This window comes from Myxococcus sp. AM009, assembly GCF_013372605.1.
Taxonomy (GTDB): Bacteria; Myxococcota; Myxococcia; order Myxococcales; family Myxococcaceae; genus Myxococcus; species Myxococcus vastator.
Genome location: NZ_JABXEP010000048.1, coordinates 1 through 51,337, shown reverse-complemented (window position 1 = coordinate 51,337; position 51,337 = coordinate 1). Strand labels below are relative to the sequence as shown.

Here is a 51,337-nt window from a genome sequence, read left to right as displayed (position 1 = left end):
CCCCCTCCCCCACCACGCCCAACAACCGCACCTGGTGCCGCTCCATCTTCCGAAGGGCCGCCAGAAGGGTATCCGTGGGAAAAACGGTGGCGATAAGGGAGGACCACACTTCCTTCCAAGCCTGCTTCCGCCGCATTGCCACGCCCTCCGAGTCGTTGCCTACATCTCCCTGCAACAGTCCTGCCGGGCAGGGGCCTGCTCACCAATGAACACGGCATGGCCCCGTGGTCCGGCTTAGACTGGTGACGTGACTCGTCGACAGGTGGCACGGCTGGGCCGGATGGCGGACCTCTTTTCGCGGACGATGGCGCGCGGGAAGGAGGGGTTGCTGACGCTCAGCTTCCGCCCGGATGAGCTGTACCGGGTGCCCACGGACGACGGGGCCTCCATTGCCCTGGGCCGCTACCACGCCCGAGGCGAGAAGCGCTTCGCCCAGCCCGTCATCCTCTGCCACGGGCTGGGGGCCAACCGCTTCCACATGGACTTCGACGAGCAGTACAGCCTGGCCCGCTACCTGGCCCGCGCTGGCTTTGAAACATGGGTGCTGGAGCTGCGGGGCCGGGGGCTGGCGGGCGACTGCCCGGACTTCAACTTCGACGACCAGGCCGAGCACGACGTGCGCACGGCGGTGCGAACCGTCTTGTCCACAGGTGCGAAGGAAGTGCTCTGGGTTGGTCATTCCAAGGGCGGGCTGATGCTCTACGCCCACCTGGCGAAGACGCCGCAGGCGCCCGTGCGGGCGGCCGTGGCCCTGGGCAGCCCCTTCACCTTCGCGGTGCAGCCGGGCCTGCGCACCTTCATCCAGAAGGTGGAGCCGGTGCTGAAGCTGCGGGTCATCCCCACCAGCCGCGTCACCAGCATCGCCCTGTTCGGCGCGCCGCCGGGGCCCATGAGCCGCTACATGATGCTGGCGGAGAACATGGAGCCGGAGGTGGTGCGGCGCGCGCTGGCCAACGTGCCCGCCGACATCGCCGGCGGCGTGGGGCGCCAGTTCGCGCGGTGGATCACCACCAACCGCTTCACGTCCTACAACGGCGAGCTCGACTACCGCGAGTCCCTGTCCCGGGTGACCATCCCCTTCCTGCTCCTGGCGGGCAGCAAGGACCTGCTGGCCCCGCCCATGGCGGTGGCGCGGGCCAAGGAGTACCTGGGCGGCCCGGTGAAGATGCTCGTGGCGGGCAAGGCCCACGGCTTCGGGGCGGACTACGGGCACGCGGACCTCGTGCTGGGCCGCCGGGCCCCGGACGAAATCTTCCCGCTGATAGAGGCGTTCCTCTCCGCACACGCGACGCGGCCGTAGGCCCGGTGAGGTTGTCCGGTCCTGCCCGGCGTGCTACCGGAACGGGCCTCGCGCCATGACTGACGGCTTGCCACCCTGGAGCCCTCCCCCTCACGAGGCCCCGCGCATGCGCTTTTCTCCCACCCGCGCCTTCCTGGTCCCACTCGCCATCGCGCTGGCGGCGGGGCTGGGCCTGCCCGCCTGCACCAAGCCCGTGAAGGAGACGCCGGAGGCCCTGGTGGTCGCCAGCGTCAACGGCGAGGTGCTCAGCCGGGCGGACTTCGAACAGGAGCTGTGGCGCGAGCTGGCGCTGTCGGACGTGTCCCAGCGCACCTCCGAGGACGTGGAGCCCTTCAAGCACGCGCTGCTCGACACGTACATCCACCGGATGCTGCTCCTCCAGGAGGCGCGAAAGCACAACGTCACCGTCACCCCGGAAGAGGTGGACCGGGGGGTGCTGCGGCTGTCGGGGGATTATCCGGCGGGCAACTTCAACGAGGTCCTCGCCCAGGGGCAGCTGTCCATGGCGGAGCTGCGCTCGCGGGAAGCGAGCCGGCTGACCATCGAAAAGCTGTTCGCCAGCCACGTCTATTCGCGCGTGGCGGTGACGGAAGAGGAGCTGCGGGCCTGGTACGCCGCGCACGCGCAGGACTTCCACGAGCCCGAGCAGGTCCACGCCGCGCAAATCGTGGTGAAGGGCCTGGACGAGGCACGGCGGCTGCAATCCCAGCTCAAGTCCGGCAAGAAGTTCGCGGACCTGGCGCGCAGGTATTCGCTCAGCGCGGACGCCAAGCTGGGGGGCGACCTGGGGTTCTTCCCCCGGGGGCAGATGCCGCCCGCCTTCGACGAGGTGGTATTCAAGCTGGGGGTGGGGCAGGTTTCGGACGTGGTGTCCACCGAGTACGGCTTCCACCTGTTCCGCGTGCTGGAGCGCAAGCCGGCGCGCAAGCGGGAGTTCGCGGAGGTGCGTGCGCTGGTGGAGGGCAAGCTGCTGGAGCAGAAGCGGTCGCAGGCGCAGGAGACGTTCGAGAAGGAGCTGCGGCAGAAGGCGCAGGTCCAGGTGAACGAGGCCACGTTGCAGGCCATCCGCGGGCGAGCGGCGCCCCAGCAGGCGACGGCGGAGTGACGACGGAATCGAAGACCGGGGCGGCGGTTGGACGCGCCCGGGGTGGTACGGAAGGATGGCAGGAATGAAGAAGCTGGTGGCGGCAATCGCGGCGGTGGCGCTCCTGGGGAGCGGCGGGGCGGCGCACGCGGAGCTGGTGGACAAGGTGGCCGCGGTGGTGAACCGCGACATCATCGCGCTGTCCGAGGTGCAGCAGCGCGCGGCGCCGGAGATGGCCCGCGTCAACGACCCGGACCCGCGCAAGCGCGGCGAGCAGCGGCTGGCGCTGATGAAGACGGCCCTGGACACCCTCATCGGCGAGAAGCTGATGGAGTCCGAAATCGCGCAACTGGGCATCACCGCCACCGAGGCGGAGGTGGATGAGCTGGTGGCGGACGTGCGCCAGCAGAACAACATCACCGACCCCGCGCAGTTCGAGCAGCTCCTGCTGGGGGAAGGCCTCACCATGGCCACCTACCGGGACATGATGCGCAAGCGCATCCTGAGAGACCGCCTGCTGCGCATGAAGGTGGGCCCCCAGGTGAAGATCACCGAGGAGGACCTCAAGGCCGCCTACACGCAGTACACGCGCCTGGAGAGCGGGGACTCGGAGGTCCACGCGCGCCACATCCTGGTGCAGGTGGACGCCAAGGCCACGGCGGAGCAGGTGGAAGCCGCCAGGCAGCGGGCGGAGGCCATCGCCACGGAGGCGCGCCGGCCGGGCATGGACTTCGCTTCGCTGGCCCGCGCCCGCAGCGAAGGCCCCAGCGCCGCGGACGGGGGAGATTTGGGCTGGTTCAAGCGCGGCGTCATGGTCGCGGCCTTCGAGAAGGCCGCGTTCGGCCTCCCCGAGGGCGGCGTCAGCGCGCCGGTGCGCACCAACTTCGGCTGGCACGTGCTGAAGGTGGAGGAGCGCCGCTCGGTGGCCGCCGCGTCCTACGAGGAGATGCGCTCCAAGCTGGAGGGCAAGCTGCTCCAGGAGAAGACGGAGAAGTTCCTCGACCAGTACGTGCAGGAGCTGCGGCAGAAGGCCAGCATCGACGTGAAGATGTAGCCGCCATGGGACTTCCGCTCGTCGGCATCTCCCTGGGGGACGTGTCGGGCATCGGGCCGGAGGTGACGGCCGCGGCCCTGACGAAGCCCGCCGTGCGCAAGGTGCTCGTCCCCGTCATCTTCGGGGACGGGCCCACGCTGGCGCGCTTCCCCGCCTTGCGCCGCTACGCCCGCGTGGAGCCCGGGGCCCTGGGCCGCGTGGAGGGCCCCACCGTGGTGGAGGTGACGCGGCTCCCGGAGAAGGACCGCGCGCCCGGAAGGCCCTCGCGCGAGGGCGGCCGTGCGCAGTACGCCTTCGTGACGGCGGCCATCGACGCGATGCGGGCGGGACACGTGGACGCGCTGTGCACCGCGCCCGTGTCGAAGGAGCAGATTTCCCGCGCGGGCATCCCCTTCATGGGCCACACCGAGGTGCTGGCGGCGGCCTTCGGCGTGGAGGTGATGATGCTGATGGACGGGCCTCGCGTGCGCGTGGCGCTGGCCACCAACCACGTCCCCCTGGCGGACCTGCCGCGCCTGCTCACCGTGGACGGACTGACGGCGCAGCTCAAGCTGCTGTCGCGCAGCCTGGAGCCGGTGGTGGGCCACAAGCCGCGCATCGCCGTGCTGGGGCTCAACCCGCACGCGGGCGAAGGGGGGCTCCTGGGACGCGAAGAGGTGGAGGTGATTGGCCCCGCCATCCGCAAGGCCCGCGCGGCCCGGGTGGACGCGCATGGGCCCCTCCCCGCGGACGGCCTCTTCGCGAAGCCCGACGCGGTGGGCGCGCGCTACGACGCGGTGCTGGCCATGTACCACGACCAGGGGCTCATCCCGGCCAAGGCGCTGGACTTCGAGCGCACCGTGAATGTGACGCTGGGCCTGCCCGTGCCGCGCACGTCTCCAGACCACGGCACGGCGTACGCCATCGCTGGCAAGGGAGAGGCGAGCTGCGTGCCCATGGTGGAAGCGCTGCTCAAGGCCGCTCAACTCACGGGGCCCCGTCTTTCGCACCGGACAACGCGGCGACGTGCTCGGCCAGGTCCGCTCCGTCTTTCGCGGGGTCGATGAGCTGGACGTGCGCCCCGGAGCCACTGTCCGGGAGCACCATCACAGACACGAGGCCTTCGGGGCACTCCCCCAGACACCCTGACTCCATCACCCGCGTCCGCTCCGCGAGCCCCCGACACGCCAGGGCCGCCTGCAGCCGGCCCGGCAGGTCCACGCCACCGGCGCTGACCTCCAGCCGCATGAGGCAGCAGTGGCAGACGTGCAACTCCGTGGGCTCCGGGGGTTCGAGCGCTGACATTCCAGGAGGGAGCATAGGAGCCAGCGAGCCGACCCCGCCTCAGAAAATGAAGGGGAAGCGGATGGGCTCCCGCATCCGCACCTGATGCACCGGGAAGGTCCAGCGGCGCACCACGTCCTCGATGCAGCGCGCCAGCGGCGTGGCGCGCAGCGCGGCGGTGTCCATGGACACGTTGAGCGTCTCGCCGCTGGGGAGCACCGACCACTGCACCATGAAGCGGCCACCGGCCTCCATCGGCGTGCCCCGCGCGTGTGAGCGCAGGCATGCGGTGATGGCGGGCTGGTTCGTCAGCACCACCTGCTTCACGTCCTCCGGCGTGAGGTGCGCCTTCACGTCCACCGCGGGCGGCACGTAGACGGTGCGCGCGGACGCCTCCGCCTTCGCGCCCTCCGCGTCCGCGTCTTCGGTGAAGCCCAGCTCGCGCGCGAAGTCCTCGTCGAGGTCCGCGTACGGCCCCTTCTCCGACGTGTCCTCCTCCTCCACGGCCTCCACGGCGACGTCGCCCGGGGAAGTCGCGATGCTGTCATGAGACGCCGCGCCCTCCGCCTCCGGGTCTCCGAAGTCGAGCTCGACGGGCGCGGGAGGCAGGGCCGATGCCGCGTCCGTCTTCGCGGGGGCCTTGCGCTGGATGGGCGCGGGGCGCACCACCGCGAGCGACTCCGCCACGGGCGTGCCCGGGGTTCGCGTCGGCTCCGAGGCAGGCGCGGAGGCGCGCAGTCCCTTCGCCGCGTCCTGAAGAAGCGCCGAGCCCATGCCCGGCTGCGTGCTGGAGAGCGCCACGGACGACGCGGCACCAGAGATGCGCGAAGAGGGCGCGAGCGCCGGCTCCGACGATGAACCGCTCACGGCGGCCTCCGAGGACGTGCTTGCTCCGCTGGCGTGCCCCGACGGGACGGCGGTGCGCATCGCGGCGCCAGCGCCCGCCGAGGGCAGGCCCGCCTGGGCGTCGCCGCTCGCGCCGAGGACAGCGCCGTGCGCCGTGCGCCGGAGGGCATCATCGACGCTCACCTGCGTCCCCGTGGAATCGCCGCGCACGGAGAGGCCCGCGACCAGCAGCAGGCCCGCCGTCAGCGCGCCCACGGCCGCCGCGCCCATCAACGCCCCGGGACGAAGGCCCAGGACACGGCCTGTCCTGGTCGCGCGCGCACGACGCCGCCGCGCGGCTTCCAGGTGCGCATGCGTCGGCGCATCACCCCACATGGGCGCATCCGGCGCACGCGCCAGCACATGCTCCGCACGCGGCGGCAACAAAGCGCCCAGGGACGTCACCAGCTTCGCGCCAGGCGAAGTGCGCATCCACTCGGGAATCTCCACCGGGGGCTCGGGCAACACGTCCAACGCGTGCGAGGTGGACGGCGGCAGGCGCGCCAGCCACTCCGTCTCCTCCTCCGCGAGCGCGAGCAGCGCGCGCATGCTCGCGGAGACCTCCGCCACGGGTGCGGTGGCTTCCACGGCCGCGTCGTCTTCACACGCCTCGAGAAGCTCACGGTCGAGATACGCGTCGAGGTCTCCCTCCAGCACCTCGCTCACGCGCACCGTGCCGCGCGGCTCCAACGCACCTGGAGTGCCTTTGCCCTGGGTACGGAACTGCCCTTCAGCTCCGGAAAGAAGCTCGTCCACACGCCCTCCCTCGCCCGCGCTGCACTCACCGGCCCTGACTTCGACAGGGCGTGCAACGTAGGAACCCGTCCTCGTCGCGCCACCCCCACTGTTCGTCCTAGAACGCTGTGCCCCCTGGAGGCACCGCGCCTGTCCACTGCTTCACCGGATCAACCCACGGCGGATGGCGCGCACGCGGACCCGCAACTTCGCGCTCCGGAAATTCATTCCGCACGCGTGCATGCGCGTTGTACTCACGCCCCCCATGTATCGAGCGCTCCTCGCATCCACCCTGCTGGCCGTCTGTGCGTGCGGCCATGTTTCCACCCGGAGTCAGTCACCCATGAGCACACCTTCCGCCGACGACACACGCACGCTCACGGAGCTCGCAGGCCGCGTCATGCGCGCCATCCAGACGAAGGACCTGGAGACCATCAAATCGCTCACGGCCGAGGACTTCATCTACCGGGGCGCGGACGGCACGGAGGCGAACCGGGACGCGTTCGTCGCGAGCATCGCGGAGATTCCTGGCGAGCTGACCTCCGTCGAGGCCGACGGCATGCGCACGTATGTCTATGGCGACACGGCGGTGATGGCGGGCCTCCAGCGCTCCGGCCTGAAGATGACGGATGGCGCCGAGGTCACCGACGCCGTGTACTTCACCGACGTGTGGCAGCGCCGCGACGGGCAGTGGAAGATGGTGTTCGCGTTCAGCAGCCCGGCCGCGCCCACCGAGGCTCCGCAGGCGCCCGAAGCCGCACCGCCGCAGCAGTAGCCGCTGCCCTGACGTCCCACCGGGACGTTCCACACCCCACACCTCCGATGCGCGGCGTCAGGCGCCGCGCACTCCACGCCGCGGCGCCGCCTGCGCAGCGCGCGCGGCTTGATACCCTCCGAGCAGCAGGAGGCCGTCATGATGCAGCGCTTTCACGGTGAGCGCCGGTGGAGGCTGCCGGCCCAGGGGGAAGACTGGCTCGTCGTACCGTCCGTCGACCTGGAGCGCCTGAAACACCCACACGCGCCCGTCCCCGACGTCTTCGTCAGCGCCGCCTTGAAGCGCTGGCTGGCCACCCCCGCCGCGCACACGCTATATGCGATGTACGAAGCGCTCGGAGGCAGCCGCCCGCTGGGGCTGTCCGGCCTGGAGCGCGGCCGGTACGAGCAGCGGCTCCAGCAGCGGCTCACCGAAGCCTTCACGCATCACGAGCTGGTGGCCCTCCCCATGGCGCGCCCGGTGCTCCTGCCCACGCCCTGGCCAGAGCCGCCGCCGCGGACGTTTGAGGAAGCCCCCGTCGAGGAACAGACGTGGCTGGCCATCGAGCTGAAGGACGAGGAGGGCAGCCCCATCCCCCACGCGCGCTACTTGGTGACGCTCCCGGATGGGAGCACGCGCGAAGGCACCCTCAACAAGAATGGCTACGCGCGCGTGGACGGCGTGAACCCCGGCCAGTGCCAGGTCACCTTCCCGGAGCTGGACGGGCAGAGCTGGTCATGACGGCCTCGATGTCGGAGGCCTCCTTGGGGATGGCGGCGGTGAGCACCTCGTTGCCACCCGGCGTGACGAGCACGTCGTCCTCGATGCGAATGCCGCGCACGTCCGCGTAGCGCGCCAGCACGTCGCGCCGCAGCCTGTCCCCCGCGCGCGCCATGAGCCGCGCGTCCGACAGGATGGCGGGCACCTGGTACAGGCCGGGCTCAATCGTCACCGCCATGCCGGGCTCCAGGTCCCGGTCCAACCGCAGCGAGCGGTGGCCGAACTCCGGCGAGCGCGCGCGGCCCGGCGCATACCCCGCCCGGTCCCCCAAATCCTCCATGTCATGCACGTCCAGGCCCAGCAGGTGGCCCACGCCGTGCGGGAAGAAGAGCGCGGTGACGCCGTCCACCACCAGCTCCTCCGCATCTCCCCGGAGGATGCCCAGCGCCACCAGGCCCCGCGCCAGCTCTCGGTGCGCGGCCAGGTGCACGTCGCGGTAGCGCGTCCCCGGACGGACGGCGTCGATGCTGGCCTGCTGCATGCGCAGCACGACGTCGTACAGCTCGCGCTGCGTGGTGCTGAAGCGCCCCGTCACCGGCCACGTGCGCGTCACGTCACAGGCGAAGCCGGCGGGGCTCTCTCCGCCCACGTCCGCCAGCAGCAGGTCTCCCTCGCGCAGCGTGTGGTCATAGCGCAGGTTGTGCAGCACCTCGCCGTGCACGGTGACGATAGGCTGATACGCCGGCCGCACGTCGCGCGAGACGAACTCCGCCTCCATCGCGGCGCGCACCGCGGCCTCCAGGATGCCAGGCCGCGTGGCGCGCATGCCCGCCACGTGGGCCGGCGCCGTGACTTCCGCGGCCTGACGCAGCTGCGCCCGCGCGGCGTCGTCATGGCGGAGCCGCAGCGCAATCATCGCGTCCGCCAGCGGCACGTCCACCGCCGCCAGGTGGCCGGGGCGCACCTCACGGCCCAGCAGCGCGGCCACGTCCAGGCACGTCTCCCAATCTGGAGTGGGCAGCGTCGCCACGTCGCGGCCCTTCAGCGCCGCGGGCAGCTCGGCGCGCGAGCGCACGGTGCAGCCCGTGCGCTCCGCGATTTCAGCGAAGCCGGGCACCGCGCCGTCCCACAGCGCGTCGTCGGGACCGGGCTCGGGCAGGTACAGCGTCCAGCCCTGGCCGTCATGGAAGCCCACGCCGTCTGGCGTCGCGAGCCCGAAGAGGTAGAGGAAGTGGCTCGACGCGCGAAAGGGGAACTGGTCGGCGGCGTAGTTGCGCGGGCGGGGGCGGCTCGACGCCAGCAGCGCGGGCGCGCTCCCCAGGACCTTCGCCAGCTGCTCCCGCCGTCGGGTGAGAGCGGAGCGCTCGGAAACGGAAGGGAGCAGCATTCTGGAACCTCGCGTTCAGGCCCCCAGCGGGCGCTGGGGCAACAGCTTGAAGAGGAAGGCCAGCAGGTCATCGAAGTGGCCGCCCTTGCGGAAGACGGCGTCCACCGGCATGTCGATTTTCCCGTCATGACCGGTGACGAAGACGACCTTGGTCTTCGGCATGTGGTGGCGCACCAGCGGAATCAGCCCCGTCCCAAAGCCGTCACCCAGGCTCTGGTCCAACAGCACGGCGTCATACGCACGAGGCCGGTTCAATAATCCCGCGGCCTCCGAATAGGAGCCGGCGGTGACGACCGCGAAGCCCGCATCCTCCAGCAGCGCGGACAGCGTCATCCGGTTGGAAGGGTCGTCCTCCACGAGCAGCAGGCAACGCCCGAACGTCCAGTTCGTCTCCATCACTTGCTCCCCCGAGTCACGTCACTCCGGTCATGCGCCCCGGCCTCCGCGCCCGTGAATTGGATCTCCACGTAGGTGCCCCCGGAGGGACCCGCGCCCAGGTCCAGCTGCCAGCCATGTCGCACCGCCGTCCGGTGGACGATGCTCAGCCCCAGGCCCGCGTGGTGGGACCGCGTGGTGAAGAAGGGCTCCAGCGCGCGGGAGTACGCCTCCGGCGCCAGGCCCTCTCCCGTGTCCTCCACGCGCAGGCACACGCCGCTCTCGGTGTCGCGCGTGCGCACCGTGAGCGTGCCACCGCGCGGCATGGCCTCCAGCGCGTTGTCCACGAGGCAGCGCACCAGCAGCGCCAGGTCCTCCGCCTCCAGCGGGACGCCCCTCTGCTCCTTCAGGTCGCGCACCACCTCCACGGACGGCGGCACCTGGGCCTCGGCGAGCGCGTGCTCCACGCCGACGCGGGCGCTGCACCGGGGGCGCGTGCCGCCAGTGGGCGGCGGCGCGCGCTTGGAGAGCACGTCCTCGGCGGACGTCAGCTCCTTTTCGATGAGCTGGAAGAAGGTCTCCACGCGCGGGTCCGCGCTCCAGAGGTCCGTCTTCTTCACCTGCCGCATCAAGTAGAACGAGGCGTTGCGGATGCTGGCCAGCTTGTTGCGCAGGTCGTGCCGCAGGGTGGAGGCCACCACGTCCGCCACCGCCGCTCGCTCACGCGCCTGGAGGTCTCTGCCTGCCATGGGTCAAATCCTCGCGCCTTGCGGCCCTTGCTGAGGCCGGCCTCGCACCCGTGCAATCGCCTGGACCAGCTCGCGCAACGGTACCGGCTTGGTCATGCACACCACCGCGCCCTGCGCCGCCACCCTGCGCAGCATCTCCGGCACCACGTGGCCGGACACGGCGATGATGGCGACGGACAGGTTCGCCGCGCGCACCTTGGACACCAGCTCCGGCCCGCTCATCTCCGGCATCACCAGGTCCAGCACGCAGACGTCGTACTCCCCCGAACGCAGCGAGGACAGCGCCTCCTCTCCGCTGTACACGGCGCGCGCGCGCAGCCCCACCGTGCTCAGGGCGCGCACCATGCCGCGCGCCACCTGTTCGGTGTCGTCCACCACCAGGACCTGGGGCGCCGCCGCCGCGCGCAGCACTGTGTCCAGCGCGTGCGCCACGTCGAAGGGCTTGGGCAGCACGGTGAAGGCGCCCTCGGCGAGCGCGTCATCCACCAGCTCCTCCGCCGTGAAGGCCGTCATCAGCACCACCGGCATGTCGGGGCGCTCCTGCTTGATGCGGCGCAAGAGCTCCACGCCGTGCAGGCCGGGCATGCGGATGTCCGTGAGCACCACGTCCACGGACTGCTTCTCCAGGAGGCGCAAGGCCTCCTCACCATTGGCCGCCTCGAGGACCGTGTGGCCCTCCAGCTCCAGGTTCGCGGCCAAGGTGATGCGAAGCGACTCCTCGTCGTCGACCAGCAGGATGCGCGCGGGGGCCACTGCGACGTCCTCCATCATGCGGCCTGGGCCGCCGCTGCCGCGGGGAGCTCAATCAGGAACTCACTACCCCGCTCCGCTTCGCTGCGCACAGAGATTGTGCCGCCATGACGTTGCACCATGTTGGCGACAATGGCCAGCCCCAAGCCGGTGCCACGCGTCTTCGTGGTGAAGAGCGGCTCGAAAATCTTGGGCAGCACCTCCGGAGGAATCCCCGCGCCGTCATCCACGACCCGGACACGCCAGGGGCTCGCGTCTCCACCTTCCGCCACGACTGAAACCTCTCCCGTGCGCCCCACGGGCATGGCCTCCACCGCGTTCTGCACCAGGTTCACCAGGACCTGGCGGAACTGCTCCTTGTCCAGGTGTGGCACCGGCAACGACTCCGGCACGTCATTGACGATTCGCACCCCTTCCCGCTGCGGCACCACGCCAATGGCCTCGTCCACCAACGGACGCAGCGGACACGGCTGGAGCGCGGGCGGACGCTCGCGGGCGAAGTCGAGCAGGTCGGAGATGATTTTCGCGCAGGCGTTCAGCTCGCGCTCCATCAGCCCCAGGAACTGGGGCACCCGTGGGTCATTCGCGGCCCCCGCCGGGTCCTTCGTGAGCTTCCGGGAGAGATAGGCGTGGGAGTTGCGCACGGCGGCCAGCGGGTTTCGCAGCTCGTGCCCCACGCTGGCGGCCAGCTGTCCCACCGCGGCCAGCTTCTCCACGCGGATGAGGTGCTCCTGGAAGCCGCTGAGCTCGCGCAGGGCGCGGTCCAGCTCGCGCGCCTTCGCGTACTCACGCTCGCGGGCCAGCTCCAGCTCCGCCCGGCGCACCGCCACCTCGCGCAGCTCGCGCAACATGCCCCGGCACGAATACACCAGCACCACGTCGATGAAGGCCACCCAGAAGGCGTGCTCCACGAAGCGCCACAGCTCCGGCGGAAAACCGCCGTAGAGCGAGTGCGACCACAGGGTGCCGCGCAGCACGTGGTCCACGACGGTGGTGATGCTCGCGGTGAGCAGCACCCACGGGTCGCGGTACAGCGCCAGGAAGGCCAGCGAGCCGAAGATGTGGAAGTGCGTCTCCACCCGGCCGTCCGTCAGATAGATGAGCAGCGAGGACCAGAGCGCCTGGCACACGGCCACCACGTGACGGGTGGGCGTGGAGCCCGGGCGCCAGCGCGCCATCAGCATCGGGAAGGCGCTGAGCAGCGTGCCCACCAGCACGGCCGCCTGGAGCTGCGCGCCGCTGCCCCGCGGACCGAACAGGGCGATGACGATGCCCACCACCCACTGGCCCAGCATCAGCCCCGCGAAGAGCCGATCCGTGCGGACCTGCACCGCGGACAGGTGTTCGCGAAACAGCCGCGCGGCGCGCTCCTTGAGCGCCAGGGGCGGGCTGGACGTCTCATCCCGCGCCGGGTTCATGGCGCGCTCCCGCGGGGGTCTTCCAGCTCACAGCCGTAGACGGCGTGTCCGGACAGCGCCTCCGGCGGCGCGTCCCCCAGCAGGGCCTCCACCGCGGCGCGCCCGGCGTTGTCGCCCGCGTGGCCCCGGGCCGGGGTGATGCCGCCGCTGAAGCGCAGCGTCCCGCCCGCGTCGTAGAAGAGCACCTGACCGGAGGTGACGGCGCCGAAGCGCTCCGCCTGGACGCCGCCCTCGTCGCGCAGCGAGGTGACGCCCGGAATCGCCGCCGCGGAGCGCCACAGCTCGCCCTGCTCCCAATCCTCGCCGGTGCCCTCGGGCTTGAGGAAGAGCACGAAGGCGTCGAGCCGCCCCTGGGCCTTCGCCATCACCCACGAGAGCTCGCCCAGGCTCGCGCGAGTGCAGGGGCAGAGCGGGTGCGCCAGCATCACCAGCGTGGGGCGGCCCTCCACGCGTGGCACGGTGGAATCCCCGGGCCAGCGCGCGGGCGCCGCCAGGGACTCGCCGGGCGTGAGGGAGTAGCGAGCCATGGCCAGCGAGCCCGCCACGACGACGCCGAGCCAGACGACGCCGGACACCACCCACCACCCACGCTTGCCCACGGGGCCCCTCATCGCTCAGCCCCCGGACTCGCCCGCGACCCACGCAGGCGCCCCGCGCACGGAGCCGTGGCGAACTTGGCAAGCGAGGCTGTCGAGTGGACGGCGGCGGTGGTGACGAGGTGGGGAGCCTCGGCGTCGACCCGCAGCACCTGGAGGCGCTGGGCTTTCATGGCGTGACAAGCCCCACGATAGCGCTCAGCACCCCAGGCCTGTCATGGGTTTGAATGGCAAATGTTCGGAAGGTGCGTCGCGCGACCGCCCAGCTGGATGTCTGTAATGGGAATGAAGCGCCGCGCGAGGCACACCGTCACCGGTGGTGCGTGTGGAGCGCGTCCGCGTAGTGTTGGAGCTGGCGCCTGGCGGCGTCGAACGCGTCCGTCACCGCTTGATAGGCATCCTCGTGCCCGGTGCGCGCCTGGGGGTCCCGGGTGGCGACGATGTTCCTTCCCGGCACACTCACATCCACACGCACGTGGAAATGCCGGCCGTGCTGCTTGTGCCGGTGCGGCTCCTCCACCACCACGTGGCACCCCACGATGCCGTCGTAGAACTGCTCCAGCTTGCCGGCGTGGTCGCGGATGTACTCGCTCAGGGCCTCGCTCGTCTCCATGCCCCGATAGGTGATTTGCAGCGCTCGGTTCATCGTCCGCCTCGCGTGGTGGTGCCCCCAAGAAGGGGGCATCGGGTTGCCTTCCCGTCCGATGCATTTGGGCGGCCAGCGCGCCAGGTCCGCGAAATTCCATCAGCGCCACGAAAGCCACACGCTGCGTTTGCGGCGAAATGGGACACCGCCGCAGTCCCTGCGTGGCGATTTGCCCCAGCGCCCCTGGGAGGCGGGCGTGGGCCGGCCCGGCGCCACGCTCAACCCCGGGCCGCCACCTGGAGCACCGCCGCGCCTTGTACCTGGCCCCGCCGCAGGGCGGTGAGGGCCTCGTTGGCGGCGGACAGTGGGAAGGTCTGCACCAGTGTGCGCACCGGCACCGTGGGCGCGAGCGCGAGGAAGTCCAGCGCATCCGCCCGGGTGAGGTTCGCCACCGAACGCACCACGCGCTCCTCCCACAGCAGCGCGTAGGGGAACGAGGGGATGTCGCTCATGTGGATGCCACCGCACACCACCACACCGGCCTTGTCCACCGCCCGGAGCGCGGCGGGCACCAGGGCGCCCACGGGCGCGAAGAGGATGGCCGCGTCCAGCCGCTCTGGAGGCACGGTGTCCGAATCCCCCGCCCACTCCGCGCCCAGCTCCCGCGCGAACCGCTGGCCCTCCACGTCCCCCGGCCGGGTGAAGGCGAAGACGCGCCGGCCTTGATGGCGCATGACCTGGATGAGCAGGTGCGCCGCCGCGCCGAAGCCGTAGAGGCCCAGCAGGCGCCGCTCCCTCCCCGCCATGCGGAGGCTGCGAAAGCCGATGAGGCCCGCGCACATCAACGGCGCGGCGTGGACGTCGGTGTACTCGGACGGCAGGGGGAAGCAGAAGCGCTGGTGGGCCACCGTGAACTCCGCGTAGCCCCCATCCAGCTGGTACCCGGTGAAGCGGGCCTGCTCGCAGAGGTTCTCCTGTCCGGCGAGACAGAAGCGGCAGCGGCCACAGCTCCAGCCGAGCCAGGGGACGCCCACTCGCGTGCCCACGGGAATGGCCGTCGCCCGCTCGCCCGCCGCCTCCACCGTGGCCACGATTTCATGGCCGGGGATTAGCGGCAGCCTGGGCTTCGGTAGCTCACCGTCCACGACGTGCAGGTCGGTGCGGCAGACCGCGCAGGCGCGCACGCGGAGCAGCAGCTCCTCCGGGCCGGGACGGGGAATGGGCAGCCGCGTCTCACGCAGGGGCTGCCCTACCTCGCGCAGCACCATCGCGCGCATGCTCCCTTCCATGCTTCACCTCCTGGCGCGTGCGCTCCAAAGCAGAGCGCCCGGGATGAAGATGGAGGGGCTCCTCAAATCTGGACACCCGCGAGCAGGCCCGGCCACATGCGCACGGTGGTGCGGCCCTCGTCCGCGACGTGGCGCCACTGCGGCCCGATGCCCAGCTCATTCCAGCGGTCGCTGTCATCCCAGGTGACGAGCGTGTTGGCGCTGACGCCACCGAACACCGCGAAGTGCCGCGCCACCTGCCAGCCCGCCATCAGCCGCAGCTGCCCCAGGACATGGTCCGTGTCGTCGAAGAGCCGCTTCGTGTGGACGGTGCTGCCCACCACGTCGATGTCGACGAAGAAGCGGCCCGCGGGGATGTGGCCGCCCAGGCCCGCGCCCATGACATAGCGACGACGGTCCTCGTCGATGGAGGGGCTGTAGCCCACCGTGAACAGCGAGTAGATGTGACGGCCGCCCAGCTTCACGCCGACGTTGGTGAGCGCCACGTCGCTGGCCCAGGCCTGCACATGGGCCTGGCCGCCGCCGACGAAGCTGAGGATGCCCACCGCCTCACCGTCCAGCTCGCGGGCCACGTTGAGGATGCCCACCTGCGCGCCCGTCACGTTGCTGGCGATGTTGATGATGCCCACCTGCGCGCCGTCCACCTCGCCGCCCACGTTGATGATGGAGAGCTGGGCGCCGGAGAGGCTCCGCGCGTAGCTGACACCCGAGGACATCTGGAGCCCCGTCATCTGCCCCGCCACGTTGAGGCCCGCGGAGGCCTGGAGGCCGTGGACCCGCCCCGCCGCGATGTTGGCGCCCACGCCCAGCTGCGCCCCCAACAGGCCCTTCCCCGCGATGTTGACGCCCACGCCCAGCTGCGCGCCATTCACCGCGCCCGACGTGATGTTGCCGCCCACCGCGAGCTGCGCACCTTCCGCATCCCCGCGCACCACGTTGACGCCCACCGTGGACTGGAGGCCCAGCAGGTCCGCGCCGGCCACGTTGGCGCCCACGGAGAGCTGCGCGCCCGTCACCGGCCCCCGGGCCAGGTTGGCGCCCACCGCGAGCTGCGCGCCGCTCAGTCCACCTTCCCCGACCCAGTTGCCAGCAATCGACATCGCCAGGCCGTCCACCCGCTTCGCGTGCGTCGCCACCAGGCCGATGGACACGTTGTTGACCACGTTGCCGGTGTGGAAGCCCGACGTGCTCAGGCCGGGCACCAGGGTGAGGCTGAACGGGATGTGCACCTCGTTCGCGTCCGTCTCCGTCGTCTCCTCGGCCGAGGCCGAAGCCGAGAACGCCACCACCGCCGCCATCATCCCCGCGCACACCGAGACCTTGCGATTCATCGCCTGGACCTTCCCTGGACTGTTTTGAATGCGGCCCGGCCCGCGTCGCGCGAGCACCCGGGCCAGGAGGAATCATCGGGAGGCGTCACCGCCCCGCTCGCGCAAGGGAACACCGGCACCGCGCGGAACTGTCACCCGTCCGCTTCAGCGCAGCCGCTAACATCGCGCGCCATGTCCTCCCGTGCCCCGTCCCGCCGCGACGTGCTCACCGCGACCCTGGGTGGCCTGCTCCTGCCCGGCTGGGCCGCGGACATCGACTGCACCAGCTGGGCCCAGGTGTTCCTCAAGTTCATCCTGGGACACCCGGCGGTGCACTGCCCGCTGCCCGCCACCCGCAAGCCCTCGCACGCCGCCGACAACGTGCGCGCGGGCTTCGGCCGGATGCCCGACGAGAAGCTCCGCGCCCGCCTCGTGAAGGCGCTGGAGGGCTGAGCGGCGGCTACAGCTCCGGGTCCGGCGTGTACTGGAGCTCACCCGTGGGCTCCAGCACCAGGCCCGTGCCGGGCTCGTCCGCGTCGTCGTCGCGGCCCACCTCCAGCACGGACTCCTTCGCGTCCCACTGGCCCAGGTAGTACTCGCCACCCGCGGCCATGCAGGCGCGGCCCTCCGACACCACCGTCTCCACCACTTCCTTGAGGTCGCTGGTGGCGCGCAGCAGCGTCCACGACTTGCCGTCCTCCTTGAAGCCCTCCACCAGGTCCTTGAGCTCGGCGTCGCGAGGCGCGCCGTCGGGCAGCGTCTGACGCTCCCACGTGCGCGGCTCGCGCCGCGGCTGACGGGCCTTCCACGCGCGCGCCAGCGCCAGCAGCTTCTCCTCCGCCGCCTCCTGGAGCGCGTGCATCTCCTCGGGCAGGTCAATCTCCTCCAGCGCCAGCACCGCCGTCTCCAGCTGCAGCGCCTTGAGGCTCCACTCGTTCCACTCCGTCTTCAGCATCCGAACCCTCGCTTTCCTGCTCGGCCACCTACCACACGCCCGCCTGCCCTGGCGGCGGCCAACCTACCGCCATGTGCCCGCCGACCTCCGCGCTGCCTACCTTGTGCTCCCAAGGGAGGCAGCGATGGCCAGGAAGAAGAAGGACACCCAAGACGTCACCGAGCACTTCGATGACCTCATCAAGGGCATCAAGGTCGCGATGATGACCACCGTGGAAGCGGACGGCAGCCTGCGCAGCCGCCCCATGTGGACCCACGCGCGGGACTTCGACGGAGCGCTCTGGTTCTTCACCCGCGAGCATTCACCCAAGGTGGACGAGGTGACGCACGACCACCACGTCAACCTCGCGTACTCGGACCCGACCCGGGACCGCTACGTCTCCGTGAGCGGCCGTTGCCGACTGGTGCTCGACAAGGAGAAGGCCCGCGAGCTGTGGAACCCCACCCTCAAGGCCTGGTTCCCCAACGGCTTGGACGACCCCGAGCTCGCCCTGCTCTGCGTCCGCGTGGAGAAGGCCGAGTACTGGGACACGCCCAACAGTCGCATGGTCCAGCTCGCCGGCATGGTGAAGGCCGCCTTCACCGGCCAGCCCTACGCACCGGGCGACCACCAGAAGCTCGACCTGGACGACAACGCCCCGCTGCCCCACTGAGCCGGACCGGGCCCACCGGAATGGGCCTATATAAAAGGAGGGACGGCGCCTCGCGACGGCTCCGCCCCCTCCCGTCCCACTCACACCTTCTTCAGCCTCTACACAGGGTGGGTCACCATGAACCCATGGCGGACCTGTCCGAGGAGTGTGCCGTGGATGTCGTCCTTCTGACGACCTGGTGTTTCTCTGACAGCGTCGATCTCCTCGCCTTGTACCTCCGGCTGGGCTGATCCATGAGTGCGACGCCTTCGGGTGGTAAGAGCCGCCACGCTCATGACGTTGAAGTGACGAACGCTTTAGAGTATCAACCATCCGCTTTCGAGATTTTCCGCATGCACGACCGGTATCGTACCGACCCGCATACGGCCGACTCGAATACGTCTAACGAAGGAACATCACGATGGAAAACAAGAGGTCGGTCGCGAAGCCGGACGGCAAACTCGCGGTCTTGATTCCGGGTCTGGGCGCTGTGTCCACCACGCTGATGGCGGGTGTCGAGCTGGCGCGGCAGGGCAAGGGTCACCCCATTGGGTCGCTCACGCAGATGGGCACCGCCCGCCTGGGGAAGCGCACCGACGGGCGCACCGTGAAGCTCAACGAGCTGGTTCCCCTGGCGGAGCTGAAGGACATCGCCTTCGGCGCCTGGGACATCATCCGTGAGGACGCGTACGAAGTGGCCGTGCGCTCGGGCGTGCTCAGCGACAAGCACCTGGAGGAGGTGAAGCCGTTCCTCCAGGGCATCAAGCCGAAGCAGGGCGTGCACGACGCGGAGTTCGTCCGCCGCATCGAAGCCAACCACATCAAGGCCACCAAGACGCACCGCGAGAGCATCGAAGCGCTGCGCCAGGACATCCGCGACTTCAAGAAGGAGCTCAACGCGACGCGCGCCGTGATGGTGGTGTGCAGCAGCGTGGAGACCTTCCGTCCGCTGCCCGAGTCCTTCAAGACGCTGGCCGCCTTCGAGAAGGCGCTGGACGAGAACAGCCCGGACATCAACCCCACCGCGCTCTACACCTACGCGGCCATCAAGGAGGGCGTGCCCTTCGCGAACGCCACGCCCAACGCCAGCGTGGACACGCCGGCGCTCCAGGAGCTGGCCAAACAGGAGGCGGTGGCCGTCGCCGGCCGTGACCTCAAGAGCGGCCAGACGATGATGAAGACGGTCATCGCGCCCGCGCTCAAGGCCCGCATGCTGGGTCTGGACGGCTGGTTCTCCACCAACATCCTGGGCAACCGTGACGGCGAGGTGCTGGACGACCCCGCGGCCTTCAAGGCCAAGGAAGTCACCAAGTCGAGCGTGCTGGACACCATCCTGCAGCCCGACCTGTACCCGGAGCTGTACAAGAAGTACGCGCACAAGGTGTCCATCCACTACTACCCGCCCCGCGGCGACGCGAAGGAGGGTTGGGACAACATCGACATCACCGGATGGCTCGGCTATCCGATGCAGATCAAGGTCAACTTCCTCTGCCGCGACTCCATCCTGGCGGCCCCGCTGGTGCTGGACATCGCGCTGTTCCTGGACCTGGCCAAGCGGCTGGAGTGGCGCGGCATCCAGGAGTGGATGTCCTTCTACTTCAAGAGCCCCATGGCGCAGCCGGGCCTGCCGGTGGAGCACGACCTCTTCATCCAGCTCACCAAGCTGAAGAACACGCTGCGCGTCGTCGCGGGCGAGGACCCCATCACCCACCTCGGGCTCGACTACTACGGAGATGACCTCCCGCTCTCCAAATAGGGTCACCGCGCTCACGTGGCTCTGCACCATCCTGGGGTTGAGCCACTTGACGCTGGTGTACGCCACCGGCCGGCTGCGGTGGGACCACGTCGCGGCGGACGCGCTGATTCTGGGGGTGGCCTGGGCGGGCCCCCGCCTTCAGCGCTTCCTTCGCGGTGGGCTCGCGCTGTGGCTGACCGGGATGCTGCTGGACAGCCAGGGCCTCTGGCTGTTCCTGCGGGGCCCCATCCACACGGGCGACCTGTGGGAGCTGGAGCGCCAGTGGTTCCCGGCGCCCGGCGGCACCCACTGGCCCGAATGGTGGGCCACGCGCTTCACCCCGGCCTTGGACCTGCTGTGCGGCTTCGCCTACGCGGCGTACCTGTACGAGGTCTTCATCCTGGCCCTCTTCTTCTTCGTGAAGAAGGACTCGCTCTTCGAACGGCTGTGCTGGGGCTTCCTGGCGGCGAACGCGATTGGCGTCGTCATCTACGTGCTCTACCCCGCGGCGCCGCCCTGGTACGTGCTCCAGTACGGCCCGGGACCGGCAGACCTGGCCGCGCCCCCCAACCCCGCGGGCACGGCCCGCTTCGACGCGCTGCTGGGGATTCATTATTTCGCGGGCTTCTACTCGCGCAGCACCAACGTGTTCGGGGCCATGCCTTCCTTGCACGCGGCGTACCCGTTCCTGGTGATGATGTTCGTGTGGTCGCGCGGCTGGGCCTGGCGCATCGCCACCGGGCTGTTCGCGTTGCTCGTCGCCTTCTCCGCCGTATACCTGACGCACCACTACATCCTGGACGTGCTCGCGGGCCTGGGTGTGGCGGCGGTTGCATTTCTGGCGGTCGAAAGCGTCTACGCCCGCGTGACGGCCTCCGCACCCTGGGCCGTGTCGTTGACTACAAGAGGAGACACCCGTGCTTGAGAACCTGATGGCGTGGTTGACCGGAAACCTGTCTCCGTCCGCCCGCATCTGGACGGCGCTGGCTCCGGCCATCGTCGCGTGCACCTACTTCCTGGGCGGGCTGCTCGTCTTCTGTATCCGCTGCGCCTTCAAGGGCATCCCCCGCGACGAGGAGACGCTCAAGCGCGGCAGCACCGGGCTGGTGGGCTTCTTCCTGCGGCACTACTTCTTCTGGATCATCCAGCCGCTGTGGGCGGTGATTCTGCGCTCGGGCCTGCCGGCCAACGCGCTGTCCATGCTGTCGGGCCTCTTGGGCGTGTCGTCCGGCGTGGCGGTGGCGGCGGGCCGCTTCGCGCTGGGCGGCTGGCTCTTCCTGTTCGCGGGCATCCTGGACGTCATGGACGGGCGCATCGCCCGCACGCGCAAGGAGGCCAACCCCGCGGGCGCGGCGCTGGACTCGGTGCTGGACCGGTACGTGGACTCGGCGATGCTCATGGGCCTGGCCTGGTACTACCGGGACACCTGGGTGTTGCTGCCCGCGCTGATGGCGCTGCTCGGCTCCTCGCTGGTGCCCTACGTGCGCGCCAAGGGTGAGGGCCTGGGCGTCAGCGTGCGCGACGGCGCCATGCAGCGGCTGGAGCGGGTGCTCTTCATGGGCGCGGGCACGGCGCTGTCGCCCATCCTGGAGGCCGTCTTCTGGCCCGAGGAGAAGCACCCCATGCACTGGCTGGCGGTGGTGGGGCTGGTGTTCGTCGCCGTCATGAGCAACGTCACGGCGCTCTCCCGCTTCCGCAACCTGGTGAAGGCGCTGGCGCCCCAGCGTCAGGAGGCGCGCTCTGGCAAGGCCATCATCGGCCTCAACGCCCTGGCGGGCGCGCTGGCCACGGCGGTGGACTTCGCGCTGGTGCTGGCGTTGGTGGAGTGGGTGGGCATGCTGCCCGCCTGGGCCACGGTGCTGGGCTGCGGTCTGGGCGCGGTGGTGAACTACTCCATCAACCGGGTGCTCACCTTCAAGAGCACCGGCGCGGTGGGGCGGCAGCTGGCGCGCTACTCCGTGGTGAGCGGCACCAGCGCGCTGCTCAACGCGGGCGGCGTGGCGCTGCTGACGCTGCACCCGCAGCTGGCCTATGCGCTGGGGTGGTGGCTGGTGCGCGGCGTGGTGTACTTCGCGTGGAACCTGCCGCTGCAGCGTGACTACGTCTTCAACAATGAGGCGGCGGCTGCCGAGGACCCGCTCATGGAGCAGCGTCCCCATGCGGCCTGAAGGGCGCTTCCAGGTGCTGAAGGGCCTGGCGGTGGCCACCGCGCTCGTGCTGCCCTCGGTGGCGGCGGCGGGCGCAGTGCTGGAGCCGAAGGTGTCCCCCAGTGACAACTACGGGGAGAACTTCACCTTCATCGGCGACCTGGACGGCGGCACCTTCATCTTCGTGCAGTTGACGGTGACGAACATCGGTCCCGGCTCGCGCATCGGCCTGTGCCGGACCACGGTGCTCACGCCAGGACAGAAGGCCTGGTCCGCCCAGACGAAGGTCAAGGCGCGCGACTGGAGCCATGACGCCAAGACGTCGACGCTGAAGATGGGGCCGTGCTCGGCCCGCTCGGCGGAGGGGACCACGCGCGTGGAGGTCCCGCTGGAGGGCGGGCGGGTGCTGCTGGAGTACGCCGCGCCCATGACGCCCCAGGGCCAGGAAGGCACGGAGGTGGAGGTGGGCAAGAACCGCTACCACCACGAGGTGACGCTGGCCTTCAGCGCGCTGAAGGCGACGGTGCGGCGGCCCAAGGGCGAGGACGTCGTCTACACGGGTGGCGGGTACGCGGACCACACGCGCTCCACCATCGCGCCGGCGAAGCTGGCGAAGCGGTGGGTGCGCTTCCGGGCGCTGCGCGGCGGCGAGAAGCTGGTGCTGCTGGCGCGTGAGGGCCAGGACGGTGAATACGGCCCCGTGTACGCGTGGGAGGAAGGCGCCAAGGCCCGCTCGCTGGAGCACTTCACGCTGGCGCGGGAAGGCGTGAAGGAGCGCAGCTCGTGGAAGGTGGAGCTGTTCGCGGATGGCGCCTCCGCCATGGTGCTGCGCTCCACGTCGCTGCTGCAGCGCAGCGCGCCGGTGGAGGACCTGGGCGCGGTGCTGGGCGGGCTGGTGCGCACGGTGGTGGGCTCGCCGGTGACGTACCTGCACCGGGCGGTGCTGGAGCGCGAGGGCAAGGCGCCGGTGACGGGGCTGATGGAAGTGACGCTCGAGGGCGACCTGTGAGCCTCGCGCTGCTGCGGGAGGTGCACCACGTGCCGGGTGTGCGCGGCTGGGTGCGCAAGCAGGTGCTGCGCTCGGTGGCGCGCTGCGTGGAGTGGACCACGAAGCTGCCGGGGCGCGGGCTGAACGTGTCGCGGGTGAATGACTGGCTGTACGTGGGTGGCGCGGTGCCTCGCTCGCGGTACGCGGAGCTGAAGGCGCGCGGCATCACCGCGGTGATTGACGTGCGGGGTGAGCGCTGTGACGACGCGGAGGCGTTGAAGGCGCTGGGCATCGAGCTGCTGAACCTGCCGGTGACGGACCGCTATCCGCCGTCGGTGGAGCAGGTGATGCGGGGCGTGGAGTGGGCCCTGCCCCGGCTGGAGCAGGGCGGCACGCTGTACACCCACTGTGAGCACGGCGTGGGCCGGGGCCCGCTGGTGGGGCTGGCGGTGATGGTGGCGCGTGGCTGGGAGGCCCCGGCCGCGTACCGCGAGCTGCGGCAGGCGCGGTGGCAGTCCACGCTGAATGACCGGCAGCTGAACGGGCTCGCGGACTTCGTCGCCGCGTGGCAGGCGCGGGCGGCCGAGCGGGCGGCATAGGCCGCGCCCGGCTCAGTCCCGCGTCAAGATGACGCCGTCATCACTGATGGCATAGCTCGCGCCGGGGTCCATGACTTCCGGCTGCAAGCCACAGCGTTCCTGCTCCCTGGGCGTGAAGTGGACGAAGGTCATCTTCTCGCCCCGCTGGAGCCAGGCGTCATATGTCTCGATGCGATGGAGACACTGCGTCATGGCATCCGCGTTCCTGGGGGGCCTCGTTCCGGGGGGCAGGAAGTCCTCCATCGCGAGTTGGAGCGCCTTCAACTGAGTGCCATCCACGGTGGATGAGGCTTCCTTCGTCCACTCCGGGAACTGGATGCCGGCGGAGACCTCGGGCGGCGCGACTGGCGTCCTGGACCGCAGGTGCAGGCATCCACTCATAAGGCTCATGAGGATGAAGAAGCCGACTGGTTTCATCTGCGTCGTCCTCAAGTTCGACCGCGGTCGCTGCCAGCCCAAGTTCCGGCCTACTCACCACGGATATCATCCGTCACGGAAGGCTCTTCCTCAGAGCCTCCATCAATAGGGAGATTGCCACACATTGAGCGCGCAGCGCCTCGAAGGCAGCCCGCAGTGGGGCCTACGGCCCACTGAAGAGCGCGAGGCCCCGCGACACCCAGGCGCGCACCCTGTCCTCCACGGCATAGGTGAAGCCGTCACGCGAGCCTCGGGCGTACACCTCCTGGGAGCCCTCCGGCGCGTCCGGAACCTCGTTCCCGAGCCACAGCGTCTGCACGGCGCCGCCCTCCTCGCGCACCTCCACGGAGGCCACGGGCGGAGACAGGCCCGCCTGCGCGTCCTGCACCGCTCCATCGACGAGGCGAGAGGCCTCGAGCCGCTGGAGCCAGACGAGCCGCGCCTCCACCTGTGACGCGTCGAACCGGAAGGACTCCGGCGGCGACTGGGGCTCACGCAGCACCCAGCCCCGCGCGTCCTTCGCCACCACCACCGTCGTGTCACCGGTCTGGATGCGCACCTGGTTCACCTGCTCCAACGCGAACCGCAGCAGGAGCAGGTCACGGAAGTCCACCAGCCGCTTGCGCACCTGCGCCGCCGACACCGCGGACACCTCGTACACCCGCGCATCTCCCTCCAACTGGACGAAGACGGTGTCCTGGGCCTCCGCCGCGCGGCCCAGCCGCAGCACCACCGTCTTCCCATCCTTCAGGCGCGCCTCCACCGTGTCATGCGCCTGGGCGAGCGCGGCCTTCGCCGCCGCGGCGGCCTCCCCCGCGAGCACGTCCTGCGCCTCGACCTCCAACAAGTCCCGCACGACCTGGTCGGCCGCGCGCGCGCTGAACCGGAAGCCCTCCGGCACCTGCGTCCCCTCCGCGAGCCGCCAGCCGCCCGCCGCGCCACTCGACGTCACCGTCACCGGCGCGTCGTCCCCGACACGAAACACCAGCTGCGTGAAGTCCTCGGGCGCCCCCCGCACCAACCGCGCGTCACGCCAGTCCATGACGCGCCGGCGCCACAACCAGCCCAGCCGCGTGGGGTGCTCGAAGACGTCCGCGTTGGCCGCCTTGCGCACGTAGGTCCCACCGTTCGACGCCCCATCCTTCCCGAGCACCAGCTCCAGCGGAGGGCGGCCCTCCTGGAGGATGCGGACCTTCAGCCCGCGCGCGTCATCCAGCCAGAAGTCGTTCAGCCGGTCTGCGTTGCCGCCGACGAACTTCGCGCCCGCCGCCCGGGCCAGGGACTCCAGCGCGCCCTTCACCATCGCCTCGTCCGCCAGGTAGCGGCGCTCCGGCGAGCCCGGGTCCGCGACCGTCCACCCACCGCCGTCCCGCCGCAGCGTGGCGCGGCGGCCCCCCGAGAGCTCCAGGCCGGAGACACGCGCCGGGTCGAAGCCCGACAGGTCCAGCTGGCGTCCACCCTCACCACCGCTGGCGCCCGGCTGCCCCGGCGGCTGCTCGCCGGCGACGAACATGAACACGAGCAGCAGCACGGCTGCGCCAACGACGATGACCAGCGCCTTCTTCATGGCTCTCCCTCGGCTCCGGGCCCAGGGAGAACCCTTACTTCACCCCCGCACGTCCCGGCATCCCCCTCCGTGACTTTCGGCGGGGACAGCTCATGGGGCCCCTGCCGTCGCCTTGCGCCGCCACGCGGCCGGCGTCACCCCGTGGACGCGGCGGAACTGGCGGATGAAGTGCGTCACGTCCGCGTAGCCCACGCGCTCCGCGATGATGTCCACGCGTTCATCCGTGCCACGCAGGCGGCGGCGTGCCTCCGCCATCCGGCACTCCAGAATCCACTCGCCCACCGTGCGGCCCGTCTCCTGCCGCACCACGCCCGCGACGTGCGCGGAGGAGCGCCCCAGCGCCTTCGCCACCTGCGCGAGCGACAGCGGCTCCAGGCAGTGCGTCTCGATGTACGTGAGCGCCTTGCGGCTCAAGCCCAGGGAGGGCGGCTCGCTTGCGCCCGTCTGGGCCGTCATGCGCTCCAGCTCGATGAGGACCAGCCGCAGCAGGGAGCGCGCGGCCTCCTCGTGCCCGGGCTCGTCGCGCGCCACCTCCTCCGACAGCAGCCGCATCCACCGCGTCAGCCGCCGGCGCTGCGGCACCGAGGGCCGCAGCACGGGGTGACAGCCCTGGCGCACCCGCAGCAACGGCCCCAGGCGACTCGCGCCCCCACCGTCCTCGCCCAGGGCGTCCGGATGGAAGGCCACGCCCCACCCTTCCGCGTTCGAGGCGCCGGCCCCGTGCGCGTCCCCGGGCGGAATCAGGTGGACGTCTCCCGCCCTGACCACCAGGTCCCCCGCGTGCCGCATCTTCGACTCGCCTCGCGTCACCAACATCACGACAGCGTAGGCGTGCACGGAGGTGGCGCGCCCGGCCCGGTGATGGCCATGAAGGCGCCCCGCCCATATCGGCAGCCGCCCCTGTTCGAAGTCCAGGCGCGACGACGACGAATCGGGCCCACAGGACGGCGCTTGTGGCTCGGACGGCATCGCCCCTTCGTAGCGAGCGAAGCGCCCGGGCTCAACCCTGAGCAGGTCCATGCGCGGCGCCCGCCCGTTCCAGGTTCAGCGCATGATTCACCATGCCCGCCGCCATCATCCCCGCGGACGCGGCCGCGATGGCCGCCTGCATCCGGGTGCCGAGGTCCCCCGCCGCGTAGATGCCCGGCACCGACGTCTCGCCCGGTCCCTTCAGCTTCACGAAGCCGTCCTCGTCCAGCTCCAGCCCCAGCCGCAGCACGAGCGGCGACTGCCGCTGGGCGGGACGGTCGAAGAGAAACTCCCGAGGCACCCGGGCGCCGTCCTCCAGCTCCACCGCCTCCAGCTTCTCCCCAGCCGAGATGAGGCCACGAATGCGCCGCGTCTCCAGCCGGACCCCCGCCTTCTCCAGCAGCGCGCGCTTGTCGGCGGGCACCTCGAAGCCGTCCAGCGCGAACACCACCAGGTCGCGGGTCCACCCCGTCAACATCACCGCGAAGTCGAGCGTCATCTCGTTCGCGGCCAGCACACCCCAGGCCCGGTCCTGAATCTCCCAGCCATGGCAGTACGGGCACTGGAAGATGGCCTTGCCCCACAGGTCGCCGTAGCCGGGCAGCTCGCGCATCACGTCCACCATCCCCGTGGCCAGCAGCACCCGGCGCGCCTCCACCACGTCGCCCCCTTCGAGCGCCACGCGGAACACCGCCCCGGCGCGCTCGACGTCCAGCACCCGCGCCTCGCGCAGCGCCACGTCGTAGGGGCGCAGCTGCTCCCAGGCGACACGCCGGAACTCCCGGGGCGGGATGCCATCCCGCGTGAGGTAGGTGTGCACCTCCTCGGCCATCGCGTTCCGGGGCGTCCCCGCGTCGCATACCAGGACCTTCTTGCGGCCACGCCCCAGCGCCAGCGCCGCGCTCAAGCCACCCGGGCCACCACCTACCACCACCACGTCCACCACGTCCTTGCGCTCCATGTCGTCCGTCCTCGTCGCGTCCATCGCGTGTCTGCAGCCCAGGGGCAGCGCGGCACCGGCCAATCCCAGCCCGGCCAGCGCCAGGGCCTCACGGCGCGTCGTCCATGCCGCCCGCTTCGTCATGGAGAAGTGCTAACCGGCGGCTCCCGGACTCGGGAGGGCGCGGCTTCACGCCGAATCGGCGGATTCGCGCGTTCGCGGCGGCACACCCTCGAAGGGCGCCACGGTGGGCGGCCCGAGGCCAGGGTGTGGCTGGCCGGCCGCGGTCCGAGCCGCCAGGCCCTGGTACACGCATTGCTATCCCAGCCAGCATCAGGAGGATGTCATGCGCTACGCCATGGTGCTGGGAGTCACGTTGGCCTCGTTCGGGGCCGCCGCCGAGGAGCGGTGGACCGCGCCGTATCAGCTTGAAGCGGTCTCCGGCCGCACCACCCGCGTCATCCTGGGCGAGCAGGCGCCGGAGGACGTGGCCTCACGGCTCCAGGTCATGACGCTCGTCGGCACGCGGGGCCTGGCGGTGGCGCGCTTCCAGCGGACGGAGTCCGTGTGCACGGGAGAAGAGGACGCGGGCCTGCCGCCGGTCTGCCACACCGTGGGCGTCTACACACAGGCGGAAGGGACGCCGGACGTCGGCGAGCACCTCGTGGCCCTGGCGGGCACCGTCACCGGCACGGTGAGCCTGCCCGCCCCCAGGACGGCACCGGAGCGCCCTGTCCCCGGGCAGTGGACCTCTGACACCTTCGAGCGCCCCGTGGACGAAGGCGCCGACCCCTTCACGCCCGAGGGCATTCCCGCCCCTGGCTACCGGTGGAAGACGTCGCTGGAGGGGCACGTGACGCTGGAGGCCCGCCGCGATGGCCGGAGCGACGACACACGCGTCCCGCTGGACACCTGCACCCAGGAGCGGCAGGGGCCCTTCACCCGGCTGGAGTGCTTCCCGGGGCCGACGCCCTTCGCGCCCGCTGACTCCCCCGCCGCCTCATTGCTCTACGTGGACCGGCGGCCCCTCGTCGTCAGCTTCGCGGACTACGGCGAGGCCAGCACGGACCTCGTCGCCTCGCTGCAAGTCGGCGGCGACACGCAGTACCTGGTCCGCGTGGGGCTCAAGGGGCAGGCCGTCACCGGGCTGCTCTTCCGCGAGGGGAACGCGTGGCGCCTCCTCCTGCGCCCCGCTGACTATCCCGTGCTCGGCTGCTGACACGGCCTGCGCGCGGGCGGCCCACCGTGACGACCTACTGACGCCGCTCCGGCGTCATCGCCTCCGGCCGCCGGTAGTCGGTGGGCTCGAGCACGTTCTGGCTCCTGCACTGGCACGTCTGGCAGCCGCGCTCGCGGTCCATGGTGCAGTTCGTCCCGCCCAGACAGGTGAGCTCGCGTGACTCCGGGCAGCGGGTATCACCCGCCTTCTCCTCGCGCTCGCCCGAGTGACGACACCCCGCCAGGGTCGCGGCCCCGAGGAGTCCCAGCAGCAGCCACCGCCGACCCGCGCTCCGCATCCGGCTCATCACGCCACCTTGATGAAGGGTTGAGGGCCTGCTCGGCCCGGCCCCCTGTCATATCGAGCGCGGGCGCGCGGGGCCAACGGCGTCTGCCTTCACGCCTCCGGCGCGGGCTGCTCGGTCTGCTCTTCCGGAGACGTGCTGTGCTTGCGGCGCCAGCGCTCCACCATCAGCAGCAGCGACGGGAAGCCCAGCAGCACGATGACCAGGTTGATGCCGAAGCCCAGGTTGGCCAGGTCCCCGATGGAGTTGAGGCCCGGGTGCTTCGCCAGGATGAGCGCGACGAAGCCGATGGCGCTCGTCAGCAGGCCGCCCGTAATCGCCCGGCCCGTCTCCGCGTACACGGAGACGAAGTCCGCGCCGCGCTCGCCCAGCCGCTGCACCAGGTGCACGCCCGCGTCCACCGTGGTGCCCACCAGCACCGGCAGCACCATGATGTTGAGGTAGTTGAACTGCAGCCCCAGCAGCGACATCAGCCCCACCAGGCCGACGACGGACAGCAGCGTGGGCAACATGCAGATGAGCGCGGTGCGCAGCTTGCCCAGCGTCAGCCACATGGCCACCAGCACGCTCAGCACCGCCGCCGCCAGGATGCGCGGCCCCTCGCGCGACACCATGTCCAGGATGTCCGCCAGGATGAGCGCCTCGCCCGCCGCCGACACCTGGCTGCCGTCCGGCATCTGCAGGCCACGCACTTCCTTGGCGAACTTCCGCGTGCCCTCGCCGTCCGACAGGCTGACGCCACCGGCGTACACCAGCACCACGCCGCCCGTGCTGCCATCCAGGCTCTCGAACTGGTGCCGCACGCTGGCGGGCAGGGCCTCCTGGGTGAAGGGCTTCGCCTTCGCCATGTTCAGCGCGCGCGTCAGCGTGTTGCGCGTGTCCTCGGGCAGCCGCTCCGGGTCCAGCTTCTCCAGCTTCGTGGAGATGGCCCGCAGGATGGCCTGCTTCTCGTCCTGCCGCTTGGGGACCAGGTCATCCAGCGCGCCCACGAAGTCGATGGTGGAGTCCTTGCCTCGCGCCACCTTGCGCGCCTCCAGCTGGCGCACCACCTCGCGCTCCATCTCCTGCGAGTCGGTGAGCACCACCACCGGCGTCTGCGAGTAGCCCAGGATGTCGTTCACCTTCTGGTCCAGCACCGCCGACGCCTGCTTGTAGTCCTCCAGCGTGCGCGAGTCATAGTTGAACGAGATGCGGTGCGCCTGGGACACCAGCGCCAGCACGCCCACGCCCACCACGAGGCCCACGCCCCGGTAGGAGCGCGGCAGCCAGCGAGCCAGCAGGCTCAGCGGCCCGGCCGACTCCGCTTGCTGCACCCGCGGCGCCCAGCCCAGGCGCGTGGCCAGCCCCAGCATCGCGGGCAGCAGCAGCACGTAGGAGAAGATGCTCACCAGCATGCCCACCGCGGCGATGATGCCGAACTCGCGGAACGCCCTGAACTCCGACATGGCCAGGCTGAGGAAGGTGAGCGCCGCCACCAGCGCCGCGATGAGCGCGGAGAAGCCGGTGTGCCGGAAGGACTCATCCACTGCTTCCTCGGAGTCCATCCCCTCCGAGCGCAGCGTCGTGTAGCGCCCCAGCAGGTGGATGCCGTGCTCCACGCCCAGGCCGCCCAGCACCGCCGCCAGGAAGCCCGTCAGGAGGTTCACCTGCCCGTAGGCCAGCCCCACGAAGCCGTATGTCCAGCCCAGGCCCGCCATCACCGGCGCCATGGTGAGGCCCACCGACAGCGCGCTGCGGAAGTGGAAGGCCAGGTACGCCAGCAGCAACACCATGGCCAGCGTGGACGCGCTCGCCAGGTCCCCGACGATGACGCGCTGCTGATCAATCTTCTTCTTGAAGGTGCCGGTGACGGCCGTCTTGAAGCCGGGCCCGTACTTCGACAGGTCCTGCGTCGCCAGGAAGTCCTCCACCTGGCTCACGACCTTCTTCGAATAGTTCAGGTCCGCGGCGCTGCCCCGGGGCTTCGCCATCAGCACCACCATGCGCTCGGTGGGGTTGATGTAATAGAGGTCGCCCTGGCCGGAGAGGCGCTGGTTGGCGCGGCCGGTGTACTTCTGCTCGATGTCGGCGAAGTCCACCGACGGCGGGTCCTCCTCCAAAAGCGAGACGAAGAGCGGGTTGGCCTGCTGCTTCTCCCAGAGGATGCGCGCGTCGATGCGCTCCTGGATGGTCTCCAGGTCCTCGACGTCCACGTAGTAGAGCGAGTGCTCGTCGAAGAAGGCCCGGGGCCGCTGGTGGGAGACGTAGCGAATCTCCGACAGCGCCCCGAGCTTCGGCGCCAGGTCGTCCGCGAAGCGCTTGAGCACCTCCGGGTCCGCGCCCATCCCCACCACCACCACGTTGCCCTGGCCACCGAAGCGCTTGCGCAGCTTCTCGATGTCCTGGACGCTGGGGAAGTTCTTCGGCAGCAGCCCCACGAAGTCCGCGTTGAGCGTCAGCGTCCTGGCGAAGTACGCGCCGAGCACGGTGAGCACCAGGGCCAGGAGCAGCGCCTGGAAGGGCTTCCGGTGGTTCCGCACCGCCAGGCGGCCCATGGCGCCCTCGAACCGCTCCGACCAACGCTTCTCACTCATGCTTTCGACACCTGCATCTGTTGACTGGCCGAATCGCCGGACACCTTGGGCACGCGCTAACGGGAGAGTCAACGCGTTTATGCCGTGAGGCGGAAAGTAAGGCTACGAATCACCTGCCTCGTGTAACGCGCGCTTCGAGCGGATGCTCGCCTGCTTGTGCCCCCCCCGACACGCCGCCGCCCAGGCGAATGCGGCGGGTTGAATGGGCGCCATGCGCGCTGTTGGCTGTCCCTCCCTGGTGGGCAGACAAGCAGACGTAGACGCCTGCATCGCACCCCCGCCATGGTCACGTTCCCCGGCGACACGGGCTCGCGCGTGCGAGCACACGAGGGAGGGGAAGTCGCTCCGCCCTCCGCGCGACCGGGAGGGCCGGGGCCGCGGGTGGTGGCCGCGGGCCGATGATGGGAGCGCATCCGAACGACACGACGCCTCCGGGCGAGCCGCGGTGGATGGGGCGCGTGGAGCGCGCGCTGGGCGCGATGGCCGCGCACAACCACCGGCGCCCGGTGGTGGCGCTGCTGCTGGCGCTGGTGCTGGCCGCCACAGGTGGCTTCTTCGCGCGCGGCCTGCACCTCAACGCCAACCTGGTGGACCTGCTGCCGTCCTCCTTCGAGAGCGTGCAAGACTTGCGGGAGCTGGAGCGCCGCTTCGGCGCGCTCGGCTGGGTGGTGGTGGTGGGCGAAGGCGCGGACCCCGAGGTGCTCAAGCGCTTCGCGGATGACCTGGCCCCCAAGCTGGAGGCCCTGCCCGGCATCCGCTTCGTCGAGTCGCGGCGCCCTGGCGCCTTCTTCCGCGACAAGGCCCTGTACTTCCTGTCGGAGGAGGACCTGCGGGAGGTGCACCGCCGCCTGGAGGCGCGCCTCCAATGGGAACAGCAGCAGGCCAACCCGCTCTACGTGCCGCTGGTGGAGGAGGAGCCGCCGTCCCTGGACTTCTCCGACCTGGAGGCGAAGTACGCGGGAGGCGCCGGGCAGCGGCTGTCCAGCAGCCAGGGTGACTACTACCTGGATGAGGGCCAGCGCCGCATCGTGCTCCTGGCCAAGCCGGACACCACGTCCGCGGACCTGGGCTTCTCGCGCAGGGTGACGGATGAGGTGCGCGGGCTGCTCGCCGCGCAGGACCTGTCCAAGTACGGGGCCGGCTTCAAGGTGGGCATCACCGGCACCTTCCAGAAGAAGCTGGACCAGCAGCAGCAGATTGCGCGCGACATCGGCGTGGCCTCGGCGGTGGCCACCACGCTGATGCTGCTCTACCTCCTCTTCCACTTCCGCAGCGCGCTGGCGGTGGGGCTGGTGCTGACGCCCGTGGGCGCGGGCCTGGCGTGGACGTACGGCCTGGTGGCGCTCGTCTTCGGCGAGGTCAACCTCCTGACGGGCTTCTTGGGCGCCATCCTCGGAGGCCTGGGCCTGGAGCACGGCATCCACCTGCTGGGGCGCTACCTGCACCTGCGCGGCGAAGGCCAAACGTCCGAGGCCTCCACGCGCGCGTCCTTCACGCACACCGGCGGCGCGGCGCTCGTCTCCGCGTTGGTGGCGGCGCTCACCTTCTTCGTGCTGGGCACCTCGCGCTTCCGCGCGTTCCGTGAGTTCGGCGTCATCGCGGGCGTGGGCATGGTGGTGCTCATCGCCGCTTATGTGTTGGTGCTGCCCGCGCTGCTGGGCCTGGCCTCGCGCTGGGGGTGGACGCCCCGGCGCGCCTCCGTCACCACCGCGCGCGCGCCCATGGGACAACTGCTGCTGCGCCGCCGGCACGTCATCACCGCCGTGTCCGCCGTGCTGCTGCTGGGGCTGCTGAGCCAGACGGGGCGCGTGCGCTTCGACTTCGACTTCGGCTCGCTGGAGGACCAGGACCTGCCGTCCTTCACGCTGGACCGCGAGGTCAACCGGCTCATCGGCTATTCGCAGAGCCCGGTGGTGGTGCTCACCCAATCACCCGAGGAGGAACAGGCGATGGTGGAGCGGCTCCACGCGCGGCAACGCGAGCGGGGCCAGGACTCCACCATCGACTTCGTGGCCTCGCTGTCCTCGCTGGTGCCCACCGAGCAGCCGCGCAAGCAGCGCGTCCTCCAGGACCTCTCGCGGCTGCTGGAGCGCGTCCCGGAGGACCGGCTGGAGGCCCGGCAACGGGCGCAGGTGGCGTCGCTGCGCAGGCAGGCCGCCTCACCGCCCTTCACCCGTGACGACCTGCCGCCGAGCGTCCAGCAACAGTTCCTGGGCCGGCAGGGCACGCCGGGGAGCTTCGTCATGGTCTACCCGTCCGTGGACCAGTCGGACGGGATGGCGGTCCGCGCGCTGGCGCGGGAGGTCCGCGGTGTGGGGACACCGGATGGCTCGCGCGTCTCCGCGGCCGGCGAGTCCATGGTGATGGCGGACATCCTCGACATGGTGACGCACGAGGCGCCGCGCATCCTCGGAGGCACCACGCTGGCGGTGCTGCTGGCCATGTGGCTGACGCTGGGCGGTCTGCGCATCGCCCTGCTGTGCATGGCCCCCACCGTGGTGTCCTTGGTGGCGCTGCTGGGGCTGATGCCGCTGCTGGGGCTGGAGTTCAACTACCTCAACATCCTCGTCATCCCGATTCTCATCGGAACGACGGTGGACGCGGGGGTGCACCTGCTGACGCGATTGTCGTCACCGGGCCATGACTTCGTGTCGGTGTATTCGGAGACGGGGAAGGCCATCTGCGGCGGCTTGCTGACCAGCGCGATGGGCTTCGGCGCGCTCTTCCTCGCTGACCACCCGGGCCTCAACTCCATTGGCGCACTTGCCAATCTGGGCTTCGCCACCAACCTCCTCATCATGCTGGTGGCCTTCCCGGCCCTGCTGCTGGTGCTGTCGGAGCGCAGGCTGAAGCGCCATCCCGCCCGAAAGGAAGCACAGAAACCGGAGCCGCCGCGTCACTCGGGGCGCGGCGAGCCCACGCGCGCAAGCTGAAACACACACCCACGAAGGAGGGAGCACCATGGCGAAGCAGATGAAGCGGGGTTGGATGTGGGCCGGAGCACTGGCGGGCAGCCTGGCGTTGGCAACCGCGTGTAGCGCGACGGAGGCGCCGGTGCAGGTGGCGCAGGTGGACCCGTCCACCGGACAGACGGTGACGCCGGGCACGGGCCCCGGCACGACGCCGCAGACGGGCTCGACGAACACCAACCCCAACACCCTGCCCCCGGCGACGAACCCCAACACCCTGCCCCCGGGCACGTCCACGACGACGCCGGGCACGGGCGGCTCCGGCACCACGCCCTACGACACGGGCGCGGAGGGCGCCACGTCCACCGTCCCCGGCACCACGCCCTCCAGCGCGGACGCGGGCACGGGCGGCTCCGGGGTGCTGCCCACGCCGGGCATCGGCACCACGCCCGGGCTCGACGCCCCGACAGGCACCGGGACGTCCAACACCGTCCCCGCGCCCTCCGGCGTCCTGAACGACGCGGGCACCGGCTTCTAGCCCCGCGGCGTCACCCTGAAGCAAGCGCCCCATCCCGGCGCCGCGGGCCTCGCGGTGTCGCTGATGGGGCGTCGCCGTGCTGGACAGGTGCGTCCGCCCCTGCTTTGTCCCACGGGCATGGAGACCCTCGTGACGCGCCTGTTGTCGCTGCGAGTGGGCATGCCCCGGGAGCTGGGCGTGGCCGGTGCCACCTCGCCGCTGGAGCGGCCCTGGACCAGCGCCATCTTCAAGGAGCCGGTGACAGGCCCGGTGTGGCTGTCACGCACGGGGCTCGCCGGAGATGGCCAGGCGGACCGCAAGGTCCATGGCGGTCCGGAGAAGGCGGTCCTCGCCTACCCCGTCACGCACTATGACTTCTGGCGCGAACGCCTGGCGCGAGCCGACGTCGGCCCCGGTGCCTTCGGGGAGAACTGGGTGTTCTCCCAGGGCACGGAGGCGGACGTCTGCATCGGAGACGTGCTGCGCGTGGGCGGCGCACGCGTGCAGGTGTCCCAGCCTCGCCAGCCCTGCTGGAAGCCCGCGCGGCGCTGGGGACAGCGCGACCTGTCGCTGCTGCTCCAGCAGACCGGCCGCACCGGCTGGTACTACCGCGTGCTGGAGGAGGGGCCCGTCCAGGAAGGCGACGCGGTGGCGTTGCTCGAGCGGCCCTTCCCCACCTTCACCGTCGCCTTCGCCCACCACGCCATGCACGGCCACGCGCCGGAGGACGCCGCGCTGCTGGCGGAGTGTCCCCTGCTGACGCCGAACTGGCGCGACTCGCTCCGCAGGCGCGCGCAGGGCAACCGCGGAGACGACCGCCCGCGGCTGGTGGGCCCCAACAGCGCCGACTGAAGGACACTGCGCGCGTGGCAAGCCGTCCCCGCGTTTCATTCCCGCCGCCGCCTGGAGAGCAGGCGGCCATGGGAGGGGCCTCTAGCAGACCGCTCATCGGCTGCTCACGTTCCCGGCCAGCAGCAGCCAGACACAAACCGACCGGAGAACGAACCATGACGAAGCGCCTCAAGACGAAGGCCGTCCTTGCCTCTCTCGCCGCCGGTGCCCTCGCTTTTGGCACCGCCTGTAAGTCCGACTCGGGCGCGACCCGAGAAACGACGGACACCTCGGACACCAGCGGCATGGGCACGATGAGTGACCCGAACACCGGCACCAGTACGGACACCACGACACCACCTGGCACGGGCGGCACGGGCATGGATGACCCGGCCCTGTCGCCGGAGTCGGAGACCATGGACCCGAACAACATGGACCCCAACGCGGACCCGACGCTGAACCCGGGCACCGGTACGGAAGTGGACCCGAACCTGGACCCGGACATGAGCAGCGAGCCGGGCACTGGCGGCGCGGGTGACGTCGAGCCGCTCGACACCTCGGACCCCGCGGACCTGGACGTCGATGACGACTCCACGCTGGAGCCGGGCGCCGGCGGCAGCGGCATGACGGATCCAGACACCCGGATGACGCCGCCCACGCCGCTCCCGGAGACGGGCTCCACGCGCTAGGCCGGCCCGCACTTCACGGCAACAAGACGATGCCCGCGGCGACCGTGCCGCGGGCATCGCCATTTGTGTCATCAGCGACGGACTCAGCTCACGCTGAAGCCCGGATTCGGCTGCGGTGACTTCACCGGCTCGATGATGCGTTGACTGCCACCCGTCCCCGGCGTGCCGGCGGGACCACCCTCCGGCTGCAGCGTGGGCGGACTGCCGCGCGGCGAGCGCTGCGCGTCCTCGGTGTCTGCATCCCGGTCAGGCGCGGTGGGTACGGCTTCAGGTGGAATATGCAACACGTCCTTCTTGCTCATGGCGGCCTCCTTTCCTCCAAGCTGGGGGCACCCTCCCCAAAGGGCACCTGGCAGCGGGCCCCCTGCCTGAACGGATGCTGATGACTTCGGATGGGGTGCCCGCACACGGCCCGCCGTATGGATGCACCCACGCCTGCCGTGCGTGACCACGTTGAGGACGAGCGGGCAGCCACTGCCCGTCGGTGGCACCTGCGAGGAGAGCCACGCTGAAATAGTGAACAGAACCTGAACCACGGTTCAGAAGCGGGGTGGGATGAGATGAGCGTGAAGTTGGCATTGGCCGGGAGGCGACGGGGAAGCGAACACCTGTTCTCCCCTCCCGAGGGCCCCATCCCCTGGCTCCAGCGGATGTCGTCGTGGTTCCACGAGCGCCTCGGCGAGCTGCTCGAAAACGCCGTCCTGGGCACCGGCCCCCTGGGCGCCCCCACGCTCCGGCTGCGGCTGCACCCGGCGGCGGGCGAAGTCTTGCTGGTGGCCACCTCGGGCGCCCACGTCTCCGTGTCCGCGGAGACCTCCGCCGTGGGCCCCGGCTACCACCGCTTCCTCTGTGACACGCTGAGGGCCATGGGTGACGCGCTCGGCATCGCCTGGGCGGAGGGACGCGCGTCCTCGAAGGGAGGGGACCCCACCGGCTACTTCCACACCGGCGACGCCGGGCCCGTGGACGTGCACATGCTGGCGTCGCTCCAGGAGGCCGTGGGGCGGGTGCTGCGCATGCGAAGCCACGGCGAGTCCGGCTTCGCCCTGTCCATGCGCTTCGGCCACACCTTCGAATATCCCGGCGCGCTGCTGACGCCGCTGGGGCCACGCGACGCGCGCTGGCTGGTGGACGTGTACGAGGACCCGCGCCGCGGCATCGACGTGTTCCCCTGGTGGACGCCGGGCATCAACGCGCGAATGCGACTCAACCGCGCGCGGTGCCGCCTGTGGACGGACGTGGTCTGGCGCCCACCGCTCCTGGACGACGAGCGCCACCTGCTGCGCGACGTGGCCCGCCTGCTGGAGCAGGCATGGCGCGAGGACCCATCCCTGCCCTACCCTTGGCGGGAGTGGCAGGAGGTGCTCGGCTTCCTGGGCGTGGGCGGCACCCTGGCCGAGGAGGTCCACCGGCGCGCCTCGCAGGCCCCCGGCGGCCCGCCCCTGGGCTACCGGCGGGGCGAGGTCCAGGTGGCGCTGCCAGCGGGCTGGGAGATTCGCATTCCAGGGTCGCTCGCGGAGGCGCACCTGCAGGATGGAACGTGGGTGGCGCGGGACCACCGACGCAGCGTGCGCTTCGTCCCCTTGGAGGACGGCGGCGCCGACGGCCTCATGCCCTCCTTCATGGAGCGCCGGGCCATGGACCTGGAGCACCACGGCGCGCGGGTCAGCGGACGGGCCTCGCTCCGCGTGGAGCCGGGCGAGTGCCGGCTGACCGCCTTGTGCAGCTCGGGCAAGCGCCGCGCCCTGTGCGTGGTGAGCTTCGACGACCCGGACGAGCGGGACTGGGCGCTGGGAACCTGGCGCTCACTGGACCACGCCGCCGCCGCGTGACGCTTGCCAGCCCAAGGGGGCCATCCCACATTGGGCGGGCCTTTCCTTCAGAATCGAGAGCCTGCAATGAGTAGGGAAGTCTGGCCGGGCAAGCCCTGGCCTCGTGGCGCCACCTTCGATGGTTCTGGGGTCAACTTCGCCGTCTACTCCCAGGTCGCGACCCGCGTGGAGGTCTGCCTGTTCGACCCCTCGGACCCGACGCGCGAAATCGAACGGTTTGACCTGTCGGAGTCCACGGACTTCGTGCACCACGGCTACGTGCCGGGCCTGGAGCCGGGCACGCTCTACGGACTGCGCGTCCATGGCCCGTATGAGCCCGCGAAGGGCCACCGCTGCAATCCGCACAAGCTGCTGGTGGACCCCTACGCCAAGGCGCTCTACGGCGACGTGGACTGGCGCCAGCCGGTGTTCGGCTATCCGCTGGGGCACGCGCAGCAGGACCTGGCGCGCGACGAACGCGACAGCGCGGCGGGCGTCCCCAAGTCCGTGGTGGTGAGCGACTTCTTCGACTGGGGCAATGACCGGCGCCCGGACATCAGCTGGCGCAAGACGGTGCTGTACGAGGCCCACGTGCGCGGCCTCACCATGCGCCACCCCGGCGTGCCCGAACACCTGCGCGGCACCTACGCGGGCCTGGCCTGCCCGCCCGTCATCGAGCACCTGCAGAAGCTGGGCGTCACGTCGGTGGAGCTGCTGCCGGTGCATGCCTTCGCGGACGACTCGTTCCTGGACGACAAGAAGCTGTCCAACTTCTGGGGCTACAACACGCTGGGGTACTTCGCGCCGGAGCAGTACTACGCCAGCCGCAAGACGCCCGGGGCCGCCGTCGCCGAGTTCAAGGGGATGGTGAGGGACCTGCACGCCGCGGGCATCGAGGTCATCCTCGACGTCGTCTACAACCACACCTGCGAGGGCAACCACCTGGGGCCCACGCTGTCGCTCAAGGGCATCGACAACGCGAGCTACTACTGGCTGATGCCAGACGGGCGGCACTACCTGGACTTCACCGGGTGCGGCAACAGCGTCAACGCGTCCAACCCGCAGGCGGCGCGGCTCATCATCGACAGCCTCCGCTACTGGGTGACGGAGATGCACGTGGACGGGTTCCGCTTCGACCTGGCCACGGTGCTGGGCCGCACGGGTGAAGGCGCGTTCGACCACAACGCGGCGCTGTTCCAGATTCTCCACCAGGACCCGGTGCTGGGCCGCGTGAAGCTCATCGCCGAGCCCTGGGACGTGGGCCTCGGCGGCTACCAGGTGGGCGGCTTCCCTCCGCCCTGGCGCGAGTGGAACGGCAAGTACCGGGACGGGCTGCGCCGCTACTGGAAGGGCGATGAGAACCTCGCCAGTGAGATGGGCTACCGGCTCACGGGCAACGCGGACCTGTACGCGGAGGCGCGCCGGCGGCCCCAGGCGAGCATCAACTTCGTCACCGCGCATGACGGCTTCACGCTGCACGACCTGGTGACGTACAGCCACAAGCACAACGAGGCCAACGGCGAGCACAACCGCGACGGCGCGGACGACAACCAGTCGTGGAACTGCGGCGTGGAGGGTGAGACGGACAACGCGGACGTCGTCGCCCTGCGCGAGCGGCAGAAGCGCAACCTGCTGGCCTCGCTCTTCCTGTCCACCGGCATCCCCATGATTGTCGCGGGTGATGAGATGGGCCGCACGCAGGGTGGCAACAACAACGCGTACTGCCAGGACAACGAGCTGTCGTGGGTGGACTGGAACCTGGATGAGCGGCGGCAGCAGCTGCTGGAGTTCACCCGCAAGCTCATCCACTTCCGCCACCGCCAGCCGGTGCTCCAGCGCCGCCGCTTCTTCAAGGGCCAGCACCTGTGGGACTCCGAGCACAAGGACCTGACGTGGTTCCGGCCGGATGGCTCGGAGATGAAGGCGGAGGACTGGGACAAGCCCTTCGTGCGCTCGCTGGCGTTCCTCCTGGGCGGCGACGCCATCCCCACGCCGGACGAGCGCGGGCAGCGCATCATCGGCGACGCGCTGCTGGTGCTGCTCAACTCGCACCATGAGCCGGTGACGTACAAGCTGCCGCCCGCCGCGCAGGGACAGCGATGGGAGCTGGAGCTCTGCACCACCGACGACAACCGGGGACCGGAGCCGGTGAAGGGCGCGACGTTCGAGCTCATCGGCCGCTCGCTCGCGGTGTTCCGGCAGGTCACGGACTGAGGCAGGCGCTGCATGCTAGGGTTCCCCGCCGAGGCCTTCCTCGGCGGGTGCGGCACGCCGGAGCCTGAGCGCGGCAACTCCGCCGCCAGGGCGCTCGCACGCGCCGGAGGAACCGTGTCGCGGGATGCGCAGGAAGCGGGCGTGAAGCAGGTGTACGGGGAGATTGCCTCGGCCTATGAGGCGCTCTTTCCCGCGCTGCACCGGTACGAAGAGCGGGTGGAGCGCTTCCTCGATGCGGTGGTGGCGCCCAGCGCCCGGGTGCTCGACGTGGGGTGCGGGCCGGGGCTCCACACCCGGGGCCTGGGCGCCTCCATCGCCGTGGTCGGCACCGACCTCTCCGAGGAGATGCTCGCGCTGGCCCGGACGGCGCGGCCCGGTGGCGCGTGGCATGCGCACAGCTACCACCAGCCGATTCCTTCCGAGTGGGGCCGCTTCACCGTCGCGCTCGCCATCGGCTGCCTGGACTTCTGCGACGACCTGCCCCGCGTGCTGAAGCACCTCGCGGAGGCGCTGGAGCCGGGCGGCAAGCTGCTCTTCACCGTGCTGGAGCGGCGGCCGGGGTTGGAGGGGCACGAAGCGCCCGTGCAGCCCATTCAGACGGCGGGGCCGGCGGTGACGCTGCACCTGTATTCATTCGAGGAGACCGCTCGGGCCGTCACGGCGGCGGGGCTGCTCCCTCGCGCGTATGCGCATGCGCCCGGCTGGGTCCAGCTCACGGAGCAGCGGACCATGTGGTTCGGCTGGTGGGAGGTGGAGCGGCGCTGAGCGTGTGGCTCTGGGACCGCACCTTCGTTGCCTGAGGGCCACGAACCGGCCCTTCCAAGGTGTGCACGGGGCTTGCATTGGCGTCCCCCTCAGGAGGCATCGACACGTGAATCAGCTGCGTTGGACCTGCATCGGGGCGTCTGTGCTGGCAGTAGCAGTGGGTTGTACGGAAGCGCCCCTCCGTGGAGAGGCGACGCCGCAACGGGTGGCGGTGGCGCTCGTGGATGAGGGCTGCGACCCGGAGACGAACTTCCGGTGCCTGTGCAAGGGCACCGTCGGAGACGCAGCGCCCCACCTCGTGGAGGTGGGCGTGGACCTGGAGGTCCTGAGAGAGCGCGGATGGCCGTGCGTGCCGGGTGACTTCGACCAGGACGGTGAGCAGGACTACGCCTTTCCGGGCGAGGGCTACTCGTGCAACCGGTCTGTCCCCGTGCAGGTGCTCTTCACACGGGGCGGGCACATGAGGGAAGTCCAGACGCTGCCGCGCGAGCTGAGCTGCCTTCAGCGCTACGTCTCCAATGACGCGTCCCTGCCTCCGGGACAGGGCCTGGTCGACTGGGGTGAGGGGAACGCCACCTGGATCTACCGGTTCGACGGCAAGGGCTGGCTCGCCACCTCCCATCTCTCCGAGGCGCACTGATTCGGTACAATCGGGGCACACCGCGCCATGTCCCAGTCCCGCCTCGGTGTGCCGCTCGAACCCCTCTACTCCGACGCGGCATCGCCGCTGCCGAGGCCTCTTGACGATGACGCTGCTGCCCCCTCGTTGGCTTTGTGCCACTGCCCTGCTCGCGCTGAGCACCGCCTGCACCCGGACCACGCCCGCCTTGGCGGTGGAGCGAAACCTCCCCGCGAAGGCGCAGGGTCCGGACGAGTACGTGCTGGCGGATGACGTGAGCGTGCGCAAGCTCGCGCCTGGCGTGTGGCTGCACGTCACGGAGATGACGTTGGAGCCATACGGCCGCGTCCCCACCAACGGGCTCATCATCGAGGACGGTGAAACGTCCTTGCTGGTCGACACGGGCTGGGATGCACGACAGGGCGCGCTGCTGCTCGACTGGGCCCGTGAGACGCTGCGCCGGCCGGTGCGGGCCGCGGTGGTGACGCACTTTCACGAGGACCGGCTCGGCGGTGTTCCGGCGCTCGTCCCGCGTGGCATCCCCGTTCATGGCCTGGAGGAGACGGCGCGGCTTGCCACGTCCGTGGGCCGGCCGGGCCCCTCGGAGACCTTCGCCGACACGCGCACGGTGGGCGCCGTGGAGCTGTTCTTCCCAGGGCCGGGGCACGCGAAGGACAACATCGTCGTGTGGCACCAGGACAGCGGTGTGCTGTTCGGCGGCTGCTTCGTGAAGGACGGCGCCGCGACGAACCTGGGCAACGTGGAGGACTCGGACGTCGAGGCCTGGCCCGCGAGCCTCTCACGCACGAGTCAGCGGTTCCCGGAGGCTCGCGTCGTGGTCCCCGGACACGGGCAGCCCGGCGGGCCGGAGCTGCTCAGCCACACGGAAGCGCTGCTCCGCTGAAGCCGCGAAGGAGGGCAACCGGGCAGGCGCGAGCAGGGCGACGGCGCCTGACCCGCGCGGGCAGGAGCGTTGGCCAACGCACCGTGGTGGGTCGCTCCACGCTCGCTTGTCTGCCGGTGAGGGTCCGTCCCCGGACATTCCCACACAGCGCCAGGGCTCACGGACATGGGCGCGGCTCCGGGCCGTTCCTACCGTCCCGCGGAGAAGCACGGGCCGGTGGGCGCAGGGGATGGAGGGAGACATGAGGCTTGTGGCTGCGGTGTCGCTCGCGATGGTGGCGAGCGCGTGTACCTCGGTGCGAATGGAGCAGCGGGACGGTTGCTGGGTGAAGCAGACCCGGGCCTTTCCCTCCACGCTCAAGGAGGAAGTGGGGCCCTGCGCCCGGCCCGTGCCCGTCTGGTCCGAGGACCGGCTCACGCGGCTGGTGCAGGAGTGCGTGATGCACACGGACTACCGCTGGCAGAGCAGCGCGCTGATGGCGTGGAACCGGAGCGAATCCCTGCCGGAGCGGGAGTCCGAGGAGAAGGTCCTCACGGCCTGCATGTCCCGGGCGGAGACCATCCTGAACACGGAGAAGGGCGCGCTGGAGCAGCGACTGAGCGAGGTGGCGCGGGAGCGGGACACGCTGAAGGCGAGCATCGAGCAGGAGCGCAACCAGCACCAAGCCACCCTCACGGAGCAGCTCACGCGTCATGACGCCAGCATGGAGCGGGCGCGCGACCAGATGCATGAGAGCAACAACCTGCTCGCGGAGGCGCTGGGGGAAGCGGCGAAGAAGCCCGCGCCCTCGGCGGTGGCGACGGCCACCTCCACGTCCAGCAGCGAGGGGCTGGCGAATACGCAGACTGACTCCACTCAGCGCAGCGACGCGGCGCTCCGGGGCGACGTGTCGTCCTCGGCGCGGCGGAGCTCGTCGTCCCAGGGAACACGGAACGCGCCGCCGCCGAGGGTGATGAAGCCCATCATCGACACGGACACGCCGCCCATGTGCGAGCTGTCTTCGTCCGCGACGCTAGCGAAGGCGAATCCGTCGCGCGCGCCCTCGGGGAAGAAGCGGACCGGCGTCCAGACCGCGGCCGAGTGCACGCCGATGAAGCCTGAACCCTCCTTCCTGCCCACCGAGCCGGAGGAGGCCATCCTGGCGACGCCCGCGCAGCAGACCGCGAAGGCGCCCATCCCGCTGGTGCCCCAGGACGCTGACGACGTGAAGTGAAGTCGCTTGGAGAACGGCCGCCCCTTCACACGAAGTGGGCGGCCTCCAGCGTGCTCGCCATCGACGTTGTCAGACTCCACGCCACGACCCGTCGGTCGCCCCCGGCGGAATCCAGAGGTGTCACGGGGCTGTCCCCGGGCTCCCTGCTCTTGACGTGGCGCGCTGCGCCCAGGTTCCAGAGGGGGTGTCCCCGGGTCCATCGCTCGCAGTGGTTTCCTCGCGTCGGACCGCCCGGCCGGGCCTCCGTCAGGTCCAACAGGAAGCAGGCGCCGCAGCCCGCGCCTGCTTTGAACTCGCTCACTGGTAGAGCACAGGTCCCCATCCTGCGGAGAAGGTTCGATTCCTTCGTTCAATCCAGAGGGTTCCGCCGCGAGCTGACGTGAGCGCGGGTCCACCGCTTCCCACTCCTCCCACCGCGATTCCCGGCCTTCCGCCAGGGCGACAGAGCCCCTCCCGAGCCACCAGCGGGAGCCCCTGCCGCCGTCCGCGGAAGGTGCCCGGCGCGCAGGCGCGAGCAGCCAGGAAGCGGCCAGGACAGGCAGTCCGTGCTCATCCGTCCGTGAACGGTGGGGCCCTCACTTTTCAGCAGTGCCCGGGACACGCGCGACAACGCGCACGGAAACGTCCCGGTTCTTCAAGCTCCCCCTGCGGGGGAAAGGAGGTGCGCGATGAGCATCATGCGTGTGGATGTCGGGCAGAACGAACGGGCCTTCGTGCTGGTGGACGAGAAGCCGAAGCGATACCTCATCCCCGGCCGGTACTGGCTGCTCCACCCCTTCCAGAAGGTGCGGCTGGTGCGAGTGAGCACCGAGCAGCCGCTCGCCCAGCTTGACCCGGCCCTCCTGGCCCTCGTGCCGGAGACGGACCTGCAAGTCATCGAGCTCGGCGCCGACGAGCGCGCCATCCTCTTCCACAAGGGCCGCCCCGTGCGGTGGCTCGGCCGGGGCCTGCACCAGGTGTGGACGGTGGAGCGCCTCCCCAGCCGCGAGCGGACGCCCGGCGCGCCCACCGTGCGCGTGGAGCGCGTGGACACCTCGGGTGTCGCCACCACGCCGCTGCGTGACGACGTGCGGGCCCTGGTCCCCGCCGGCGACTACACGGAGGCCACCGCCACCGAGGGCACCGTCGTGCTCCGCTACGTGGAGGGCGTGCTGGACGCCGAGCTTCCCCCGGGCCGCCACGCCGCGTGGACCGTCGCCCACAAGGTGCAACTGGCCGTCATCGACCTGCGTGAGCGCCTGCTCCACGTCACCGGTCAGGAGGTGATGACGAAGGACCGCGTCACGCTGCGCCTCAACCTGTCAGCGGCCTTCCGTGTCTCGGACGCGCGCCGGCTCGCCGTCGTGTCCCGCGCGCCGGATGACGTCCTCTACCTGGCCATGCAGCTGGCCGCGCGCGAGGCCGTGTCGGAGCGCACGCTGGATGAGCTGCTCGCCTCGCGCGAGGCCGTGGCCGAAAGCCTCTTCACCCAGGTGAAGGACCGCGCCCACACGGTGGGCCTGGAGCTGCTGCGCTTCGGCATCAAGGACGTCGTCCTCCCGGGTGAGATGAAGGAGCTGCTCAACCGCGTCATCCAGGCGCAGAAGGAAGCGGAGGCCAACGTCATCATGCGGCGCGAGGAGACGGCCGCCACCCGCTCCATGGCGCAGACCGCCAAGGTGCTGGCGGAGAACCCGCTGCTGGTGCGCCTCAAGGAGCTGGAGGCCTACAAGGACCTCGCGTCCAAGGTGGGCCAGGTGCACCTCGTCCTCGGCGAGGGCGCGGTGCCCACCCTGCAGCTCAAGAGTCACTGACTCGCGAATCAATCTCGGGTTAGCCTCGCGGCCCCACACCCGCGAGGAGCCCGAGATGTCGTCTTCGAACCACTACGTCCCCAACCTGCGCGATATCGAGTTCAACCTCTTCGAGTTCCTCGATATCGGCCGAGCCTCGCTGGGCCACGCACCGTTTGGCGACCTGGACGAGACGGCCGCGCGCCAGATGCTCCAGATGTTCGCCCAGCTCAGCGTCAACGAGCTGGCCCAGAGCTACGAGGAGCCGGAGCACAACCCGCCGAAGCTCGAGAATGGCGAGGTGACGCTGCCGCCGGGACTCAAGAAGGCGATGAATGCCTTCTTCGACGCGGGCATGCACCTGCTGGAGCAGCCGCCGCACCTGGGCGGCATGGGCGCGCCGCCCTCCCTGGGCTGGGCCGCGTTCGAGCTGCTGGTGGGCGCCAACTCCTCGCTGGCCTTCTACACGCTGGGCAACCTGCTGGCGCGCATCATCGACCGGCTGGGCACGGACGCGCAGAAGCAGCGCTTCCTGCCGCACATGCTGGACCGCCGCTGGGGCGGCTCCATGGTGCTCACCGAGCCCGACGCCGGCAGTGACGTGGGCGCCGCCCGCACCAAGGCCCGCCGCGTCTCCGACGACGTCTGGGAAATCGAAGGGGTGAAGCGCTTCATCACCAACGGTGACTCGGACATGTCCGAGAACATCATCCACATGGTGCTGGCGCGTCCGGAGGGCGCGGCGCCGGGCACCAAGGGCCTGTCGCTGTTCGTCGTTCCCAAGTACTGGGTGAACGAGGACGGCAGCCTGGGTGAAGCCAACGGCGTGGTGTGCACCAAGCTGGAGAAGAAGATGGGGCTGAAGGGCTCCGTCACCTGTGAGATGACCTTCGGCGACGGGAAGCCCTGCCGCGGCCTGCTGCTGGGCGAGGTCCACGACGGCATCCGGCAGATGTTCTACATCATCGAGCAGGCCCGCATGGCGGTGGGCGTGAAGTCCATGGCCACGCTGTCCGCCGGCTACGGCCGCGCGCTGGCCTTCTCCAAGGACCGCCTCCAGGGCGCGGACCTGATGCAGGCCCGGGACAAGACGGCGCCGCGCGTGCCCATCTTCCGCCACCCCGACGTGCGCCGCATGCTGATGGCGCAGAAGGCCCACGCGGAGGGCATGCGCGCGTTGTGTCTCTACACCGCGTTCATCCAGGACGGCGTGGAGCGCAAGGGCGGCCACCGCGCCACCGAGGCGGGCGAGCTGGACACGCTCAACGACATGCTGCTGCCGCTGGTGAAGGGCTACTGCTCGGAGAAGGCCTACGAGCTGCTGGCGCTGTCGCTCCAGGTCCACGGCGGCTCCGGCTACCTGCAGGACTACCCGGTGGAGCAGTACATCCGGGACCAGAAAATCGACACGCTCTACGAGGGCACCACGCACATCCAGGCGCTCGACCTGCTCATGCGCAAGGTGGCGCGTGACGGCGGCGCGACGCTCCAGGGCCTTCTGTCCCAGATTCGCGAGACGGCCGAGCGCACTGGCGAGGCGCTGGAGGCCGAGCGCGCCGCGCTGGGCCGCGCGCTGGGCGACCTGGAGACGATGCTGGGCACGCTGATGGGCAAGCTGGGCGAGTCCGTCTACCACGTGGGCCTGCAGGGCAACCGCGTGCTGGCCGCCGTCGCGGAGGTCGTCATCGGCTGGCTGCTGGTGCGCCACGCGGAGGTCGCGCAGGAGCGCATGAAGAGCAACCCCGGGGACCACGCCTTCTACGTGGGCAAGCTCGCCAGCGCCCGCTGGTTCTGCCACGAGGTGCTGCCCGGCGTCGCCCACGCCGCCCGCATGGTGGAGCACGGCAACCTGGACCTGATGGAGGTCCCGGAAGAGTCGTTCTGACGTGGAGGCACCGACGCGAGCCTGGCCACCGGTGCCAGGCCCGCCGTCGCGGCCGGGAGGCGCCCGCTACTTCGGCACCGGCAGCCCGCGCGCCGCCAAATCCCGCTCCACGTACAGCCGCAGGACGTGCATGAAGTCCTGCGCGTTCGTCACCACGCCGAAGGCCTGGTGCGTGCCGCGGTCCTTCAGCTTGCTCACCACGAACTCGGACGAGTCCACGCAGATGGTGGGCAGCTCCCGCAGCGAGCCGTCCTGCTCCGTGACGAACGCCGGCAGCATGTTGCCGGTGGCGATGGCGTGCAGCGCCGTGGCGATCATCACCGCCATGGTGGCCTTCACCGCGTGCTCGCGCATGGCCACCTGCGCCTCCAGGTTGTCCGTCACCACGTCCGGCAGCGGCCCGTCGTCACGGATGGAGCCCGTCAGCACGAAGGGCACGCCATGCACCACACACGCGTGCATGATGCCGTTGGTAATCACCCCAGCGTCCACCGCCTTGGCGATGGAGCCCGCCGCCCGCACCTTGTTGATGGCGCGCATGTGCAGCCCGTGGCCGCCCGAGGTGGCCTCGCCCGAGCCGCTCATCCCCAGCGTGGTGCCGAAGATGGAGGCTTCAATGTCGTGCACCGCCACCGCGTTGCCCGCCAGCAGCGCGCCCACGAAGCCATGGGCGACGAACCACGTCATGTCCGCGCGCGCCCGCGAATGCACCAGCGCCGGCCCCGTCACCCAGATGGGGTAGCCCCCGCGCTCGCGCTCGTCCACCAGCACCCGGGCCATGTGCGCGTAGTCGATGGGCTTCTCTCGGGACACCGCGCTCGTCATGAACTTGAACTCGCCCTCGCCTTCACCCGCGAGGTAGGCGGTGTTCACGTACACGCCTTCGCTGCCGTCCTCCGCGAAGCCCACCACCACGCGCTCGCCCGCACGCACGCGACGGCCTTCGCGAATCCACAGCTCGCCCTGCGCATCCAGCACCAGCGCCCCGTCCATGCGCGGCTCGCGAGGCATGCGCCACGCGCCGCCCACGCGCACGTAGGTGGGCAGGTTCGTCGTGGTGAAGAAGCCCTCCGGCAACACGCCGTCCGCGGGCGCCGGCTGGAAGCGCGCGTCCGGACAGTGGGAGAAGCGCGCGGCCGTGAAGTCAGGATGTGGAATGGAGCTCACCCCGGCACCATGCGCGGAGCCCTGGCCCGCTTCAAGCGCCTCGGCATCCGCGGGCCGCCAGATGTCGGGGGGCGACAGTAACGAGGGGATTGCCCGTCATTACATCTGCGCGCCCACACCCACTCCGCCCGTCCGTGGACGGCTGCTGGCCGGGGCCAGCTCACGACGCAGCAGCTCCGCGTAGCGAGCCGCGGCATGCCGCAGCCGGGCCGCCTCGTCTGGCGCGTGTGCGTCGTAGGACGCGGCGGCCAGCGCATGGTCCCCCAGTTGGAAGGCCAGGTAGGCCTGCCGGTGGAAGCGCAGCAACTCCAGGGGCGGGAGCCGGCCCTTGTGGCGCTCCACCACGGCGCAGAGCGCGGCCAGCTCCTCCGCGTCCAGCGACAGCTCCACCGCCGCGCCCGCCAAATCCCAGGACAGGTCCTGGCAGCCCACCAGGTCATGCGCCCGGTGGTGGTCCACCGCATCCGCCTTGAGCACGCGGCCACCGGGCAACACCAGCCACTCCCACGCATGCATCCGGTTGTCCGTCACCGTCCGGCGCACCATCCGCTCCAGCGCGCCCAGCCGGGGAATCCACACATGGAGCGCCTGCGCCACCTCGCGGCCCAGCGCGACCTCCGTGTTGTAGCGGGCCATCTCCCACAGCTCTCGCGAGGAGGCGCCGCACCCATCCTCCACCCGGCCGAAGTGACGCGAGCGGAAGCCCAGGTACGCCCCCACGCGCGCCACCAGCTCCCAGCGGTCTCCACCGCGCTCCACCGTGCTCAGGGGGCGCGCCTCCTCCAGCCACGGCTGCACCAGGAAGCCGTGCTTGAGCCCCGAGACAGGCACACCCAAGCCCGCGTCCGCCAACACCCGCGTCTGGAGATAGGCGCGCGCGCCATAGGCCCCCAGGCCCGCGAACTTCAGCAGCCACGGCCGGCCGCCCGCGCGCAGCAGGTACTTGCGGCGCTCACGCCAACGGTGCACCGGGGGCCACGCCGCCTTCGGCAGGTCGTGCAGCAGGTGCTTCCGCCAGCCACCCGCGCCCAGGTCCTCCAGCGGCGCGGTCGCCTTGCCCGTCACGTCCTCCACCCAGCTCGCAAGCGAATGGGAGGGCTCGGCCGGCGTCACCATCACCGACTCGAAGTCCACCACGCCACGCTGGGCGCGGCGCCACAGCTCCCGGTGCCTCGGCGTCGCGTGAGGTCCCACGTCACCGCCGTGGCCCGGCAAGAAGTACAGGGACGAAGGCGCCACGCCATGCGCCTCCAGGAACTCGGCCACCGCGCCGAACGACGAGCCGGACCGCCCCGGCCCCTCGTCCACCACCACGAAGCGGTAGCCCGCGCGTGCCTCGTCCACCCACTGCGCGGTCCGCTCGGGTGACAGCGACAACGTGCGCCGGTAGGGATGCCCGCGAGGCCGGACGAAGCACACCGCCTGGGTGCCCAGCGCCGCGGCCACCACGCCCGCCAGCCCCGTGCCGATGCCGCGAATGCCCACGACGCGCCAGGGACCGCCCTGCTTCGGCAGCGCCCGCGCCGACGCCAGGTAGCTCTCCGGGTAGAGGCCTTGAAGCGCATACCCCCGAGGCACCTTGCACCGCACCCGCGGCGGCAGCCCCAGTCCGCCCAGCGTCTCCAGCGCGCTGCCCACCTGAGACAGGTCCGCGCGGAAGCCGTCCGTCCAGGACGCCACCACCGCGTGGCCCAGCGCCAGCAGCGTGGACTCACAGGCCCGCGCCAGCACCGTGTCGCCGTCCTCACCCTGCTGGACCACCTGCTCCGCGTCCAGGACGCCCTGCGCCCACTCCCCCGCGCGGATGAGCAGCGACACCAGCGCCGTGTGACGCGTCAGGCCCGGAGGCAGCGCGTCCACCTCCCACCAGGCGCTGGCCAGCGCACGCGCCTCCGCGGTCGGGTCCACCTCTCGCGGATGTTCTCCGGACACCAGCATCACGGCGCTCCCTCAGTCCTCATTCCCACGGGAAGAGGGCGGCGGCTGGGTCAGGTGGCTGTGCGCAATCGCGGCCAGCGCTTCCAGCGTGGGCACAGCCCACGTCACCGCGTGACGCTTGCGCCAGGCGTCCGCCCACGCCATGAAGGTGCGCAGCTGCTCCGTGCTGGGCGACACCTGCCAGCGCCGCCGCTTCGCCAGGGACAGCGCCTCCAGCGGCGGGTGCCCCAGCGCCACCAGGACGCACAAGGCGAGCAGCGCGCTGCGCCCCACCCCGTGCTCACAGTGGATATAGACTTTGTGGCCCTGGGCCAGCTGGTCCGTCACCCACGCGACGCCGTCATCCAGCCGGTCGCCACGGATGGCCCGGAGGTCCTCGGTGGGCAGGTGCAACAAGGTGATGCCGTGCTCGCGCAGGACGTGCTCGTCGTCACAGGCCTCCACCCGCACGTCCACCACGCAGCGGATGCCCAGCGCCCCCGCGAGGTGCTCCGCCGTATCGATGGGGAAGTGGCCCCCCACCGCCAGCGAAGGCAGCACCCAGTCCAGGTTCAATCTCCGGGGTGGCGCGCTCATGCCGCCCAAGGTAGGGCCGCTCACCGACGCTGGCAGCCTCCGCGGACGCTCAAAGCCCTTTTGAAGTGTTTTCCGACCCATCTCCTGGAAAATCCGCTGGAATCACAGGGGGTTCCGAGGCACTGGCCTTGAAAATCAAGAGGCACGCAACTCCGGGTCTCAGGCTTCGAGAATAGGTGCAAGACGTACATGCGACGCCCCCGCGCCGCCCCACACCCCCCACGGAGC

48 protein-coding genes are annotated in these 51,337 nt (G+C 70.6%); 26 read left to right on the top strand and 22 right to left on the bottom strand.

Annotated features, from left to right (window positions below; all coding sequences use genetic code 11):
- Positions 1-280: 280 nt before the first annotated feature.
- The 4 genes from HV824_RS14555 (at position 281) to pdxA (ending at position 4,484) form a co-directional block, all read left to right on the top strand.
- Positions 281-1,300, top strand: a complete 1,020-nt coding sequence (locus HV824_RS14555) for an alpha/beta fold hydrolase (RefSeq protein ID WP_176423531.1) — start codon at positions 281-283, stop codon at positions 1,298-1,300.
- Positions 1,301-1,406: 106 nt separating this feature from the next.
- Positions 1,407-2,405, top strand: coding sequence for a peptidyl-prolyl cis-trans isomerase (locus HV824_RS14550; RefSeq protein ID WP_176423527.1), 999 nt, complete (start codon positions 1,407-1,409; stop codon positions 2,403-2,405).
- A gap of 64 nt (positions 2,406-2,469) precedes the next feature.
- Positions 2,470-3,438, top strand: coding sequence for a peptidylprolyl isomerase (locus HV824_RS14545; RefSeq protein ID WP_176419513.1), 969 nt, complete (start codon positions 2,470-2,472; stop codon positions 3,436-3,438).
- Positions 3,439-3,443: 5 nt separating this feature from the next.
- Entirely contained in the window at positions 3,444-4,484 is a 1,041-nt protein-coding gene (gene pdxA / locus HV824_RS14540) for a 4-hydroxythreonine-4-phosphate dehydrogenase PdxA (RefSeq protein WP_176423526.1), read from the top strand.
- Here pdxA and HV824_RS14535 read toward each other — a convergent pair.
- Together HV824_RS14535 and HV824_RS14530 are read right to left on the bottom strand one after the other, a co-directional pair.
- Positions 4,405-4,722 (bottom strand): (2Fe-2S) ferredoxin domain-containing protein, encoded by a 318-nt coding sequence (locus tag HV824_RS14535; RefSeq protein WP_176423525.1) that lies wholly within the window; start codon positions 4,720-4,722, stop codon positions 4,405-4,407. The two genes, pdxA and HV824_RS14535, sit on opposite strands and share 80 nt — an antisense overlap.
- Positions 4,723-4,761: 39 nt before the next feature.
- On the bottom strand, positions 4,762-6,342 hold the full coding sequence (locus HV824_RS14530; RefSeq protein WP_176423524.1) for an AgmX/PglI C-terminal domain-containing protein: 1,581 nt from the start codon (positions 6,340-6,342) through the stop codon (positions 4,762-4,764).
- Between the two features lie 322 nt (positions 6,343-6,664).
- Between HV824_RS14530 and HV824_RS14525 the strand changes: the two genes are divergently transcribed.
- Positions 6,665-7,096: a nuclear transport factor 2 family protein gene (locus HV824_RS14525; protein ID WP_176419517.1), complete on the top strand. Its 432-nt coding sequence runs from the start codon at positions 6,665-6,667 to the stop codon at positions 7,094-7,096.
- Positions 7,097-7,234: 138 nt separating this feature from the next.
- Complete coding sequence (locus HV824_RS14520; RefSeq protein ID WP_255208031.1) at positions 7,235-7,816, top strand: carboxypeptidase-like regulatory domain-containing protein; 582 nt, start codon at positions 7,235-7,237, stop codon at positions 7,814-7,816.
- Here HV824_RS14520 and HV824_RS14515 read toward each other — a convergent pair.
- The 9 genes from HV824_RS14515 to HV824_RS14475 form a co-directional block, all read right to left on the bottom strand.
- Positions 7,779-9,182, bottom strand: coding sequence for an aminopeptidase P family protein (locus HV824_RS14515; RefSeq protein WP_176419518.1), 1,404 nt, complete (start codon positions 9,180-9,182; stop codon positions 7,779-7,781). The genes HV824_RS14520 and HV824_RS14515 overlap by 38 nt on opposite strands.
- Before the next feature lie 15 nt (positions 9,183-9,197).
- Complete coding sequence (locus HV824_RS14510; RefSeq protein WP_013936365.1) at positions 9,198-9,578, bottom strand: response regulator; 381 nt, start codon at positions 9,576-9,578, stop codon at positions 9,198-9,200.
- Entirely contained in the window at positions 9,578-10,306 is a 729-nt protein-coding gene (locus HV824_RS14505) for a sensor histidine kinase (protein WP_176419519.1), read from the bottom strand. Before HV824_RS14505 ends, HV824_RS14510 begins: the two co-directional genes overlap by 1 nt.
- A gap of 3 nt (positions 10,307-10,309) precedes the next feature.
- On the bottom strand, positions 10,310-11,077 hold the full coding sequence (locus HV824_RS14500; RefSeq protein ID WP_163777161.1) for a response regulator: 768 nt from the start codon (positions 11,075-11,077) through the stop codon (positions 10,310-10,312).
- Complete coding sequence (locus HV824_RS14495) at positions 11,074-12,474, bottom strand: sensor histidine kinase (RefSeq protein WP_176419520.1); 1,401 nt, start codon at positions 12,472-12,474, stop codon at positions 11,074-11,076. The genes HV824_RS14500 and HV824_RS14495 overlap by 4 nt, the downstream gene beginning before the upstream one ends.
- Positions 12,471-13,073: a RedB protein gene (locus tag HV824_RS14490; RefSeq protein ID WP_368738060.1), complete on the bottom strand. Its 603-nt coding sequence runs from the start codon at positions 13,071-13,073 to the stop codon at positions 12,471-12,473. The genes HV824_RS14495 and HV824_RS14490 overlap by 4 nt, the downstream gene beginning before the upstream one ends.
- A 307-nt stretch (positions 13,074-13,380) precedes the next feature.
- Positions 13,381-13,716: a ribosome-associated translation inhibitor RaiA gene (gene raiA / locus HV824_RS14485; RefSeq protein WP_140797039.1), complete on the bottom strand. Its 336-nt coding sequence runs from the start codon at positions 13,714-13,716 to the stop codon at positions 13,381-13,383.
- 218 nt (positions 13,717-13,934) lie between these two features.
- Complete coding sequence (locus HV824_RS14480) at positions 13,935-14,945, bottom strand: zinc-dependent alcohol dehydrogenase family protein (RefSeq protein ID WP_176419522.1); 1,011 nt, start codon at positions 14,943-14,945, stop codon at positions 13,935-13,937.
- Positions 14,946-15,007: 62 nt separating this feature from the next.
- Positions 15,008-16,276, bottom strand: a complete 1,269-nt coding sequence (locus tag HV824_RS14475) for a hypothetical protein (RefSeq protein WP_176423522.1) — start codon at positions 16,274-16,276, stop codon at positions 15,008-15,010.
- Between the two features lie 171 nt (positions 16,277-16,447).
- On the opposite strand from HV824_RS14475, the gene HV824_RS14470 reads away from it, so the two are divergent.
- Positions 16,448-16,708: a hypothetical protein gene (locus tag HV824_RS14470; protein WP_255208030.1), complete on the top strand. Its 261-nt coding sequence runs from the start codon at positions 16,448-16,450 to the stop codon at positions 16,706-16,708.
- Between the two features lie 7 nt (positions 16,709-16,715).
- Here the strand turns inward: HV824_RS14470 and HV824_RS14465 are convergent, their stop codons facing one another.
- Positions 16,716-17,210 (bottom strand): hypothetical protein, encoded by a 495-nt coding sequence (locus HV824_RS14465; RefSeq protein ID WP_176419524.1) that lies wholly within the window; start codon positions 17,208-17,210, stop codon positions 16,716-16,718.
- Positions 17,211-17,334: 124 nt separating this feature from the next.
- On the opposite strand from HV824_RS14465, the gene HV824_RS14460 reads away from it, so the two are divergent.
- The 6 genes from HV824_RS14460 to HV824_RS14435 all read left to right on the top strand — a co-directional run bounded on the left by HV824_RS14460 (position 17,335) and on the right by HV824_RS14435 (position 23,310).
- Positions 17,335-17,862: a pyridoxamine 5'-phosphate oxidase family protein gene (locus tag HV824_RS14460; protein WP_176419525.1), complete on the top strand. Its 528-nt coding sequence runs from the start codon at positions 17,335-17,337 to the stop codon at positions 17,860-17,862.
- A 400-nt stretch (positions 17,863-18,262) separates the two neighbouring features.
- On the top strand, positions 18,263-19,597 hold the full coding sequence (locus tag HV824_RS14455; RefSeq protein WP_163777149.1) for an inositol-3-phosphate synthase: 1,335 nt from the start codon (positions 18,263-18,265) through the stop codon (positions 19,595-19,597).
- The gene (locus HV824_RS14450) at positions 19,575-20,501 is read left to right on the top strand and encodes a phosphatase PAP2 family protein (RefSeq protein WP_176419526.1); all 927 of its coding nucleotides are present in this window, start codon (positions 19,575-19,577) and stop codon (positions 20,499-20,501) included. Before HV824_RS14455 ends, HV824_RS14450 begins: the two co-directional genes overlap by 23 nt.
- Positions 20,494-21,744: a GtrA family protein gene (locus HV824_RS14445; RefSeq protein WP_176419527.1), complete on the top strand. Its 1,251-nt coding sequence runs from the start codon at positions 20,494-20,496 to the stop codon at positions 21,742-21,744. Before HV824_RS14450 ends, HV824_RS14445 begins: the two co-directional genes overlap by 8 nt.
- Positions 21,734-22,732, top strand: a complete 999-nt coding sequence (locus HV824_RS14440; protein ID WP_176419528.1) for a hypothetical protein — start codon at positions 21,734-21,736, stop codon at positions 22,730-22,732. The genes HV824_RS14445 and HV824_RS14440 overlap by 11 nt, the downstream gene beginning before the upstream one ends.
- Positions 22,729-23,310 carry a dual specificity protein phosphatase gene (locus HV824_RS14435; protein WP_176419529.1) on the top strand — a complete coding sequence of 194 codons (582 nt, stop codon included), beginning with the start codon at positions 22,729-22,731 and terminating at the stop codon, positions 23,308-23,310. Before HV824_RS14440 ends, HV824_RS14435 begins: the two co-directional genes overlap by 4 nt.
- Before the next feature lie 12 nt (positions 23,311-23,322).
- Here HV824_RS14435 and HV824_RS14430 read toward each other — a convergent pair whose 3' ends face one another.
- The 4 genes from HV824_RS14430 to HV824_RS14415 form a co-directional block, all read right to left on the bottom strand.
- Entirely contained in the window at positions 23,323-23,727 is a 405-nt protein-coding gene (locus tag HV824_RS14430; protein WP_176419530.1) for a hypothetical protein, read from the bottom strand.
- A 163-nt stretch (positions 23,728-23,890) separates the two neighbouring features.
- On the bottom strand, positions 23,891-25,294 hold the full coding sequence (locus HV824_RS14425) for a DUF4340 domain-containing protein (RefSeq protein WP_176419531.1): 1,404 nt from the start codon (positions 25,292-25,294) through the stop codon (positions 23,891-23,893).
- 90 nt (positions 25,295-25,384) lie between these two features.
- Positions 25,385-26,314 carry an AraC family transcriptional regulator gene (locus tag HV824_RS14420; protein ID WP_176419532.1) on the bottom strand — a complete coding sequence of 310 codons (930 nt, stop codon included), beginning with the start codon at positions 26,312-26,314 and terminating at the stop codon, positions 25,385-25,387.
- On the bottom strand, positions 26,295-27,347 hold the full coding sequence (locus HV824_RS14415) for an NAD(P)/FAD-dependent oxidoreductase (protein ID WP_176419533.1): 1,053 nt from the start codon (positions 27,345-27,347) through the stop codon (positions 26,295-26,297). Before HV824_RS14415 ends, HV824_RS14420 begins: the two co-directional genes overlap by 20 nt.
- Positions 27,348-27,549: 202 nt before the next feature.
- Here HV824_RS14415 and HV824_RS14410 point away from each other — a divergent pair, with 202 nt between their 5' ends.
- A complete protein-coding gene (locus HV824_RS14410) occupies positions 27,550-28,422 on the top strand; it encodes a hypothetical protein (RefSeq protein ID WP_176423521.1) in 873 nt (290 codons plus the stop codon).
- Positions 28,423-28,456: 34 nt separating this feature from the next.
- Here the strand turns inward: HV824_RS14410 and HV824_RS14405 are convergent, their stop codons facing one another.
- Positions 28,457-28,729: a hypothetical protein gene (locus HV824_RS14405; protein WP_176423520.1), complete on the bottom strand. Its 273-nt coding sequence runs from the start codon at positions 28,727-28,729 to the stop codon at positions 28,457-28,459.
- A gap of 89 nt (positions 28,730-28,818) precedes the next feature.
- On the bottom strand, positions 28,819-31,299 hold the full coding sequence (locus tag HV824_RS14400) for an RND family transporter (RefSeq protein WP_176423519.1): 2,481 nt from the start codon (positions 31,297-31,299) through the stop codon (positions 28,819-28,821).
- A gap of 401 nt (positions 31,300-31,700) precedes the next feature.
- On the opposite strand from HV824_RS14400, the gene HV824_RS14395 reads away from it, so the two are divergent.
- From HV824_RS14395 to HV824_RS14380, 4 genes are all read left to right on the top strand, one after another.
- Positions 31,701-34,232 (top strand): RND family transporter, encoded by a 2,532-nt coding sequence (locus HV824_RS14395; RefSeq protein WP_255208033.1) that lies wholly within the window; start codon positions 31,701-31,703, stop codon positions 34,230-34,232.
- Positions 34,233-34,260: 28 nt separating this feature from the next.
- Positions 34,261-34,746, top strand: a complete 486-nt coding sequence (locus tag HV824_RS14390) for an Erp protein (RefSeq protein ID WP_176423518.1) — start codon at positions 34,261-34,263, stop codon at positions 34,744-34,746.
- Between the two features lie 129 nt (positions 34,747-34,875).
- Positions 34,876-35,577 (top strand): MOSC domain-containing protein, encoded by a 702-nt coding sequence (locus tag HV824_RS14385; protein WP_368738059.1) that lies wholly within the window; start codon positions 34,876-34,878, stop codon positions 35,575-35,577.
- A 155-nt stretch (positions 35,578-35,732) separates the two neighbouring features.
- Positions 35,733-36,245 (top strand): hypothetical protein, encoded by a 513-nt coding sequence (locus HV824_RS14380; RefSeq protein ID WP_217917387.1) that lies wholly within the window; start codon positions 35,733-35,735, stop codon positions 36,243-36,245.
- A gap of 83 nt (positions 36,246-36,328) precedes the next feature.
- Here the strand turns inward: HV824_RS14380 and HV824_RS14375 are convergent, their stop codons facing one another.
- The gene (locus HV824_RS14375; protein ID WP_255208029.1) at positions 36,329-36,547 is read right to left on the bottom strand and encodes a hypothetical protein; all 219 of its coding nucleotides are present in this window, start codon (positions 36,545-36,547) and stop codon (positions 36,329-36,331) included.
- Between the two features lie 258 nt (positions 36,548-36,805).
- On the opposite strand from HV824_RS14375, the gene HV824_RS14370 reads away from it, so the two are divergent.
- From HV824_RS14370 to HV824_RS14335, 8 genes are all read left to right on the top strand, one after another.
- The gene (locus HV824_RS14370) at positions 36,806-38,077 is read left to right on the top strand and encodes a hypothetical protein (RefSeq protein ID WP_176423515.1); all 1,272 of its coding nucleotides are present in this window, start codon (positions 36,806-36,808) and stop codon (positions 38,075-38,077) included.
- 66 nt (positions 38,078-38,143) lie between these two features.
- Positions 38,144-40,270, top strand: coding sequence for a glycogen debranching protein GlgX (gene glgX / locus HV824_RS14365; protein WP_176423514.1), 2,127 nt, complete (start codon positions 38,144-38,146; stop codon positions 40,268-40,270).
- Positions 40,271-40,282: 12 nt separating this feature from the next.
- Positions 40,283-41,035 (top strand): class I SAM-dependent methyltransferase, encoded by a 753-nt coding sequence (locus HV824_RS14360; RefSeq protein WP_176423513.1) that lies wholly within the window; start codon positions 40,283-40,285, stop codon positions 41,033-41,035.
- Between the two features lie 106 nt (positions 41,036-41,141).
- A complete protein-coding gene (locus tag HV824_RS14355; protein WP_176423512.1) occupies positions 41,142-41,675 on the top strand; it encodes a hypothetical protein in 534 nt (177 codons plus the stop codon).
- A gap of 106 nt (positions 41,676-41,781) precedes the next feature.
- Positions 41,782-42,558 (top strand): subclass B1 metallo-beta-lactamase, encoded by a 777-nt coding sequence (gene bla / locus HV824_RS14350; RefSeq protein ID WP_176423511.1) that lies wholly within the window; start codon positions 41,782-41,784, stop codon positions 42,556-42,558.
- Between the two features lie 241 nt (positions 42,559-42,799).
- Positions 42,800-43,771 carry a hypothetical protein gene (locus HV824_RS14345; RefSeq protein WP_255208028.1) on the top strand — a complete coding sequence of 324 codons (972 nt, stop codon included), beginning with the start codon at positions 42,800-42,802 and terminating at the stop codon, positions 43,769-43,771.
- A gap of 668 nt (positions 43,772-44,439) precedes the next feature.
- The gene (locus HV824_RS14340) at positions 44,440-45,564 is read left to right on the top strand and encodes a slipin family protein (RefSeq protein WP_176423510.1); all 1,125 of its coding nucleotides are present in this window, start codon (positions 44,440-44,442) and stop codon (positions 45,562-45,564) included.
- A gap of 55 nt (positions 45,565-45,619) precedes the next feature.
- Complete coding sequence (locus HV824_RS14335; RefSeq protein ID WP_176419547.1) at positions 45,620-47,428, top strand: acyl-CoA dehydrogenase; 1,809 nt, start codon at positions 45,620-45,622, stop codon at positions 47,426-47,428.
- 66 nt (positions 47,429-47,494) lie between these two features.
- Here the strand turns inward: HV824_RS14335 and HV824_RS14330 are convergent, their stop codons facing one another.
- From HV824_RS14330 to HV824_RS14320, 3 genes are all read right to left on the bottom strand, one after another.
- Positions 47,495-48,595, bottom strand: a complete 1,101-nt coding sequence (locus HV824_RS14330) for a hypothetical protein (RefSeq protein WP_176419548.1) — start codon at positions 48,593-48,595, stop codon at positions 47,495-47,497.
- 99 nt (positions 48,596-48,694) lie between these two features.
- Entirely contained in the window at positions 48,695-50,533 is a 1,839-nt protein-coding gene (locus tag HV824_RS36885) for a hypothetical protein (protein ID WP_217917388.1), read from the bottom strand.
- A 12-nt stretch (positions 50,534-50,545) separates the two neighbouring features.
- The gene (locus HV824_RS14320) at positions 50,546-51,133 is read right to left on the bottom strand and encodes a dual specificity protein phosphatase family protein (protein ID WP_368670987.1); all 588 of its coding nucleotides are present in this window, start codon (positions 51,131-51,133) and stop codon (positions 50,546-50,548) included.
- Positions 51,134-51,337 lie beyond the last annotated feature (204 nt).

What these genes read in the sequence shown, in the direction of transcription:
- HV824_RS14555 (WP_176423531.1), top strand. Translation starts at nt 281, where the DNA reads ATGGCGGACCTCTTTTCGCGGACGATGGCGCGCGGGAAGGAGGGGTTG.
- HV824_RS14550 (WP_176423527.1), top strand. Translation starts at nt 1,407, where the DNA reads ATGCGCTTTTCTCCCACCCGCGCCTTCCTGGTCCCACTCGCCATCGCG.
- HV824_RS14545 (WP_176419513.1), top strand. Translation starts at nt 2,470, where the DNA reads ATGAAGAAGCTGGTGGCGGCAATCGCGGCGGTGGCGCTCCTGGGGAGC.
- pdxA (WP_176423526.1), top strand. Translation starts at nt 3,444, where the DNA reads ATGGGACTTCCGCTCGTCGGCATCTCCCTGGGGGACGTGTCGGGCATC.
- HV824_RS14535 (WP_176423525.1), bottom strand. Translation starts at nt 4,722, where the DNA reads ATGTCAGCGCTCGAACCCCCGGAGCCCACGGAGTTGCACGTCTGCCAC.
- HV824_RS14525 (WP_176419517.1), top strand. Translation starts at nt 6,665, where the DNA reads ATGAGCACACCTTCCGCCGACGACACACGCACGCTCACGGAGCTCGCA.
- HV824_RS14520 (WP_255208031.1), top strand. Translation starts at nt 7,235, where the DNA reads ATGATGCAGCGCTTTCACGGTGAGCGCCGGTGGAGGCTGCCGGCCCAG.
- HV824_RS14515 (WP_176419518.1), bottom strand. Translation starts at nt 9,182, where the DNA reads ATGCTGCTCCCTTCCGTTTCCGAGCGCTCCGCTCTCACCCGACGGCGG.
- HV824_RS14510 (WP_013936365.1), bottom strand. Translation starts at nt 9,578, where the DNA reads ATGGAGACGAACTGGACGTTCGGGCGTTGCCTGCTGCTCGTGGAGGAC.
- HV824_RS14505 (WP_176419519.1), bottom strand. Translation starts at nt 10,306, where the DNA reads ATGGCAGGCAGAGACCTCCAGGCGCGTGAGCGAGCGGCGGTGGCGGAC.
- HV824_RS14500 (WP_163777161.1), bottom strand. Translation starts at nt 11,077, where the DNA reads ATGATGGAGGACGTCGCAGTGGCCCCCGCGCGCATCCTGCTGGTCGAC.
- HV824_RS14495 (WP_176419520.1), bottom strand. Translation starts at nt 12,474, where the DNA reads ATGAACCCGGCGCGGGATGAGACGTCCAGCCCGCCCCTGGCGCTCAAG.
- raiA (WP_140797039.1), bottom strand. Translation starts at nt 13,716, where the DNA reads ATGAACCGAGCGCTGCAAATCACCTATCGGGGCATGGAGACGAGCGAG.
- HV824_RS14480 (WP_176419522.1), bottom strand. Translation starts at nt 14,945, where the DNA reads ATGGAAGGGAGCATGCGCGCGATGGTGCTGCGCGAGGTAGGGCAGCCC.
- HV824_RS14475 (WP_176423522.1), bottom strand. Translation starts at nt 16,276, where the DNA reads ATGAATCGCAAGGTCTCGGTGTGCGCGGGGATGATGGCGGCGGTGGTG.
- HV824_RS14470 (WP_255208030.1), top strand. Translation starts at nt 16,448, where the DNA reads ATGTCCTCCCGTGCCCCGTCCCGCCGCGACGTGCTCACCGCGACCCTG.
- HV824_RS14465 (WP_176419524.1), bottom strand. Translation starts at nt 17,210, where the DNA reads ATGCTGAAGACGGAGTGGAACGAGTGGAGCCTCAAGGCGCTGCAGCTG.
- HV824_RS14460 (WP_176419525.1), top strand. Translation starts at nt 17,335, where the DNA reads ATGGCCAGGAAGAAGAAGGACACCCAAGACGTCACCGAGCACTTCGAT.
- HV824_RS14455 (WP_163777149.1), top strand. Translation starts at nt 18,263, where the DNA reads ATGGAAAACAAGAGGTCGGTCGCGAAGCCGGACGGCAAACTCGCGGTC.
- HV824_RS14450 (WP_176419526.1), top strand. Translation starts at nt 19,575, where the DNA reads ATGACCTCCCGCTCTCCAAATAGGGTCACCGCGCTCACGTGGCTCTGC.
- HV824_RS14440 (WP_176419528.1), top strand. Translation starts at nt 21,734, where the DNA reads ATGCGGCCTGAAGGGCGCTTCCAGGTGCTGAAGGGCCTGGCGGTGGCC.
- HV824_RS14430 (WP_176419530.1), bottom strand. Translation starts at nt 23,727, where the DNA reads ATGAAACCAGTCGGCTTCTTCATCCTCATGAGCCTTATGAGTGGATGC.
- HV824_RS14425 (WP_176419531.1), bottom strand. Translation starts at nt 25,294, where the DNA reads ATGAAGAAGGCGCTGGTCATCGTCGTTGGCGCAGCCGTGCTGCTGCTC.
- HV824_RS14420 (WP_176419532.1), bottom strand. Translation starts at nt 26,314, where the DNA reads ATGGACCTGCTCAGGGTTGAGCCCGGGCGCTTCGCTCGCTACGAAGGG.
- HV824_RS14415 (WP_176419533.1), bottom strand. Translation starts at nt 27,347, where the DNA reads ATGACGAAGCGGGCGGCATGGACGACGCGCCGTGAGGCCCTGGCGCTG.
- HV824_RS14410 (WP_176423521.1), top strand. Translation starts at nt 27,550, where the DNA reads ATGCGCTACGCCATGGTGCTGGGAGTCACGTTGGCCTCGTTCGGGGCC.
- HV824_RS14405 (WP_176423520.1), bottom strand. Translation starts at nt 28,729, where the DNA reads ATGAGCCGGATGCGGAGCGCGGGTCGGCGGTGGCTGCTGCTGGGACTC.
- HV824_RS14400 (WP_176423519.1), bottom strand. Translation starts at nt 31,299, where the DNA reads ATGAGTGAGAAGCGTTGGTCGGAGCGGTTCGAGGGCGCCATGGGCCGC.
- HV824_RS14395 (WP_255208033.1), top strand. Translation starts at nt 31,701, where the DNA reads ATGGGAGCGCATCCGAACGACACGACGCCTCCGGGCGAGCCGCGGTGG.
- HV824_RS14390 (WP_176423518.1), top strand. Translation starts at nt 34,261, where the DNA reads ATGGCGAAGCAGATGAAGCGGGGTTGGATGTGGGCCGGAGCACTGGCG.
- HV824_RS14380 (WP_217917387.1), top strand. Translation starts at nt 35,733, where the DNA reads ATGACGAAGCGCCTCAAGACGAAGGCCGTCCTTGCCTCTCTCGCCGCC.
- HV824_RS14375 (WP_255208029.1), bottom strand. Translation starts at nt 36,547, where the DNA reads ATGAGCAAGAAGGACGTGTTGCATATTCCACCTGAAGCCGTACCCACC.
- HV824_RS14370 (WP_176423515.1), top strand. Translation starts at nt 36,806, where the DNA reads ATGAGCGTGAAGTTGGCATTGGCCGGGAGGCGACGGGGAAGCGAACAC.
- glgX (WP_176423514.1), top strand. Translation starts at nt 38,144, where the DNA reads ATGAGTAGGGAAGTCTGGCCGGGCAAGCCCTGGCCTCGTGGCGCCACC.
- HV824_RS14360 (WP_176423513.1), top strand. Translation starts at nt 40,283, where the DNA reads ATGCTAGGGTTCCCCGCCGAGGCCTTCCTCGGCGGGTGCGGCACGCCG.
- bla (WP_176423511.1), top strand. Translation starts at nt 41,782, where the DNA reads ATGACGCTGCTGCCCCCTCGTTGGCTTTGTGCCACTGCCCTGCTCGCG.
- HV824_RS14345 (WP_255208028.1), top strand. Translation starts at nt 42,800, where the DNA reads ATGAGGCTTGTGGCTGCGGTGTCGCTCGCGATGGTGGCGAGCGCGTGT.
- HV824_RS14340 (WP_176423510.1), top strand. Translation starts at nt 44,440, where the DNA reads ATGAGCATCATGCGTGTGGATGTCGGGCAGAACGAACGGGCCTTCGTG.
- HV824_RS14335 (WP_176419547.1), top strand. Translation starts at nt 45,620, where the DNA reads ATGTCGTCTTCGAACCACTACGTCCCCAACCTGCGCGATATCGAGTTC.
- HV824_RS36885 (WP_217917388.1), bottom strand. Translation starts at nt 50,533, where the DNA reads ATGCTGGTGTCCGGAGAACATCCGCGAGAGGTGGACCCGACCGCGGAG.